This window comes from Mesorhizobium sp. M1E.F.Ca.ET.041.01.1.1, assembly GCF_003997355.1.
Taxonomy (GTDB): Bacteria; Pseudomonadota; Alphaproteobacteria; order Rhizobiales; family Rhizobiaceae; genus Mesorhizobium.
This window is the reverse complement of the sequence record NZ_RZSL01000005.1, coordinates 17,624-60,448: the sequence shown is the minus strand read 5'-3', so window position 1 is coordinate 60,448 and position 42,825 is coordinate 17,624. Positions and strand designations below refer to the sequence as shown.

Annotated in this window: 28 protein-coding genes and 6 pseudogenes; 22 read left to right on the top strand and 12 right to left on the bottom strand. The window is 59.0% G+C overall.

Annotation, left to right across the window (positions count from 1 at the left end; translation table 11 throughout):
* The 3 genes from EOA38_RS01540 to EOA38_RS01530 all read right to left on the bottom strand — a co-directional run.
* Positions 1–572: AAA family ATPase (locus EOA38_RS01540; protein ID WP_145965909.1), on the bottom strand; the 572-nt coding region annotated here is incomplete at its 3' end.
* Positions 569–1,693, bottom strand: coding sequence for a DNA repair exonuclease (locus tag EOA38_RS01535; protein ID WP_126057626.1), 1,125 nt, complete (start codon positions 1,691–1,693; stop codon positions 569–571). The genes EOA38_RS01535 and EOA38_RS01540, both read right to left, overlap by 4 nt.
* Before the next feature lie 13 nt (positions 1,694–1,706).
* Entirely contained in the window at positions 1,707–7,670 is a 5,964-nt protein-coding gene (locus tag EOA38_RS01530) for a DUF3320 domain-containing protein (RefSeq protein ID WP_126057627.1), read from the bottom strand.
* Positions 7,671–8,341: 671 nt separating this feature from the next.
* Between EOA38_RS01530 and EOA38_RS01525 the strand changes: the two genes are divergently transcribed.
* A complete protein-coding gene (locus tag EOA38_RS01525) occupies positions 8,342–11,026 on the top strand; it encodes an AAA family ATPase (RefSeq protein ID WP_126063811.1) in 2,685 nt (894 codons plus the stop codon).
* 21 nt (positions 11,027–11,047) lie between these two features.
* Here the strand turns inward: EOA38_RS01525 and EOA38_RS01520 are convergent, their stop codons facing one another.
* A complete protein-coding gene (locus EOA38_RS01520) occupies positions 11,048–11,332 on the bottom strand; it encodes a hypothetical protein (RefSeq protein ID WP_185928960.1) in 285 nt (94 codons plus the stop codon).
* A gap of 104 nt (positions 11,333–11,436) precedes the next feature.
* Between EOA38_RS01520 and EOA38_RS01515 the strand changes: the two genes are divergently transcribed.
* From EOA38_RS01515 to EOA38_RS01505, 3 genes are read left to right on the top strand one after another with little or no spacing between them, the layout of a single operon-like run.
* Positions 11,437–12,894 carry a metallophosphoesterase gene (locus tag EOA38_RS01515; RefSeq protein ID WP_127298282.1) on the top strand — a complete coding sequence of 486 codons (1,458 nt, stop codon included), beginning with the start codon at positions 11,437–11,439 and terminating at the stop codon, positions 12,892–12,894.
* A gap of 2 nt (positions 12,895–12,896) precedes the next feature.
* Positions 12,897–14,963, top strand: coding sequence for a hypothetical protein (locus tag EOA38_RS01510; protein ID WP_126057629.1), 2,067 nt, complete (start codon positions 12,897–12,899; stop codon positions 14,961–14,963).
* Positions 14,960–16,015 (top strand): hypothetical protein, encoded by a 1,056-nt coding sequence (locus tag EOA38_RS01505; RefSeq protein WP_126057630.1) that lies wholly within the window; start codon positions 14,960–14,962, stop codon positions 16,013–16,015. The genes EOA38_RS01510 and EOA38_RS01505 overlap by 4 nt, the downstream gene beginning before the upstream one ends.
* A gap of 606 nt (positions 16,016–16,621) precedes the next feature.
* On the opposite strand, the gene EOA38_RS01500 is transcribed toward EOA38_RS01505, so the two are convergent.
* Together EOA38_RS01500 and EOA38_RS01495 are read right to left on the bottom strand one after the other, a co-directional pair.
* On the bottom strand, positions 16,622–17,680 hold the full coding sequence (locus tag EOA38_RS01500; RefSeq protein ID WP_024504268.1) for a class I SAM-dependent methyltransferase: 1,059 nt from the start codon (positions 17,678–17,680) through the stop codon (positions 16,622–16,624).
* A gap of 57 nt (positions 17,681–17,737) precedes the next feature.
* A pseudogene (locus EOA38_RS01495) lies at positions 17,738–17,958 on the bottom strand (insulinase family protein); the annotation flags it as partial.
* A 1,054-nt stretch (positions 17,959–19,012) separates the two neighbouring features.
* Between EOA38_RS01495 and EOA38_RS40120 the strand changes: the two are divergent.
* Positions 19,013–19,378, top strand: a complete 366-nt coding sequence (locus tag EOA38_RS40120) for an extracellular solute-binding protein (RefSeq protein ID WP_245454714.1) — start codon at positions 19,013–19,015, stop codon at positions 19,376–19,378.
* A gap of 464 nt (positions 19,379–19,842) precedes the next feature.
* Here the strand turns inward: EOA38_RS40120 and EOA38_RS01485 are convergent, their stop codons facing one another.
* The 3 genes and pseudogenes from EOA38_RS01485 to EOA38_RS40115 form a co-directional block, all read right to left on the bottom strand.
* Positions 19,843–21,297 (bottom strand): glutamate synthase subunit beta, encoded by a 1,455-nt coding sequence (locus EOA38_RS01485; protein ID WP_024504270.1) that lies wholly within the window; start codon positions 21,295–21,297, stop codon positions 19,843–19,845.
* A gap of 41 nt (positions 21,298–21,338) precedes the next feature.
* Positions 21,339–21,502: pseudogene (locus tag EOA38_RS01480) on the bottom strand (thioredoxin domain-containing protein); the annotation flags it as partial.
* A gap of 275 nt (positions 21,503–21,777) precedes the next feature.
* Positions 21,778–21,963: pseudogene (locus EOA38_RS40115) on the bottom strand (pyridoxal-phosphate dependent enzyme); the annotation flags it as partial.
* Here EOA38_RS40115 and EOA38_RS01470 point away from each other — a divergent pair.
* Positions 21,878–22,831 carry a TauD/TfdA family dioxygenase gene (locus EOA38_RS01470; protein ID WP_024504271.1) on the top strand — a complete coding sequence of 318 codons (954 nt, stop codon included), beginning with the start codon at positions 21,878–21,880 and terminating at the stop codon, positions 22,829–22,831. The pseudogene EOA38_RS40115 and the gene EOA38_RS01470 overlap by 86 nt on opposite strands.
* Before the next feature lie 594 nt (positions 22,832–23,425).
* On the opposite strand, the gene EOA38_RS38910 is transcribed toward EOA38_RS01470, so the two are convergent.
* On the bottom strand, positions 23,426–23,695 hold the full coding sequence (locus EOA38_RS38910; RefSeq protein WP_024504272.1) for a hypothetical protein: 270 nt from the start codon (positions 23,693–23,695) through the stop codon (positions 23,426–23,428).
* A 993-nt stretch (positions 23,696–24,688) separates the two neighbouring features.
* Here EOA38_RS38910 and EOA38_RS01460 point away from each other — a divergent pair.
* Positions 24,689–24,835, top strand: a pseudogene (locus EOA38_RS01460) (multicopper oxidase domain-containing protein); the annotation flags it as partial.
* Positions 24,836–24,939: 104 nt separating this feature from the next.
* Here EOA38_RS01460 and EOA38_RS40110 read toward each other — a convergent pair.
* Positions 24,940–25,065 (bottom strand): annotated as a pseudogene (locus EOA38_RS40110) (LysR family transcriptional regulator); the annotation flags it as partial.
* Between the two features lie 426 nt (positions 25,066–25,491).
* Here EOA38_RS40110 and EOA38_RS01455 point away from each other — a divergent pair.
* The 11 genes from EOA38_RS01455 to EOA38_RS01405 all read left to right on the top strand — a co-directional run bounded on the left by EOA38_RS01455 (position 25,492) and on the right by EOA38_RS01405 (position 37,407).
* Entirely contained in the window at positions 25,492–25,773 is a 282-nt protein-coding gene (locus EOA38_RS01455) for an acyl carrier protein (protein ID WP_126057635.1), read from the top strand.
* Entirely contained in the window at positions 25,774–26,982 is a 1,209-nt protein-coding gene (locus EOA38_RS01450; RefSeq protein WP_127298281.1) for a beta-ketoacyl-[acyl-carrier-protein] synthase family protein, read from the top strand. It begins immediately after the preceding gene.
* Between the two features lie 853 nt (positions 26,983–27,835).
* Entirely contained in the window at positions 27,836–28,426 is a 591-nt protein-coding gene (locus EOA38_RS01445) for a NodA family N-acyltransferase (protein ID WP_024505875.1), read from the top strand.
* A complete protein-coding gene (gene nodB / locus EOA38_RS01440) occupies positions 28,423–29,082 on the top strand; it encodes a chitooligosaccharide deacetylase NodB (RefSeq protein ID WP_126057632.1) in 660 nt (219 codons plus the stop codon). The genes EOA38_RS01445 and nodB overlap by 4 nt, the downstream gene beginning before the upstream one ends.
* Positions 29,083–29,097: 15 nt before the next feature.
* Positions 29,098–30,423 (top strand): chitooligosaccharide synthase NodC, encoded by a 1,326-nt coding sequence (gene nodC, locus EOA38_RS01435; protein ID WP_032899868.1) that lies wholly within the window; start codon positions 29,098–29,100, stop codon positions 30,421–30,423.
* Positions 30,424–30,683: 260 nt separating this feature from the next.
* Positions 30,684–31,598: a nodulation factor ABC transporter ATP-binding protein NodI gene (gene nodI, locus EOA38_RS01430; protein ID WP_024505873.1), complete on the top strand. Its 915-nt coding sequence runs from the start codon at positions 30,684–30,686 to the stop codon at positions 31,596–31,598.
* 3 nt (positions 31,599–31,601) lie between these two features.
* Positions 31,602–32,390 carry an ABC transporter permease gene (locus tag EOA38_RS01425; protein ID WP_029356621.1) on the top strand — a complete coding sequence of 263 codons (789 nt, stop codon included), beginning with the start codon at positions 31,602–31,604 and terminating at the stop codon, positions 32,388–32,390.
* Between the two features lie 289 nt (positions 32,391–32,679).
* Positions 32,680–33,441, top strand: a complete 762-nt coding sequence (locus EOA38_RS01420) for a sulfotransferase (RefSeq protein WP_024505871.1) — start codon at positions 32,680–32,682, stop codon at positions 33,439–33,441.
* A gap of 377 nt (positions 33,442–33,818) precedes the next feature.
* Complete coding sequence (locus EOA38_RS01415; protein ID WP_126063813.1) at positions 33,819–35,105, top strand: dicarboxylate/amino acid:cation symporter; 1,287 nt, start codon at positions 33,819–33,821, stop codon at positions 35,103–35,105.
* A gap of 272 nt (positions 35,106–35,377) precedes the next feature.
* Positions 35,378–36,439: a LacI family DNA-binding transcriptional regulator gene (locus EOA38_RS01410; protein WP_024505889.1), complete on the top strand. Its 1,062-nt coding sequence runs from the start codon at positions 35,378–35,380 to the stop codon at positions 36,437–36,439.
* 164 nt (positions 36,440–36,603) lie between these two features.
* Positions 36,604–37,407: a TIM barrel protein gene (locus EOA38_RS01405; protein ID WP_024505888.1), complete on the top strand. Its 804-nt coding sequence runs from the start codon at positions 36,604–36,606 to the stop codon at positions 37,405–37,407.
* A 48-nt stretch (positions 37,408–37,455) separates the two neighbouring features.
* On the opposite strand, the gene EOA38_RS01400 is transcribed toward EOA38_RS01405, so the two are convergent.
* Positions 37,456–38,373: a LysR family transcriptional regulator gene (locus EOA38_RS01400; protein WP_024505887.1), complete on the bottom strand. Its 918-nt coding sequence runs from the start codon at positions 38,371–38,373 to the stop codon at positions 37,456–37,458.
* 701 nt (positions 38,374–39,074) lie between these two features.
* On the opposite strand from EOA38_RS01400, the pseudogene EOA38_RS41080 reads away from it, so the two are divergent.
* The 4 genes and pseudogenes from EOA38_RS41080 to EOA38_RS01385 all read left to right on the top strand — a co-directional run.
* A pseudogene (locus EOA38_RS41080) lies at positions 39,075–39,449 on the top strand (IS110 family transposase); the annotation flags it as partial.
* A 91-nt stretch (positions 39,450–39,540) separates the two neighbouring features.
* Positions 39,541–40,065, top strand: a complete 525-nt coding sequence (locus EOA38_RS41075) for a transposase (RefSeq protein WP_245265439.1) — start codon at positions 39,541–39,543, stop codon at positions 40,063–40,065.
* A 1,218-nt stretch (positions 40,066–41,283) separates the two neighbouring features.
* The gene (locus EOA38_RS01390) at positions 41,284–41,565 is read left to right on the top strand and encodes an acyl carrier protein (protein ID WP_126057635.1); all 282 of its coding nucleotides are present in this window, start codon (positions 41,284–41,286) and stop codon (positions 41,563–41,565) included.
* On the top strand, positions 41,566–42,774 hold the full coding sequence (locus tag EOA38_RS01385) for a beta-ketoacyl-[acyl-carrier-protein] synthase family protein (RefSeq protein WP_127298281.1): 1,209 nt from the start codon (positions 41,566–41,568) through the stop codon (positions 42,772–42,774).
* Positions 42,775–42,825 lie beyond the last annotated feature (51 nt).

Here is a 42,825-nt window from a genome sequence, read left to right as displayed (position 1 = left end):
AGGCTATAGAGTTCTTCTTCACATGCCGCGGCGATTTCGGCCATGCGTCGCCCGCCGGTCAGGGCTTCAACTTCCCCCTGAACCGAGGACAGTAGGCTTTCGCGCACGCGTTTTTCGCCGTCCTCCTCGCTTTTGCTGCGCCTTTCGATGCCGGTGACCCCTTGGCGAACCCAGAGCAATCCTGCCGGTCCTGCGCTTCCGCCATGGATTAGTTTGCCGATAAAGGCTTCGGCCTCATCGGCTTGAGCCAACAGTCGCCCGCCGTCGAGGTCAATAACGCTGGCCAGCCTGCCGCCATAAAACTGCTTGGCAAGTCGATAGCGTCCTTCTGAAGTGGTGATGTCGGCCTCCACCACCGGATTGCCCCCACTGTAAGGCCGCAACAGTCGCACGCCTTCGGGTGTGCCCGTGTGAGGCTGGAAAAAGAGTGCGTGCAGCGCTTCGAAGAAGGTTGATTTGCCGAACTCATTGACCGCGCAAAGCACGTTGACGCCGTCGCCGATGTTTTCGATGGCGACGCCTTGCCCGGCGAACCGTTTGACGTTGTGGAGCCGAAGGGCCGTAAGTTTCATGATCCCATCGCCTCGCAATAGCTGAACAACCGAACCAGTGCTTCTCGCGATATGTCGCGTTCGACAGCCGACCGGGTTTCGTCGCTGCTTTCATCCAACAGTGCCTGCGCTGCCTCGCGAAGGGCACCAGAGCGGTCGATCCGATCCAAATCGCCACTTTCGCAGTCGGTCGCGAGCCCGTCCCCGTCCAGTTCCAGATAGGCGAAGTCGGGCGCGGCTACCGCGATCGCCGCTTGAAGGATCGTTCGCCCACTTAACCGCACCCGGCCAGACGCGGCAATTCGCAGCAAAGTCTGACGCCGCAGATGAGCCGGTGGAAGCAACGCTTCAAATGCCGCGGCGCTGTCGTCGCCAGACAGCAGATGCAGGGGAGCGGTTTTCCAGGAAAAGCTAGCTGTTTCAACGGCCACGATCTCGGGCACGGCGCCAGGCCCGGCAATGGAAACGACAAGGGCCTGACCGGGTGTATCATGCTTGAAACGGTCAGGTTCGGGCGCACCGCTATAACGGCTGCGCTCATTGATGGTGACGGGTCCGTGCCAGTCGCCAAGTGCCAGATAATCGAGGCCGGCCTTAGTCGCGCGATCTGGTGCAATGACATCGGACGCTGCTGAATCTTCGGAAAAGTTCTGAATAGCGCCATGAGCAAGGCCGAGCCGGATGGCGCCTTGCGGCGTCGCGGCGCTGTTCATCCACTCGGTAAGGTCGCGACCGGGTCTGCGGGTGGTGCAAGGTGCAGGCAGCAGCGCCACGTCCGCGCCAATGGTCAGGGTTTCGGGCCGCGTCGCCAGCAGGACATTGTCCGGCACAACGCTGTCCGCTGCACTCCACAATTGATCAGCCAACAGGGAATCATGGTTGCCAGGCAGCAATATCCAGCGCAGAGGCGCGCTCTGGCTCATCTCGGCCATGGCCTGCCGCAACATCGCTGGAGTGGGCGTTTCGGTATCGAACGTATCGCCGGCCAGAAGTATGGTGGATGCACCATGGACGCGTGCCTGCTCTGCCAGCCGGCTGATCGCGCCATGGCGCGCTTCACGGAGCCGCCCGCGCAGATCCTCTGGCATGTTGCCGAACCGCTTGCCGATATGAAGATCGGAGCTGTGGATGAATCGAAACATGGAGTCTCCGAGACTATGTCGATGCCAGGTTGCGCTGGGCGCGATCGATGGCTTCATCCAGCCGGGAGCGTGAAATCGCCGCAAGTCGCTCGACACCGAGCAGACGTGCAAGGTCGAGAGCGGGGTCGGACTGTTCCAGAATGTCCTCGTTCGCAACGACGACAGCGGCCAGCTCGGCGATTGGAATGTCGGCAATGGACCGGCGGGCATCGGCATCGAACGGCATGCGATAATCAAGCAGGTCGACCACCGTCCCTCTCTTCCATAGGAAGCTGCCGCTGGATTCTTCAGTTCTATCGAACTCGCGCAGATGCAGGTCGATCCGCTCCCGAATCTTGTTGCCCGTTCTGAGCCAGCCATGCGCCCGTGCGATGCGCTGCGCAAGGACGTCATCTCGCAGAGGTCCTTCCTGCTCGATCACCGCGTCGACCATGGACCGCAGCGTGCCTCGGTAGACGAAGTCATAAAACTGATCCGGGCTGGTGGAAAATCCGGTTAGATCAGTCAGGCGATAACGGCCGCCCGTCGGTACGGTATCATGCGTCGAATGCGCGGCCGCAGGCAAAATTCCTGCAGATGCCGATGGGCGCTCTCCCGTCGCGAGGGGAGCGGCGACAAGTTCTGGCTCTGATTTTATCGACGGATGTTCCGGTTCGCCGGCCGATGCTAGGTCTTCGGCTGGCAATGGGTCCATGGGGTCGACCTTATGTCCCATGTCCCAATGGATCGCGGCTTCACTTTCCTGTTGTTCAGCCTGTTTGCGACGGCTTTCCTCGAGCAGCGCGGCCAGGCTGGCATGAAGCCTCTCGGTGCAACCTTCGAGATCAAACCACCAATCGGTTGACCATACCCGGACAATGTTCCACCCGAGGCCGCGCAGGACCTGCTCGCGGACCTTGTCTCGATCTCGCGCCGTGGCAGAACTGTGATAGGTCGCGCCGTCGCATTCGACCCCAGCCAGATAGGCGCCGGCGAGATCGGGATGCCGGATCCCTATATCCACTCGAAAGCCCGAAATGCCGACTTGAGGAACGATGGTCCATCCGCGCTTCTCAAGCTCGGCAGCGACGGCCTCCTCGAAAGGGGATTCCAGGGCTCCGACCGATCCGCGTTCCTGCGCTGGCAATGCCACAGCGCCGCGTTCGGCAAAATCGAGAAAGGCTTTGAGATGCTGTACGCCGATCGCTTTGGTTCGGTTGGGGTCGATCTGGTCGGCGGCAAAACCTGAAAATACGATCAGTTCCTGCCGCGCACGCGTCACCGCGACATTCAGCCGGCGTTCGCCGCCGTCCCGATTCAGCGCGCCGAAATCCATGCTGCGCTTGCCGGCATTATCTTGCGAAAAGGTGATCGAAAACAGGATTATGTCACGCTCGTCCCCTTGGACATTTTCCAGATTCTTGACGATGGCGGGCTCAATACGCTCGTCGGCAAAGAACCATTCAAGCTCCGGCTCTGTCTGGCGTGCCTTGTCGAAAAGGTCGAGGATGAGCGACTGCTGTTGCGCGTTGAAAGTGATGACTCCGAGCGTGGGTCGGTCCTTTTCCGGTAGGGCCAGCCAACGCCGCATCCTGCTGACCGCCTCGTCGGTTACCGCTTGGGCTTCGATTCGATTGGTGCGGCTTTTGCCACGGTCATAGATGCCGGTCGTGATTTTTCGCAGCTGAACTGCCCGATCTTCCACCGTTGGCGAAGGGAATGTGATGAGCCGGTTCTGATAGTAGTGATGGTTGGAAAAGGCGATCAGCGACTCATTGCGGCTACGATAATGCCAGCGCAGGTCACGTACCGGGATGCCGGCCGCTTTGGCTTCGTCGAGAATGCTCTCAAGATCCTTTTCGTGTTCGACGACTTCCTCGTCCTCCTCGTTGCGGCCAAAGAAATTGGTGGGCGGCAACTGCTTGGGATCGCCTACGATTATGGTTTGATGGGCTCGCGCGATGGCACCGACGGCGTCCCAGGTGGTGATCTGCGATGCTTCGTCGAAAATCACCACGTCGAACAGGGCTTGGTCGGGCGGTAGATATTGAGCGATTGAAAGAGGGGACATCAGCATGCACGGCGCGAGCTTGGCAAAGCTCGTCGGCATCGCGCCAATCATCTCGCGGATTGACCGGCTGGGCCGCTGCAATTCCATCTGATGGCGCAACAGGCCCAACTCGGAATTGCGCGGGACGCCTTGCACAGCCGGCAAACCATGAGCGATGGCACTGATGACGCGAAGGCTTGCTTGAGCGCGGACAAGATCGTCGATTTCCCGGAAATCTTCGATGGCGTGCTCGTGCTGGAAGCGACGGAAATTCCGCAGCACCGGATCGGCATCCAGCGTGGCCGGCAGCCACCAGCGTACATAGGCCAGGCGGAACGCGGATTGAGCTTCAGCTGGTCGCACTAGACCCGCCTCGATATCGTCGACCAACGCTCCCAGATTGTGACTGACAGCCCTGCGACGAATGCCGCACCACGAAGTCCAGTCCCGGAGAAGATGACGGGCGTCGAGCAAGTCTCCCATCGCAGTCGTCAATTCGGTCAGCGGGTTATCATGTTCTGCCCAAGAAGGCGTCTTTCCAGCAGGGATCGCAAATTGGGTCTTGGCAGCCTCGAATGCTGCAGAAGCCGCAAGGAAGCGGGCTGCCCCATAGCGCATCGTGCTATCTGCTGCACCGCTTCGCAGGCTCGGGGCGGTTGCTTGCAGGAGCGCTTTGAAATCCTCCGTGCCGAGGCCGGGCAGGCGTAGCGTCTGTCGAAGCCTTTCGGCCATCGAGAGTATCTGATCGATACGGTGGGTGTCGGTATCAAGTGCGGCAAATCCGATCGGCTTCCCAGATAGGATGTTGGCTTCGACAGTGGCCCGGCGGTCCTGCATCAGGCGCAACAGCAGCAAGTCGTGCTGAGGATCGGCTACCCCCTCTGTGACATAGCCTTGAAGCAGCTTCTGGACTTTGCGTTTGCCCAACTGACTGTTTGGCCAGAATGCAGAAGCGGCCTGCTGCCATTGCTGCTCTATGTCCTCCACCCGTATGCGCGCAACGGCAGCCTCGTCATAGCGGGCCGACAGGTCCTTGCGAGACTTGCGATAGTCTCCGATTGCCTCATTGAGAGTGGCGAGGGCTCCCCGCAACTGGGCGAAATCTCGATCAAAGACAATGCTGACGTCATAGCCGGCACTGTCCTGGAGTGCCGCTGCTAGTTTTCGCAGCGCTTCGAGCTCCGCTTTTGACGCGTCGCCTTTGGCGCGCAGGCCGATGCTCACCAGGAAGGCGTCGAGTGCGGTCGCTAGAACCTCGGACGCATTCTTGAGGGTCTTTGCCCCTTCGAGCAAATTGTCCTGCCAGCCTGACGTCCACTCGGTGACATCTATAAGACGCAAGACCGACCGCATCTCCACCGACTGAAATGCGAGACCTGTTTCGGCGGCAATATGCTCCAGCGCCAGCCGGTTTGCCTCGTCATGGGAATCGCGCGATGGCCAGGACAATCTCGGAGCGTGCTGCCGCTTGTTCTTGAGAGCGATGCCGAGCGCCAGATAAGGCGTCAGACCATTGACATGGTGCCGATGCAGCGCTTCGACATAGGCATTCAGTTCGTCGCGACGGACGCGAAGCCGCTCGTTGATCGCAATCCACTCCGCTGCGTCCACGCGCACGCCGCTTTCCCAGCTGATCCTGAGCTGGGTGAGAAAGTTGCGTCGGTCCGCCTTGCTGGAATGGAGTTCGAGACAATGCGCGCCCAGGCCATGTTCGCGCAGGCGGCGATACACCACATCGAGCGCCGCCGTCTTCTCGGCCACAAACAGCACGGTTTTGCCAACTGAAAGACAGTTGGCAATCATGTTGGCAATGGTCTGGCTCTTGCCAGTGCCGGGAGGACCGATGATGACAAAATCGCGACCCTCAGCGGCGGCAAGACTTGCGGCGGTCTGTGAGGAGTCGGCCGGCAGCAGCAAAACCATGTCGGACGGGGCATAGTGCCGGTCGAGTTCGCGCTCGTCGCGGAATGATGCGCCATTGCCCTCGAAAGCTATCTCCGGCGTGTCGATCAGATGGCGCACGACACGGTTTTCGCGCAGCGCATCGGTACGCTCGACCAGATCCTTCCACATGAGAAACTTGGCGAAGGAAAAGGTCGACAGCGCCGTCTCGTCCACCACCTCCATGCCGGGGACGTCGCGCACTGCCTGGCGCATAAGACCGAGCAGCCTCGGCACATCAACGCCGCTTTCGTCCTCGGGCAGCTCACCGGAAAACTGTGGCAGTTTGAGCTCGAAGTCGCGTTCGAGAAACTGCAACAAGGTTGCGTTGAATCGCGGTTCATCTTCATGGAAGCGCAAGGTAAAATGCGATGTTGCGCTGCGGCGCTCGATTTTGACCGGTACGAGCAGCAATGGCGCGCGATAGCTGCGCTCGTCCTCGGCCTTCTTCTTCCAGCGCAGGAAGCCGACCGCCAGGAAGAGCGTATTCGCGCCGCCCTCGGCAAAATCGTTGCGCACTTGCCGGTAAAGATCGATCAGCCGGGATTCCAATTGACGCCCATCGAGCGTCGACGGGAGCTCGTCGCGCAGAAGCGCTTCCGCGGCAAAGCCACGCTGGAGGTCACGTCCGTGCACCTCGCGATAGAGGACAGCATCCCGCTCGCCCAGTGGATTCTGTTCGGGGAGCGAAATCAGCCGGATCGAAGCGCCTGCCATCAGACGGTCCTCGAGGTAGCCGACGTCAGTACAAAGAAACGGAATTGTCTTCTTGGAGTCCGGAAAATTGAGCAGGCGGTTCCGCAGTGTCAAATCGAGGAGCTTTTTCTGCCAGCGGTCGATCCGTCCGGCCGCTGTCGTCGGCTTTACCTCGACGATCTCGACCGGCAGGGCTACCACGGCCGGTGCGGCTGGCAACGGCAACGCGATTTCGGTTGCCGCCTCTGCATCCACGCTGCGGCGCGTCGGTTCGTGCGAAGCAAGCGGTGTGATGCCGCCGCTGCGCGAGCGGCGTATATCGATGGCTGCGACAAAGGTGGCTACCTGCGTTTCGTCGAGCCGCTGTTCGATTGCGTGTTGGGCAGCCTCCAACGTCATCGCCGGCCGATGCGTCACGCCTGTCGTCTCAAACACGATGAGTTCGCGCGATGCCAGCGCCTTGCGGACCTCCATGGCATCGGGTTCAATGGCGTTGGCGAGCGTCCTTTGTGTCATCCAGACGCCGACGGCCGCGTGTCCCTGAAACATCAAAACGACGGGATGCAAGCCCGTCGCCTCCAGGGCGGACGCGAATAACAGACTGGTATCGAGACAGGTTGCCAGCTTTTCTGCCGTAATAATTGAGGGACGTCGAATTTTTTGGCCGCGGCTTTCGAAGCTCGCAGGTGGCTCTGCATAATGCAGCGATAGGCCAGCAATGGCCGAATAAATTGCGGCCGCCAGCATGAATGCGCGTTGCGGATTGCCGCTTTGATAGCCATCGAGGCTGGAAGGATGACCATGCGCTGCGAGCAGCTCCGCTGCGGAACGCAGCAGTCCTGCGATCGCCGGGTCGTTCGGCATGACGAATGCGGCGAGCAATTGCGCCATATCGACGACGCCACCCCATTCGTCGCGGGCAAGCAGGCGCACCGCAACGCGCTGCTCGGCCAGCACTGCGCCTCCTGAGGTTAGGCGCAACGTTATCTCCCCGCGCTCAGCCTCGTTGAGACCGGCCAGATAGCCGGCGTCGAGATCGATTTTTCGATCGCTTAAGGGAAGCCGGTCGCCAGCAACGATCCGATCAATTGTCCAGCTTTTGGCGCGCAAAAAAGGGGGGTTCGATGTCAGCTCGAGAGTGCATTTTTCGAAACCCTGCTGGGTCGGGTTGTTGAGCGCGATAGACCGGATCACCGGAATAGCATTTTGGAAGGACGCATATGTAAAGCTGGCGGCGATGTCCGCCACGACTTCTATTACGGGCGCGGCTGATATACCGGCAGCATCGCCAGTCTCCGAACTCGTTTCCATACCCCATCCCCTATTTTCATTTACGATAGAACTTTGCCGCCAGAATTTGAAAGTAAATTCTCGGTATGGTCGCCGCTTATGTCCAGCAGCATAGATTTCTAAAAGTGTTACCGCCCAGATAACGGTCGAAATGGAGACAGGCGATAATCGGTCGTCACGATTGGAGGGGATCCAAAAGTCGCGGAAATCGGAGCGCCGGCGCACGCTGCTGAAACCCAAGACGGGCAGGACGTCATCCGCAAATGTGTGGCGGTCCGGGCGCCATGGACCAAGCGTTGCGCGCCTATCGCGAGCGCTGTCGTGGCGCCTATCGCGGACTCGGACCCAGCCCGACAGTGACGGCGAACCTCGATCGGCCTATCGGTGAGGCGGTCGAATTCCGCCCATAGACTATCGAAAGGCACGCACTTCCAGCTCTATCTCCTCGTACGCGTTGCCGGCTACCTAAATTCGTGCGCGCGGTCCAATGCCTTTGATTGCTGATGTCGTTGTGGAGACGTTTGATCGCTGAAGCATTTGTTTGCTGACCTAGCGGCGCGGGGGGAGGTCATTTATTGGGTACATCTCCAGCACTCTATGTGCGATCGCGAGGAAAATTTGTCCAGACAAGCGAATTCATCGAATCTGGACTAATCAATAAGTATAATGATGGTAAGATTCGGGGGGCAGGAATGGCCGAGGTTGGACTTTTGGAATGGGCGGATAAGCAGCCCGACTGGATTAGGGATGCCTTAAGAAGACACGCCGCGCGGCCGGGCTTCAACCTCGAGCAGGAGGATAAGGCCGGTGTAACAGCTCGGGTCCGCCACGTCGGTGGATTTACCGCTGATCTGCCCGAATGCTCTCCGCTCTCGGCGGAGCATTTGAGGGCCAACAGTTCGAACGAGCCGCGCGCGGTGCTTTGCTCACTCGGCCCCGTCAAGCATTTGAACCGCCTCGCCGAAGAGCAGCAACTGCGTTTCGCCACCGATGGCATCACCATTATCTACGGCGACAATGGAAGCGGAAAGAGCGGCTATTGCCGGATCGCGAAGAAGCTTTGCCGTAGTCTGACGGCGGATGATCTTCTTGGCAACGTGTTCGAGATCGGCACCAAACCGCCAGCCGAAGTGCTTGTCCGGTTTCTCGAAGAGGGTGCTACGGAACCGACCCCCATAACCTGGAAGGACGGAACGCTGCCCCCCGCGTCAATTGCACGGATCTCCGTTTTCGACTCCGCGAACGCTCGCCTCTACGTCGATAAGCAAAACCGTATCGGTTTTCTGCCCGCAGCCATCGCGCTTCTCGAAAGCCATGGACGTCACCGCACCGAGCTCGAAGCCGACTTCCGGGAAGAAATCAAAGCGATCGAAAAGAACCTAAAGACACCATTGCCGAGTGGGTACACAGCTGCCGGCGCGGTCGTAAAGCTGCTGGCTCGTCTCGAAATCAAGTCAAAGGACGTGATGCCTTCCGCAGCCGAAATCAAAAACCTCGCTGCCCTCTCAGAGCAGGACATGGCTGATCTCGCTGGCCTCGAACAGGCTCTGGCAAGCGACCCTTCAACGATGGCGACAAAGCGTCGGCGTGCCAAGGCGGCCTTGGAAAAACTGCTGACTGCATCTGAACAGATCGACGCGGCTCTCTCAGCGGCGGCCCTCGAGATTTATCGCAATCTATATGCAACAGCCGATTCTACAGCGCAGGCTGCACAACTTGCCGCCTCAGGAGCGTTCGCGACTATGCCGTTGAGCGGCGTTGGGCTTTCTCCCTGGCGGTATATGTTCGACCATGCACGAGCCTATTTAGCGAGCGTCACTGGCATCGATCATCAGCACTTGCCAGATCAGGAAGGCGATCGTTGCATGCTCTGCCAGGAGCCGATGACGGCGGACGCCGCGGGGCGGATCCAATCCTTCAATGACTTCGTAACGGGCGCCGCAAATAAGGCGGCGCAAGTCGCATCTATTGCCCATGAAGAGGCCCTGCGCCAAATCAAAGGACTCACCATTGCGACCGGGGAGGCGGTTGAGGCGGCTCTCGGAGAGTTTGGCGATCTGTCCGCCGCACGCAAGGCGATGGTGGCCCTGATCTCGGCATATTATGTCGAGGCAGGTAAAAGGCGTGATGCAATTGTCGTTGCGGCTGCGCTGTCCGAGTACGCTGCGTTCCCGCAACTTGCGGCGCCAGTTGCATCGAAACTCCGAACGGAGGCGGAGGCGCTAGAGGCCGAAGCGCTGACGGACGACAAGGCAGCGGCCGACGACGGGAACCGCGCTACCGATCGAGCTCGTCGCGATACACTCAAGGATCGGAAAAAACTGGGCGACGATCTCACCATCGTTCTCGCGCGCTTGGCGAATCTCGAAGAGCGGCGCAAGCTTCTCTCATGCTGCGATGCTGTCGAAACAGGCTCGGTGTCACGGCAGATGACGTCGCTTCGACGAAGCCTCGTCATGCAGGATCTCGAAAAGCGCGTCGTCGCCGAGATTGAGACTCTGGCGTTAACGCACATCCCGTTCGCAGTTAATGATCGTAGTCAAGATGGGCAGAGCTATTTCGAGGTCGGGCTCAACGCGGCAAAAGCGATCTCAAACAGCAAGGTCTTAAGCGAAGGAGAGCAGCGCGCGCTTGCCCTGGCCTGTTTCTTAGCCGAGGTCGGAGGAGACACATCGCGTCAAGGCATGATCATCGACGACCCCGTGTCATCTCTCGACCATGTTCGGATCAGGCGGGTCGCGGCAAGGCTCGTAAAAGAAGCGGCCACAGGACGTCAGATTATTATTTTCACCCATAATCTTCTGTTCTTCAACGAGGTGGTTGACGCAGCTGCGCAGGCCAATCCGCCGATTCCCCTTGTTCGAAACTACATCAACAAGTCCGAATCTGCCGGTTTTGGCTTGATTAGCGAAACTGACGAGCCGTGGATCGCACAGTCTGTCACGAAGCGCATCGAGACTCTCAAGACGCGCCTGAAGAGCTTCGACGGCGCCACTGATTTCACCACCGATGCTTGGCGAAGGTCAGCGAAGGATTTCTACAGCGATCTTCGGGAAACCTGGGAGAGGCTCGTTGAAGAAATCCTGCTCGGTAAAGTCGTCGAGCGATTTAACAGCGATGTCAAGACACAGAGCCTGAAGGGTGTGGTGGTCGAGGACGAAGACCACAAGCGAATCTATTGGGCCATGAAGCGAGTTTCGGAGCGTTCTGGACATGACATGGCGTCCGCCAAGGCCATTCCAGTTCCAACACCAAACGATATGAAGAGCGATCTTGATGGAATTGACCAATATCGTATCGACACCACCAAACGAAAAAAGGATGCCGAAAAGCGCCGGATTGAATTCGAACAGCCTCCCAAGGCGACTGTACTCTAGCCTAATGACTATTGTCGTGTATTACTGGCCCTCACTGGCTTCATCCTGCTGCGCATGCCGGTGTCCGCCTGCCGCGGGCGAAGCCGACGTGACGAGGAAGTATCGCGAGGGCGCCAAGCCATCAATGGCTGTGCGCTCGCTCTTCATCTTGGATTTCAGCGCCGAGAAGCCTGACCGCTGGTAGTGCTTCGCCTGCACAATGTCGCCGCCGGCAAGGGCATGTCGACCATCCATCGCGTCGTCCGGTCCCTCGGGAAAGGCCTCGAAACGCTTGTCGATCTCGCGACCTACGAGGTCGCGGGCCAAATCCTCAAACTCGTTATGGGACAAACTCGAGAAATCATAAGCCATGCGCCCAGATTGAGTGCCCATTTGGTGGGCAGACAAGCAACCGGGGGCACAATTGCGTCGTGCCTCTCCATTACCAACAAAAAGATAAACGCGCTTTCCAGGCGATGCGGTCGGATGATCGTTTCGCGCTTGGCAAAAGCGAACGGATTAGTCTATGGCTCTCGGCGGGGGGGCGAGTTATGCGACGGGGGCGAATCCTTCAAGTAGGCGATATTCACTATCCGGATTGGCATCCTTCCTCTAGCAACATCGATGCCAAGGATAGCAAGTTCGCTCCGAAAATAACGCAGAAGCTACGCGCGTCTTCGCTGCGTGCCGTCTTGACGAAGCTTCGGCGGCTGACGACTTCGAAGCCCTTGGATTCGATCGCCTTCATGGGGGATTTCACGAGCCGTGGCGACAAGACTTTCATTGCTTCGGCATTCCAGCATTTCACGTTGCTCTGCCGCGCACAGGGGCGCAGTTCAAAGGCGCTTCCGTTGATATTCGTACCGGGAAATCACGATGTGAACCGTGATGACGCGCGCGAACTTGGACCGACTGAGAAATTCAGCGAAATGGCGAGTTTAGCCGCCCGCTTGGGTTGGCAGACCGTTCCCGTGGACCAACCCGTGCACTTCAGACTTCCGACAGGATCCGCAGGCGCAAACTTCATCCTCGTCAACACAGCGATAGGCAGTTGGGAGCTTCAGAACCTTCCCGCGTTCCTTCGTGATCGTCTCGAGGCACTCGGTCCTTCTACAGAACCTGTAGATCTCGGCTCGCCGGACACCTCGGGACATTCGCCCGCGACACCTCCCAGCGATCCAGACAAGGAGGCGTCCGACGACGAGTATTACGGTCAGATGGACACGCCATACATCTCGCGTGAGATGCTTGCAGGCCTACAGGAATTGCTCCAGCAGCCCGACATGCGTTACGGCATCATGATCGGCCATCACAATCTGCTGCCACAAAAGACTCCGCGCATTACGCCATACGCGGAGATGCTCAACAGCGGATTTGTCAGAACTCAGCTGCTGCAGGGCAACAAGCCTATCGTCTACCTGCATGGACACATACATGCCGATCCGGTCGAGATCGTCAACGATCCAAGGTTTCCGGACGGCAAATTGATCTGCATCTCAGCACCAGAGATACAGTCAGGTTTCAATGAGCTCGTCTTCTTCACGACCGATCAGGGAGAGCTCGTCGGCATCCGACTTATACCCTACCGCACCAATGTCGCCGACGGGACGGTCATGGAAGGCGAACATTGCTTCATCTCGACTATGTCCAACGGCAAGGCCTTTCTGAACAACGACACGTTTGACCTGATGCGCCGACTGCGCGACCATGCCACCAGGCGCGGGAATGGGTTACTCTTCTGGGACGAGATCACTGAGATTGCCGCCTCCGCCGAGCTCGGGCTAGATTTGGAAGACTCTCTTCTGATGCTCCAAGCGGCGCGCTTCGTCGAGATAGACGGCCTCACGAAGGCAAACTCGGCTTGGCGCATTAAGGTAAGGGACGAATAGAGATGGAGAATCCGTTCGGCCCCAACAGGATCGAGTACGAAAGTCGCCCGATACTGTGGTTCAGTCAGAAGTCGGCCTTGATTTCTGCCGCCGCCAAGCCGGTCTTCGTCGCAGGGACGAGAGGCAGCGGCAAGACCAGTATTCTTCGCTCGCTTTCCACAGTTCATATCCTCGAAGACAAAAGTCTCGCGGACCAAGTCGGCAAGCTCGGCTGGTATGGCGTCTTCTTCCAGCTCAATGAGACATTTTCGCCCCTAATCGACAACGCGGTTCTGAACCTCATTCCGGAGCGGATACGCTTCGACACGGCCGCCGTGATCCCGCGGCAATTCGTAATCTTCTCTCACTATCTGGAGCTGAAGATAGTCGAACGCCTGCTCGAGAGCATCAGCCAGCTCAGACGCGACAGCCACTTGAAATACCGGGCCTCTGAAGATAGGGACGTCGCCTTGGCACTGCATCGCGAAGTGCTGCACTTCATACCCCAACCTGCCCGTCTCGACTTCTTCAGCATAGATGAGCTGCGGGGTGGGATAACCCGGTACGTCGACGAATGCTTCAACGCGTTCTTCTTTGCCGCCGATGAGGGAGCGACCGGCTTCAGAGCGACAGACCCTGGCGCGATCATTAACAAGGTCGCGACCGCGATCACCCCACTTTTAAATGGCCCATCTTTCGCCGGTGACAGGGCGCCCTTCTTCAAGATCCTGATTGACGACTGTGAGGCACTGACACCGCTCCAACAGCAGTTCCTGAACACCTTGGTGAGGAAGACGCGCGGCAATGTGAAATGGGTCCTCGCCTACATCGGCGGCCTTTACGACACGATCCGGACGATCATACCCGGCCAGTCGCTCTCGAATGCTGACCGGGACGTCGAGAATCTTGATTCAGTCGATCCGAGGGAGTTCGCCACGCTGTGCGAGAACGTGTCGTCGCTTCGGCTCTACTATGCGCTTCCTGACCATCTGCGGAGTGATCTCAAGCGCAACGATGCGCTCAGCGCGTTTTCGCTCAAAAACCGGCTGGGGCGGCTTTCCGTCAATGACATCATCGAGCGGGTTATCATATCGGGTCATTCCGAGGGCAGAGAAGAGCTTGTGGCACTCGCTGATGCAGCACGTGAATTCCTCTCCGTGAATTTGAGGACGGCGGATCAGCAGCAATTCCTTCTTGATCGAAAAGCGCGCCCTTATGCCGAAGGGCTGGCGCTCGCGCTCATGAACCCGGAAATCAAGCGCCGGCCCATGAGCAAGGCGGATGCTTCAAATCTGAAGAGGTCGATCGCCCGGAAACAGGGATGGGCTTTTCTGAAAGCGTGCCAGATGCTGCGTCTGCATGACTACCCGTACGTAGGGCACCAGATCATCACATCATTGAGCGACGTCTGTATACGCGATTTCCTTGATATAATGGGAGAGATCTTCCGCCGCAGTGTTCCGAGTTCCAGTGATCCACGAAAACTGGTGGAATTCATCAACTCGGATTTACAGATTCATCTCGAACAGCAGAGACAGGCTGTGAACGCCGCCTCTCAACGGAAGCTTGATGGACTTCAGGCGCTTTCACATCCGTACGAAGAAGAGAGCGTGCGCATGGTGCGGGCGTTGGGTTACCTGACCGCTCGCCTCCAGACAGAGTTTGCCGAAGAAAATGCTCTAGGAACGACAGAGAGAGGCATTTTCAGGGTTGATCTAAAGGAAATGCGCTCGCTGGTGAACCGACTGGAGCAACCCAGCGGAAAACTGGACGAGGTCCTGCGTCGGGCGGAAAGGGATGGGTTTATCCGGGAGGTCTCCGCCGCCGGCAACTTTGAGGTGGACCGCGCCGACCCCGCATCGAAGGAGATGCTGATCAGATTGCATCGGCGATTTGCACCTTACTTCGGGTTCTCCTATCGCGGCCCGTACGAAATCAACACAATCCCTGCGGCGCAGATGGTCGACCTGCTTTTTACCAGGCATCGGCTCCCAGAAGACTGGGCCGACTCGGTGTTTAAGGAGCTCGTCGCGCGGCCCGCACTCAAGACCGAATTCCAGCACTCGCTTTTCGAGAGCGATCTCGAATGACCGCTTCAACTGTCGAGTATCGAGTCTTCGGCCATCTGGCCGTCACTGAGAAGGCGAGAGATGCAGGTACCTGCGAAACGATGGAGGCAGATATCGCGATCGTCGCGCTTGGATGGGAAACGCGTTTCGCCGCGTTCGAAAACCATCTTGACCTGAAGGTCGGCAAAATCGTGGTTCTGGACTTTGCTCTGAAGGAAGCGAACGTCCCAGCCGTCGAAGAAAACCGGCGAAAGCTCATCGCTATGGGTACCCGATGGGGCGTCGAAGTGACTGCGATCACCCTCGAGCCTTCCATCGAGTATCAGAAGAACATCAATCTCCTCGATCACCTGCTCACTCAGATGGCCGCTTCATGTGGCTCATACGAAGGAAGCCTGCGGAAGGTTTTCGTCGAGTGCTCGACGATGCCGCGAATCTACATCCAATGGCTGATTGCGGTGGCATTCAAGAAAATGTCGATTCAGTCTCTCGAATTCGGGTACGCCGAAGGTATCTACGGGAACGCGATCGGCAAAGAGGATTTTTCCAGCGGCTTGGACCGATACGTCACCGTCCCTCATCTTCAAGGCAGCGGAGGAATGGGCGAAGAGAAAGTCCTGCTCGTGGGGATCGGAGGAGATGCCGACGTATTCTACGGATTGATCGATATCGTCAGTCCGGAACGGATCTCGCTCCTCGTCCCAAGAAGCGAGAAGAATGCGCATATCGATGCTTTGCTCGATCAACAGGTGGCCAAGGTACGTGAAACCCACCGGCTCGAAGATGGCGAAGTTCGCGACATCCAGGCTTTCGGGCTGATGGCCCACCTCGATGCTTTCGAGACGTATCTCGACGGGTTCGGCTCGCGTGCGGTGGTGAACGTTTTTGTCAGCGGCCCGAAGGTTCAGGCCATCGCTGCTGCCGTGCTCGCCTGCTCCGACAGCCGCGTCCATCTCAAGGCACGAATTCCCACCTCCTATGCCCATCGTGAAGTCTCAGCGAATGGGCGGTATCATATCTATAGGCTGATTGACCTGACATCCCCTGCCTGCAGCCTTCCCGGGACGTTCTGACACGATCTTGCATTCGAGTAGCATCATGGTCCCAGTAGCCGTTCCGCCAAGCCTTCAGCGCATGTTCGTGTCGCCCGATCCGGTCGATGGGGGACTAATTCCCACTTAGAAGCTGCTCTACATCAGATCAGGGGAAATGCAGACTGGCAGAATTCCATAATTAGCGACTCAAAACATATACTCAGGCGAGACTGTTTAGCATAGAAATAGTGAGCGCTCTCCAATATGTTAGGCTCTGTCGCAGTAGCGCAACAAGCTCAGTCTTTGGATGGGTGGTATGAGGATGAGACGACTGAATGTGTACAGGCTCAGTCATTTTATCGAGGCTCTCGTTTTTGTCGTAAGCGCGTTCGGTGCGACGTGGCTTACCAGCTTTGTGAACGCGCCATGGTGGGCATATGTGATTATAGCGGCCATCACTATGGGCATGTTCGTAGCCGTGCGTCGGGTCCTTTCTGAGCCGCAACGTATGGGACTCTTGGCACACAACTCGGCAGCGACCTCTGCGTGAACCCAGGCGCCTTGAAAATGTCCCCGATGCGTCCGGATTTTTGGCGGTGATCTTCAATCAAATGCGATGAGCTGCAATTTCTGGCGACGGCCACGCTAAGGGCGGGCCTCCAGCACCATGTTGAACGGTGTCTCCGCGGCGCGACGCAATCGCTTGAAGCCGCCGCCGGTCACAACCTTGCGCAGCCTCGCCTCACCGGCCTGGGCTCCAAGCGCGAGCCCGACTTCCTGCGACACGGATGCGGGCGTGCACACGAAAGTGGAAGCGGCATAGTAAACGCGGCCGACGGGATTGAGGTTCGCCGCCAGATGATCATGCGCGAACGGCTCGACGATCATCCACGTGCCGTCCGGCTTGAGCGATCCGTGGACATGGGTGGCGGCGCCCGTCGGGTCGCCCATGTCGTGAAGGCAATCGAAGAATGTGACGAGGTCATACGTTCCGGGATAGCTCTTGGCGGCCGCCACGTCGAACCGCGTGTTAACGCCGACGCCGGCTACCTCGGCCGCCTTGCGGGCGCGCTCAATCGAGGGGGCATGATAGTCGAAGCCGACGAAGCGCGAATTGGGGAAGGCCTGTGCCATGAGCACGGTCGATGCACCATGACCGCATCCAACATCCGCGACGTCCACGCCGCGTTCGAGCTTCTCGACGACGCCCTCCAAGGCCGGCAGCCAGGAGTCGATCAGATTGGCATTGTAGCCTGGACGGAAGAACCGTTCCGTACCGCGAAACAGACACGCGCTATGATCGTGCCACCCGACGCCCTTGCCGGACTGGAATGCCTGCCTCACCTTTTCTTCATCGAGCCACAGCGCGGACAGGAACTCGAATGCGCCTGCCATGAAGGCCGGGCTGTCTTCATCAGCGAACACCAGCTCTTGCTCGGCGTTGAGATAGAATTTGTCGCTCGCTTCATCGTAGTCGACGTAACCCGCCGCCGCCTGCCCGGAAAGCCATTCCCTTACGAGGCGTTCCTGGGTGCCGGTGCGTGTCGAAAGTTCGGCGGCCGTCATCTTGCCGCCTTCGCGCAATGCCTTAAACAGGCCGAGTCTGTCCCCCAGCAGGACTCCCGCGCCCGTTGCGATCGCACCGAGATCGCCGACCATTTTCCCCAAGAATGCGTCCAACTTTTCCTGATTCGCTTCAGACATCTGAATCTCCCTTTGGGTTCAATCTCTCCAGGCGACGGAGCCGTGCTCGTCATGAGGCGCCTTGAGCATCAGATGCTCGAAGACATGCAGATATCCCCGGCGGCTCATCCGCGCTGCCGATCCTGCACCAGACCATATCGGTGACGAGCGGCGCGGTGGTCGGGAATGACAGCCACCTCCATGCCGTTGAAAAGCAGGAAATCCGTCACTTTGCCCTCGTCGGTAACCGGCGGAGCCGGAGTGGTCGTCACCAGGGCAAGCCCTGTTGCAGCAGGTATCCTTGGGCAGCCTGTCAGAACATCGATGACTCCGGTTGTGGTGCCGGGGCGGGCGATCAGGGGCCAAGTGATTGTTCCGCGGCGGCTGTATGTTGTGGTAAGGTGATCATGCGAACTCTTGTTGGTCGGTCACGTGTTTTGCGGATGACCCGCATGTACTGTGCCAAATGAGAAAACCATTCAAACGCAATCCAGTAGATCTGACTGTATCCGACATTGTCGGAATTTGGACATCGCCGAACGCGAAGCGCTCGGGGCTTGTGACGATACTTGAGCGTGCTGCTTCGGAGGAGGGATGCGCCTCGAACCGGCCGCGAGGCCTTTTTCTGGCAACGGATATTCCGGCCGGGTTAGGCCGCGAGGAAAGCGACGGTGAATAAGAGGTAGAGGACCAACCGTTTTGAGCGGGTAGTTGCCGTGTTGCGCCCCCAGGCAAAGGCCAGCACCACGGAGCAGTATTTCTGGTGGCGATACTACATCGCCTTTAAGTGCCGGTTACCCGTTTTTACCCAGTTGGCCTGGTGCATTCAGAGCGAGGTCGTTGGAAACCGCTTATTGTGGCTATGAGCAAACTCGGGATGGAGGAGTGGACCCAAAAATTGGCAAAATGCCCCAGGGAGGATTACATGGGTCGCTCATTCCCCGTACTCGTTACAGGTGCGCGTCGCTACGCAAACAGCTTGCTTTTGACTTGGCGTTTCTTGCCGTTTCGGCATCGCTCACTAATTCGGCCGCTGCCGACACCGTGAACTGGCGTCAATTCGAAGGGACCAGCATAACTTGGGCCTACGACATCCACCCCTATGCGGATGCTCTCGCTGCGCAACTTTCCGGAGTTCGAGAAGCTGACCCGGCATCAAGGTCACGCCGGAACTCTACCCAGACGATTCTTACTGGAACAAGATGACGATCCAACTGACGACGAAGTCGCCAGCATGGGATGTGTTCGGCACTGGCATTCAGCCCGCGTAGGACCTCGCTCCGAGTGGCGCCTGCTGGACAAATACCTGAGTGATCCGAAGCTTACCGATGCTGGATACGACTACATTCGGACATGATCAAGAAGTGCGCGGCTCCTTCCTTCGCCAATGATAACTGGAACCAGGTCGTGGACGGCATCTCGTCCGGCCGCACCGCGATGACGATCGACTCAAAAATGTTCGGCTTCTGGAACGATGTTGCGGGGAAGCCGGCATCCGGCAAGATCGCCTTCGCTCCGCCGCTGCACGCACCGAGCGCCACGAGCTTGGATTCTGACATCTGGATCTGGGCTCTCGCCATGAACGCGGCTTCCGAAAAGAAGGGCACGGCCTGGCTGTTCATCCCGTGGGCCACCTCCAAGCAGGTGGCGCTCAAGGGTGCCCTTGCTGGCCAGCTCGTCAATCCGCCGCGCACGTCGACCTGGCAGGACGATACCTAGACTAAGTACGCTTCGCAGCCCGAGTTCAACAACTTCGTTGACAGCTTCAAAAAGATACAGGATCAAGCCGCGCTGGCTTTCACACCGCGTGTCGGCTTCGGCGAAGCCATGAACGCATGGGCCGTGGCGATGCAGAAGATGGCAAACGGCGATGACGTCGAGACGACGTTGAGGGCGCTTGCCGAAGAAATCCGCACTGGCCTCTGATCAAAAGGAACAGGGCAGTACTATTGCACTGCCCTGTTCCCGCCAACGGCGGAGATCACGCCGTGTCACCCCAAGCACTTAAACCCAGCGCTGCTTCGCCCGGCCGCGCCGACGATTTTTCTTGGCCGCCAAGGCGGCAGCCTGCGGCCGGGGCCACAACCGAAACGACCACGGCGATCAGTCCGTAAGCTGCCCGGGGCAGCGGAAGGGCGGAAAGCGCCTTCAGGTGGCCGCACAAGTAGGGTCTCGAGACGGACTCAGCGCGGCAGCACGCTCGATCCCATCAGCGCCTCATCGATGGCGCGCGCCGCCTGGCGGCCCTCGCGGATCGCCCAGACGACCAGCGACTGGCCGCGCCGCACGTCGCCCGCCGCATAGAGCTTTTCGACGCTGGTCCTGTAGTCCCGGTCATTGGCCTCGACATTCTTCGAGCGGCGGCTGTCAATGGCGATCTTCATCTGGCCGGCCAGTTCCGACACCGGCCCGCGAGCGGCTGGCCCGGCAAAGCCGATGGCGATGAACGCGAGATCGGCACGAATGACGAATTCGCTGCCGGCGATCGGCTTGCGCTTTTCGTCGACCTCGCAGCATTTGACCCCGGTCAGCTGGCCGTCTTCGCCGATGAACTCGAGCGTCGCCACCTGAAACTCGCGCTCGGCGCCTTCGGCCTGCGAGGACGAGGTGCGCATCTTGGTCGCCCAGTAGGGCCAGACCGAAAGCTTGTCTTCCTTTTCCGGCGGCTGCGGACGGATGTCGAGCTGGGTGACGCGGACCGCGCCCTGGCGGAAGGCGGTGCCGACGCAGTCGGACGCGGTATCGCCGCCGCCGACGACGACCACATGCTGGCCGCCGGCGAGGATCGGATGCGACGGCCACGCCACCGACTGGATCGGTTCGCCGCCGACACGCCTGTTCTGCTGCACCAGATAGGGCATCGCGTCATGCACGCCGCCGAGATCGTCGCCGGGAATGCCGGCCGCGCGCGGCGTTTCGGAACCGCCGCAATAAAGCACCGCGTCATGTTCGGCGAGCAGCTCGGCAACCGGCTTGTCGACGCCGACATTGACGCCGCAATGGAAGGTGACGCCCTCGCCCTGCATCTGCTCGATGCGCCGGTCGATATAGTGCTTCTCGATCTTGAAGTCGGGAATGCCGTAACGCATCAGCCCGCCGGGCCGGCTCTCGCGCTCATAGACATGGACGTCGTGGCCGGCGCGGCCGAGCTGCTGGGCAGCCGACATGCCGGCCGGGCCGGAGCCGATGACGGCGACGCGCTTGCCGGTCTTCTTCTCCGGCGGATAGGGCCTGATATGGCCGGTCTCGTAAGCCTTGTCGGCGATCGCCTGCTCGACCGTCTTGATGGCGACGGGAATGTCCTCGAGGTTCAGCGTGCAGGCTTCCTCGCAAGGTGCGGGGCAGATGCGGCCGGTGAATTCCGGGAAATTGTTGGTCGAATGCAGGTTGCGGATCGCATTGTCCCAGTCGCCATTGTAGACGAGGTCGTTCCAGTCCGGGATCTGGTTGTGGATGGGACAGCCCGTTGGCCCGTGGCAGAACGGAATGCCGCAATCCATGCAGCGCGCGGCCTGTTTCTCGACCTCCTTGTCCGACATCGGCAGCGTGAATTCACGGAAATGCCGGATGCGGTCGGAGGCCGGCTGGTACTTGTGCACCTGCCGGTCGATTTCGAGAAAGCCTGTTACCTTGCCCATAGTCCAGCTCCTGCTGTCCAGATGGCGCGCCTGGCGACGCCCTGCAGCTGGATCAGATGGGGCATCCCGTCCACACATGGGCCGCACCAAGTTGCCCAAAATTCGACTATGTACACTTGCCGGGCTCAAAGCTCGTGAGGGGCTCGCCATGCAGCCAGTTCTCGACTCTAATCGAAGGAGCCGGGGACTCCATCTGCAATACCACGTTGCGGTCCAAAGCTATTTCCAAAGGTTTCTGCACGAGCTGGTTTCCTCTCAGAGACGGCACACGGGTTCAGGGAGGAGCGCATCGCTCGTCTTGCCCCATTAAGTGCAGTCACAGTCACTCAGTCTCAAAAGCCATGCCAACGCGCTCAGCGCGCAGTTAGCGCCCATTGCTTCGAAAAACCTCGTCAGTGCCCAGATGTTGGTTGTAATGAACCTGACATTTGTCTGACGCTGTCAGCTTTTGGACACGCGATCACGCGCTTCGTGCCGCCAGGCCAGGCCGAGCCCTGTGTTGCCAGCGGTCGCTTCGATGATTGTACCGCCCGGCGCGAGCTGGCCACGCTGTTCGGCATTAACGATCATCGACAACGCAATGCGATCCTTGATCGATCCGCCGGGATTTTGGCTTTCGAGCTTGACGAAGAGAATTCCTGACTCCGACGTTGTACCGCTGACCAGCCGTGTTGGAGCTGAAATCAGAGGAGTTCGCCTTGGTGGAGACCTTTCGGACGCAGCGATAGCAGCCATCAACCAGCTTCTTCTAAAACACAAGGTGATCTTCTTCCGCGGCCAGGAGCATCTCGACGATGCGGAGCAGGAATTGTTCGCGCGGCGTCTGGGTAACCTTGTACCTCATCCCACGCAGGGGCCGGCAGCCGGCACGGCCTCAATCCTCAATCTCGATTCCGGCCGTGGCGGTGGCAGGGCAGACCAGTGGCATACCGATGTGACTTTCGTCGATGCCTATCCGAAATTCTCGGTCCTACGTGGCGTCGTCATTCCGGCGGCGGGGGGCGACACGATCTGGTCCAACACGCACGCCGCGTACGAGAATCTGCCGGCGCCGCTCAAAATATTGGCGGACAATCTGTGGGCTATTCATAGCAATGCCTACGACTACGCAGCCGTGCGCCCGCGCGCCACAGCCGAAGAGAAGAAGCACTTCGAGGAAGTTTTCACATCGACGATCTACGAGACCGAGCATCCGGTCGTGCGCGTCCATCCGGAAACCGGGGAGAAGTCGCTGCTGCTCGGCAATTTCGTGCAGCGCCTCGTCGGCCTTTCCAAGAGCGATTCCGCCAAACTCTACGAGGTGTTCCAGTCCTACGTCACTGCCCCGGAAAATACCGTGCGGTGGCGCTGGCAAGTAGGCGACGTCGCTATCTGGGACAACCGTGCTAACCAGCATTATGCGGTCAACGACTATGGCGACCAGCACCGGGTTGTGCGTCGCGCTACGGTTGACGGTGACGTTCCGATCGGCGTCGACGGTCGCCGCAGTATAACCCATGTCAAGGCAGCCAAGCCGGCGGCGAAGGCAGCCTGACCGTCTGAACAGGGTAAAGATGAAAACTTCGTATCGCCGCGGCCATATCGCGCTGCTTAACCGCCCCACAAAGCCTTATGATTTCCGAGAAGCAAGGCGAGTTGCGGGCTCGAGGCTTGGCCCGAAATCGAGGTCCTGCAGCGTGGCGCATGGCTCGAGTCGCTGCTCGTGGCCCCGCTGCAGCGGTACAGGTCCCCCACCGCCCCACCATCTCGCCCGCCCTGCACCTCGGATAGCGATCATTCACCGTTTGTTCATTATGATAGCGCACGATCATAACTGGACATGCTGGTAGCTCGTACATGCCTGAAGGCCCTGCGCGCCGACCCAGCGCCGGGGCCTTTTTACTTCCGCAAAATCGATTCCAGCAACGCGGGCACTTCGCAGGATGTCGGAATCCCGCGCTTGCGATGATACGCCGTACAGCGAATTGCGCGAGTCAAACGAATTTGGGTTTCTCAAATATAGAATCGTCGATACCGATCCTGATGGATCGAGCCTCGACGACGAAGTCAACCATCTTCAAACGGAATTATTCAACATTGCCGAGAGCTCCCGGTGTGCCGTCGAAGCCGACATTGGGGAGGTCAGCGGTCACCAACGATCATGGTGATCGCCAGCATCTTTCGTATTCACATAACCGTCGGCCTTGTACTTTCCCGAGGCCATGACATGAGTGGGTCTTCCAAGCACCGATTTGGCCCGGTAGGATTTGCAGGGGGCGCGGACAAGCGGATGAACAAACGGAATGATGCCGGAAAACTGCGCGCGCCTGCTGGGATTTAGCCGACCGTCGATAGGAACATAGCCCTGGTCGACGGCTTTCTGAAGGGCAAGAGTTTCGCCGACCTGGCTCAGGAACATGGCTTGTCGACAACGAGGGTGCGCCAAATCATCGAGAAGGCCGATCGGCTCGTGGGCGGCGCATTCAGACCAAGACTGAAACGTCCAACGCCTCGCCTCGGTCCGATTTCATGGTCGACTATCCCTATGTGTGCAAATGGCCGAGAAGCACCGGCTGGGTAGCGTCACGCCGCATCATTCTTTGCGGAGCTGGAGCGCGCGGGATCGCTGGAGCGGCTGGTGAAAGCGGTTGCCGGGGCGCACAACACGTGAGCTGGCGCCTCGTGTGGCAAAAGGAGAGGGCGAGAGCCCATGGCCTGCAATGAAGCGATCAAGCATTGCGATCGTGGAACCAAGCTAGTCGACCATCCGGACCGCGGCCTTCAATGCCAGCTCGCCTTGGAATCGGCCTTCCAGGAATTGGCTGAGCGCGCAGCGGAATCCGGCTGGACCGAGGAGATAGCCACGCGCTCCTCGAACTCGCCGGCGCGCGCCTCAGGAGCGACTCCGCCAATGACAGACTGAGAGGACGATTAATCGTGCCAGGGCAACGAGAGAGCGGCAGGTTCAAGAAGCTTCGCCTGAACCGATAGGAACGTCGCTGCGCCAATAAAATTGGCGGTGAAGGCTGACCGCGGCCGAGTCGGGCAAGCGAGCGAAGTGCTGAAATAAGGGCGTGAGAATCCAAGACATCGTTTGTAGAGAGCATCGAGCTTCGCGAGATTGTGGTACAGGATCGACCGCAGGTGTTCTCGCAGCGCTCGCAGAACCCGGGATTCTTCCGCGGCACCCGCCAAGGCGAAGAACGGTCAGAGTTGCACGATAACGTTTAAAAGCGAGCCTTCCTCCGAAAGTCTGCGCGCGCAGTTCCACGGTCCGATGCGCTTTCATAGCTATTCCAATCGCCGCGCCCATCCTCTCCCGGATCAGGTCCAGCGGGTCTGCAGTGCATGCGCCCCCAAAGTGGACGCCATTGGGCCGGGTGAACCGGGCTCGATTGCGCGCCGAAGGCCCGTTCCAGGCCCGGAAATCCGGGTCCGTCAGGGCGAGCGCGTGCGGGTCGAGGTAGAGAACGGCCTTGCCGAGAAAACGACCGTGCACTGGCATCGCGTGCGTGTGCCACATGCCATGGATGGCGTGCCTCACCTCACGCAGAAGCCCGCGAAAAGGCAACGGAAGATCTAGCATTTATGGGGGAAATGTTTTTTCGGAGTGCTTGACCCGCAGGAAGGGCAGGGCATGACTGCCTATCGCCCGACCCGGCCGGCCGCACTCATGACCGGCTGGGCTCGGTTAATCCTGCATGCCGCGCCCATGAGGTTGCGCTCTGTCGGGAGTGCGTCGAGCACAACGACGAGATGTAGTTCACGATCTTTGAAACGCGTGGTCAACTATCCAAAGTGTGGATGCCTTTCATCGAAACAAACGATTTCATCAATGTTCTGGAATCCTGCATGGGCAGTAGCACCTGACGCACACCGATGCCCCCACTGCCTCATGGCGTGGCGAGCGTCTTAAGAAACCGCCCGAAAGGAGATTTTTCATGCGCTCTACCGGGCAGTGGAGTGCTGGGAAAGGGAGTTGCAACTGACCGGGTCCGACTTCTTCCGAGCCTTTGGACAGACTGGGAGACGCGCACGGTGTAGCGGCTCACATCGTCATACTGCACCTACGCCACACACCGGCCGGACCTGATCCGGCTTTATGAGCATTGGGCTTTGTCAGTTGCCCAAGCGTGATGGCTTTCGCGACGCGGCGCGCCTCAGGAACTGAGCCGCGTCCAGGTCGAAACGCGGGAAAGAAAGACAGGAAACAGAATGGCCGATCAATTCGCAACGGACGTCATTGCCCTGATCAAGAAACGCGCCGAGTCGGAGAGCGGTGAGGGAATGCCTACGTCATTCGTCGGCGAGATAACAATCGCCACGGAACTGGACGCGCTCGGGTTTGATTCGCTGGGTTTGGCGGACGTCCTCTGGGATGTGGAGCAGGCCTACGGCATCAAGATCGACATGAACACGGCCGATGCCTGGTCCAATCTCAAGAATGTCGGCGACGTCGTGGAAGCCGTCCGCGGCTTGCTTGCGAAGGAGGCTTGAATGGACAGGCGCGTCGTTATCACCGGAGTGGGCGGCCTGTGCGGACTGGGCACCGACGCCGCCTCTATGTGGAAAGAGATGCGCGAAGGCCGCTCCGCCATCGGCCCGATCGCCAATTCCGAGCTTCATGACCTGGAGGGCATGACCGGCGCTGAGATCAAGGCGCTGCCCCAGCACGACATCAATCGCAAGCAGTTCGTCTCCATGGCCCGCTTCAGCTTGCTCGCCGTGCTTGCAGCGCGCGAAGCCATGCGGCAGGCCGGACTTTCCTGCGACGAGGGGAATGCCCATCGCTTCGGCGCGACAGTGGGCGTCGGCGGCTTGGGCTGGGATGTGATGGAGGAAACTTACCGGGCCCTCCTTTTGGACGGCGCGAGGCGAGTTGGCATCCTCGCTGTACCCAAAACGATGCCAAGCGCCGCCGCCGGCCAGGTGAGCTTGAGCCTCGGCTTGCGCGGGCCGGTCTTCGGGGTGACCTCCGCATGTGCCTCGGCCAACCATGCGATCGCCTCGGCGGTGGACCAGATCAAGCTGGGCCGGGCCGACGTAATGGTTTCCGGAGGCAGCGACGCACCCTTCGCATGGGGCGTGCTGAAAGCATGGGAAGCAATGCGCGTGCTTTCACCCGATACCTGCCGGCCCTTCTCCGCCGATAGGAAGGGCCTGGTGCTGGGCGAGGGTGCGGGCATGGCCGTGCTGGAAAGCTACGAGCATGCCACGAGGCGTGGTGCCGCAATTCTTGCCGAGATCGCCGGCGTCGGCCTTTCCGCCGATGCCTTCCACATTGCCGCGCCATCTGTCGAGGGGCCAGCGTCGGCGATGCGCGCCTGCCTTGCCGATGCCGGGCTGAATGCCGAGGACGTCGACTACCTCAACGCGCACGGCACCGGTACCAAAAGCAATGATCAGACTGAAACGGCGGCGATCAAGCGTGTGTTTGGAAACCACGCTTATTCGATGTCCATCTCTTCCACCAAGTCCACGCACGCGCATTGCCTCGGCGCAGCGAGCGCGCTTGAAATGATCGCCTGCGTGATGGCAATCCAAGAGGACGTCGTGCCGCCGACCGCCAACTATCGCGAGCCAGATCCCGCTTGCGACCTCGACATCACACCCAATGTGCCGCGCGAGCGCAAGGTGCGCGTCGCCATGAGCAACGCCTTCGCCATGGGCGGTACGAACGCAGTTCTGGCATTCAGGCAGGTGTAGAAGCCATGCAAGACGCCTCATTTGAGGTCACCTGTCGTATCTAGCTGCTTGCCGGACCACTATGTGAAGCGAGCGCTATTGGCTGCCTCTGCGATGCGGGAATTGGCAGCGGACGTCTCACGATCAAACAGGCATCTGCTTGTAGAATTCTTTTAATCGTGAAGCGGCGCGAGTGCGCTATCCGTTGAGGTGAGCAAGGCCGGCGCCCTGGGTGAGCGCTGGTGTCGGGTGGTGGAAAGTACAGGGGGAGCTGTGTGGCCCCCTCTTTCTCGGCCTCGACGATGTGCGAAGGAGCCTGTGCGGCGAACGGGCCGACGCCCCAGGCTCAGAACCTGGGCGAACCTAACTCCCGCCAAAGGACAGCCCAGAGCTGGATACACGAAAGAGATACTGAACCCGCGAATCAGATTCTGATCAATCGTCGTGTCTGAGCTCCGCTCGGCTCTTACGGAGATAATCGCGCGGCCCGGCAACGGCCGCGCGTGCCGCGGGCGTGAGCTTTGCGCTTCGTCAGAAGTGCCTCGAGCGTGACGACGATAATTGACCAGCCATATGGAACGCATTCGCCCAGTTATCCAAAGCGTGGATACCTTTCATCTAAACAAAGGATTTTACCGTTTTTGCTGCAGGTCCCATAGAGGCGCTTCAAGTTGGAAAGATAGGTAGTTCCCATGGTTGCGTTGGATCCGAGGAGCATCATCTGGTGTGCGGGGCGCACAAAGTCAGTCGCATCTGCATTACGGCTTGGTCTTTCGGCGGTCTCCACAAGTTACGCCCCGTTGGTGCGATGCCAATTATTTAACCAATGCTTGGACATTTATCTCAACCAGACAGCTCCAAGGTGAGGTCTTCCATGCGCCCGAATGTCGATTGGAAGTTGTGCTGGGAAAATGAGCTGCAACTGGCCGACCATGTCGAACTCTCCGACTTTTTTCGAAAGACCTATGGACGGACTGGCGCCTTCAACGCGGAGCCATTCGAAGGCGGCCGCAGTTGGGCCGGCGCGAGGCCGGAATTCCGCGCAATCGGCTACGACGCGCATGGGGTAGCGGCTCACATCGGCATGCTGCGGCGCTTCATCAAAGTTGGCGAGGTCGACTTGATCGTCGCTGAATTGGGCCTGTACGCGGTTCGTCCGGATCTTGAAGGGCTCGGAATCGGTTTTTCGATGCGCGTGGCGTACCCAGTGCTCCATCAGTTGGGTGTTCCATTCGCTTTCGGCACGGTTCGGCACGCGCTGCGAAACCATGTCGAAAGATTCTGCAGAGCCGGCCTCGCGAACATTGTGTCGGGCGTTCGCGTACGATCGACCCGTCCAGATGTGCATCCCGACCTGCCGCCCACGCGCCTGGAAGACGTACTCGTGTTGGTTTCGCCGATCGGACGCTCGATGGACGAGTGGCCGTCCGGTACCCTGATCGACCGGAACGGTCCGGAACTATGAAGCCTCTGGACTACATATGCGAAGGGCAGAGTGACAATGCCGATGGCACTGCAGAGCGCAGCGTCTATCTGACGTTTGACGATGGTCCCAATTCATTTTTCACACCGCAGATACTCAATGTGCTGGCGCAACATCAGGTGACGGCGACCTTCTTCGTTGTTGGGGCCTACGCGGCCGACGAGCCGGAACTCGTTCGCCGAATTATTACAGACGGGCACGGTATAGCCAACCACACGATGACTCATCCGGACCTGGCCAAATGCGGGTCCGTCGAAGTCGACTGCCAGATAGTTGAGGCAAACAGAGTCATAGGGATGGCTTGCCCGCAGGCCATGGTTCGGTACTTTCGTGCACCGTATGGCATCTGGACCGAAGAAGTAATCGCTGCATCAGCGGGTGCGGCATTGGCGCCCGTCCATTGGTCCATTGATCCACGCGACTGGTCTCGCCCCGGCGTTGACGCCATCGTCGACAGAGTGCTCGCCGATATCCGGCCGGGCGCAATCGTGCTGTTGCACGACGGGTGCGCTCCCGACGAATTGCAACCAGGCAATCAAGCCAGTCTGCGCGACCAGACGGTGACAGCGTTGTCACGCCTAATTCCAGAATTGCACGGCCGCGGATTTGTAATCCGATCACTTCCTCAACACCCCTGAACAAACAGAGATCCTATGGACCTTCTCACCACAGCCAGTACTGTTGCCGTTTCGTCTTATGCGGTGCTCTCGACTGTTTACAGAGGCATGCAAGCGGTCTACTCCCAACCGGAAAATGTTACGCCGCCGTCGGAAAGCTTGTTCGGATCCGACCGTTGGCCGAGCGTGGATGTCATTATCCCCTGCTACAATGAGGACCCGCGCACACTCGCGGCGTGTTTAGCTTCCATTGCAAATCAAGATTACGCCGGAACATTTCAGGTCTATCTGGTTGACGACGGTTCTGGAAATCGTAATGCCGTCATCCCGGTACATCACGCCTACGAGGGCGACCCGAGATTCAATTTCATTCTGCTCCGCGAGAATGTTGGCAAACGCAAGGCGCAGATCGCCGCCATCCGCCGCTCATCTGGAGATTTCGTGCTCAGCGTCGACTCTGACACGACACTTGCGTCCGACGTCATCACAAAGCTTGCAGTAAAAATGCGGGATTCCATGGTCGGAGCGGCCATGGGCCAGCTGACGGCATACAACCGCAGCGACACTTGGTTGACCCGATTGATCGATATGGAATACTGGCTGGCTTGCAATGAGGAGCGCGCGGCGCAAGGTCGCTTTGGTGCGGTCATGTGCTGCTGCGGCCCATGTGCAATGTACCGCCGGTCTTGTCTCCTTTCTCTGCTGGATCAATACGAGACGCAGCTGTTCAGGGGGAAACCAAGCGACTTCGGTGAAGACCGTCATCTTACGATCCTCATGCTGAAAGCAGGCTTTCGAACCGAGTACGTTCCAGGTGCCGTCGCGGCGACAGTCGTTCCGGACAAGATGGGACCTTATTTGCGCCAACAACTCCGCTGGGCACGAAGCACCTTCCGGGACACGATGCTTGCGCGAGGTCTACTGCGTGGCCTGGATCGCTATCTAACTTTGGATGTGATGGGAGAGAATCTCGGCCCATTGTTGCTCGGCATCGCGGTAGTAACGGCGCTCGGTGAGCTACTATTTTCACATACAGTAAATTGGTGGACGGTGCTGGCTATTGTCACGATGACCATAATCAGATCTACGGTGTTATCTTTCCGCACTCGGCAGCTTCGATTCATCGGCTATTCAATGCACGCGTTAATCAGGATATTCCTGTTGATCCCCTTGAAGGCTTACGCCCTGTGTACATTGAGCAATAGCGATTGGCTGTCGCGTAAAAGTGTTCCCCTGCCCAACAGGAGCACAAAGGAAATCACAAGCGCGATGCCGCTTGCCGGAGCAAATGCTGCGGGCAATTCTGGAATTGCGGAGTCACTTCATACTGCAGATCTTTCGCTCACAGCTGGTGAAGTCTGACGGCCTTGCAGCGCCGAGTGACCGAGTAAGTTGTGTCAGTCGACACGGGGTGAAGCTTTCGAGTTACCTATGGTCAGAACGGGAACTATCTGGAAGCGACACGTGGCATCTTGACGTTATTCTTTGGCGGAAGCGATACACGCGTCGCTCCGGCCGCGACTTTCCAAAGGTGCCATCTCAAGGCGGTGGCCTGCTCTGAACCAGAATTCGCAAGTAAGCTGCCGGTGGCCAATCGGACTCATTCCGCTTGAGATAGACGCATGTCCAATGTAGCAATCGACCTTACCGGCGTAACCAAATTATTCGGAAACAAGCTCGTTGTGGACGGGCTGTCCTTCACCGTTGCATCGGGAGAGTGCTTCGGTCTGCTGGGGCCGAACGGCGCAGGCAAGAGCACGATTGCGCGTATGCTCCTCGGTATGACCCGGCCTGACGCGGGTGATATAACAGTCCTCGGTCTACCAGTGCCGGCACGCAGCCGCTTGGCCCGCAAGGGCATAGGCGTGGTCCCGCAGTTCGACAATCTCGACCTGGAATTTACGGTACGCGAGAACCTGTTGGTGTTCGGGCGCTACTTCGGCATGAGTACAAGAGAGATCAACGCCGTCATCCCACGGCTCCTCGAGTTCGCTCGCCTTGAGAGCAAGGCGGATTCACGTGTCGGCCTGCTATCCGGCGGGATGAAGCGGCGCCTGACGCTGGCACGTGCTCTGATCAACGACCCCCAGTTGCTTGTGATGGATGAGCCCACGACCGGCCTCGACCCGCATGCCCGCCATCTGATCTGGGAGCGACTTCGTTTCCTGCTGGCGAGCGGAAAAACGATCATTTTGACCACCCATTTCATGGAAGAGGCTGAGCGGCTTTGTGATCGGCTGTGTGTTCTCGAGCGGGGACGCAAGATCGCCGAGGGCAGTCCTCATGCGCTGATCGACGAGTACATTGGGTGCAACGTGATCGAGATCTTCGGCGGCAATCCACAGGAGCTGATTTCGCTGATCAGACCGTACGTTCAGCGTGTCGAGGTAAGCGGCGAGACGCTCTTTTGCTATGCGCCTGAGCCGGAGGATGTGCGCATCCAGCTTCGCGGTCGAGCGGGTCTGCGTATTCTAGAGCGTCCACCCAGTCTGGAGGACGTTTTCTTGAGGTTAACCGGACGTGAGATGGAGAAGTGAGCAATGGGTGAACGTTTTGCGGCCGCTCTACCCGCCAACGCCTGGAACTGGATCGCGGTGTGGCGCCGCAATCATCTGGCATGGAAGAAGGTGGCATTTGCTTCAATGCTCGGCACCCTTGCTGATCCGATGATTTACCTTTTCGGGCTCGGCACTGGCCTTGGACTGTTGGTAGGCCGCATCGAAGGTGCATCCTACATCGCCTTTCTGGCAGCCGGCATGGTTGCGACGAGCGCGATGACAGCATCAACCTTCGAAACAATTTACGCGGTTTTCGGTCGAATGCGCGATCAGGGCACTTGGGAAGCAATCCTGCACACACAACTTACCCTCGGCGACATCGTTCTCGGTGAATTGACCTGGGCAGCCACAAAGGCCTTTCTGGCCGGTACGACAATTGCGATTGTTGCCGCCGCGCTAGGTTATGCCGCGTGGACGTCGGTTCTCTACGTGCTGCCGGTCATCGCTCTCACCGGGTTCGCCTTTGCGAGCCTGGCCATGCTCGTCATCGCGCTCGCGCCCAGTTATCACTATTTTATTTTCTATCAGACGCTTGTCATCACACCCATGCTGTTCCTTTCGGGCGCGGTTTTTCCAGTCGGCCAATTGCCAGGAGTGTTTCAGCAGATTGCGGCCTTCTCGCCGCTGGCGAATTCTATCGATCTAATCCGTCCGGTGATGCTCGGCCGCCTGGGCGACAATGTAGGGCTGCATATAGGCGCACTTTGCATGTTCGCTGTATTGCCTTTTTTTCTGTCGGCTGGACTGTTTCATCGACGACTAATGCGTTGACGCTTACCTACGCCCATCAACGAGAAGGAGGTCCGCAATGCCGGATTGCAAACTGCCCCCAGCGGCCCGGAGGCATGCGTGTGCCAGGAATCGCGAGTGGTACAACAACGCCGAAGCCGGGCGCCACCCAGCCGCTGCAGGCACGCGCCCATCTTCGCGACCACACCTCGGAGTACAGGCTGGGTGGTGAGGCGCGCGGACCCACCCGGAGCGTTCAAGCGATAGCAGCCAAGCTTCTTGTGCGCGTCCCCAGACCGTCGCGGCCATTATTTAGTTGGATACACATGCAATGACCCACAACGAACCAACTCCTGAGCCTTTTGTGATCCTTGCTATGCCAAGGACCGGAACACACTATTTAGAAGAATTGCTAAACGAGCATCCGACCGTTCTGAGTAACGGTGAGTTGCTAAACGAATATGATCCCAATTGGCCCAGCACGGATCGCCTGCTAGGCACGGATCGCGAGCTTCTTGAGCTTGCCTATGTGCGCTGCCCTATGCGCGACTACAAGAATGTGACGCATCTTGGCTGCAAGATCAATGAACCTCAGTTTCGCGAGCGTCCAGCATTCTTTGCGGAATTAGCTCGTTGGCCAGCACTCAAGGTCATCCTCGTTGTTCGCCGAAACGTATTGGAATCGCTCCGATCCTTTGTGCAGGCCAGGGAAAGCGGTCAGTGGCTGAAGTTCAGCTCGGACAACGATACCGCTCGGCCACCGAGCGTCAGGTTGTCAATCGCCGACTGTGAGGCTTATTTCAAAGCCGCCGACGATTTTCACGCTCGCGTTATGGACTCCTTCACGTCGACCAACCTGCTTGTAATGGAATACGAGAGCCTACTTCACGAACCTGCCCAATGCTTGGGAGCGGTTTGGGATTTCCTGGGCGTTCCAGCGCTTGAGCCATCAGATAACGCCATCTTGCAGCGCCAGGAAACGCGACCGCTTGATCAAACGGTGGAGAACTTTGACGAGTTGCGGATTCACTTCGCACGCGGACCTTATTCAAGATTTTTTGACCTCGGAGATTCAATGCGCTCCTACGCTTAATCGCTTGTACCGCGTGCTCTGATGGGCGTGTAGGATATCCTGCAGTTTGCGCGCATTCCGTTCCAAAACTGACAAACCAAAGTCACCAAGGCAACCGGCAGTCGATCTGCGGCGAACATCAAAGGGCACGGGCGCAAGGCGACCTGGTCAATTCCCTCTCTGATGAAGCACTTCCTCAGACGCGATCTTTGGCGAGCCTCGAGTGCAGAATTCCGGCAAGGTGGAGGGTTCCAGTGCGCAACTGCACCAATCTCGCTGGACGGGACAGGCGTCCAGTTGGCACGGCGCTTGCTCCGAGATGACAGCAGCGCTCGACCGGAGCGCAGCATGGGAGAAGGAGGAGCCCCCACCCCGATCCGGTCAGGGAGAGAGAAACGATGTTGGTTCCAAGAGTCCCCCGCGCGATCGCAGCGCCCCGCAAGCGCCATTTTGCCCGGACCTACGTGCAGGTACTTGCCGCCATGGTCCTTGGAGCCGCAATTGGCTACCTCTATCCGGAAACCGGCCAAAGCCTGAAGCCGCTCGGCGATGCCTTCATCAAAGTCATCAAGATGATTATCGCACCTGTCATCTTCCTGACAATTGCGACCGGCATTGCCGGCATGAGCGATCTGCAGAAGGTCGGCCGAGTTGCCGCCAAGGCGATGGTTTATTTCCTTACCTTCTCGACGCTTGCACTCGTTGTCGGGCTGATTGTCGCGAATATCGTTCAGCCTGGCGCCGGCCTCAACATCGATCCGGCCTCGCTCGATGTCGAAGCCGTTAAGGGCTATGTGGCCACGGCTCACGAGCAGTCCGTGACCAGCTTCCTGATGAACATCATCCCGTCAACGATTGCCAGTGCCTTCGCGGAAGGCGACATCCTGCAAGTCTTGTTCTTCTCGGTCTTGTTCGGCATTGCTCTGGCGATGACCGGAGAGACGAGCAGGCCGGTCGTTACCTTTCTCCAGGCGCTCACCGCCCCCATTTTTAAGCTCGTCGGCATTCTGATGAAGGCTGCACCCATCGGCGCCTTCGGCGCTATGGCCTTTACGATCGGCAAATACGGAATCGGTTCGGTGGCCAACCTCGCGATACTGGTCGCGACGTTCTATCTGACCGCCTTCCTCTTCGTGTTCGGGGTTCTCGGCGTGGTCTGCCGCTGCAACGGCTTCTCGATCTTTTCTCTTGTCCGCTACATCAAGGACGAGCTGCTGCTTGTCCTGGCAACGTCCTCCTCGGAGGCCGCGCTGCCCTCGCTCATGGAGAAGATGGAGAAGGCCGGCGCCGCGCGTTCGGTCGTAAGTCTCGTCATCCCTACTGGATACTCATTCAATCTGGACGGCACCAATATCTACATGACGATCGCCGCCCTCTTCATCGCGCAGGCGACGAACACAGATTTGTCAATTGCCGATCAGATCCTCCTGCTGCTAATTGCGATGCTTTCCTCGAAGGGTGCGGCAGGCGTCACCGGCGCCGGCTTCATCACATTGGCCGCTACTCTGTCTGTCGTGCCGAGTGTTCCCGTTGCCGGAATGGCTCTAATTCTTGGCGTGGACCGCTTCATGTCGGAATGCCGCGCGCTGACGAATTTAGTCGGTAATGCGGTGGCATCGCTCGTTGTCGCTCGCTGGGAAGGCGAATTGGACCAGTCCCGGATGGAAGCCGCTTTCCGCGGTTAGGGTTACATCAAACGGGCTCCCCGCAAGCAAGCAATAGCGCGACGTGTAAGTCACGGCCTTCACAGCAGTCGAATTGCCGGCCTCCAAAGAGCGCTGGAAATAGTGTACTAACGCGGAGAGTAATACAACACCATGAAGCCCCTAAGCAAACGAACGGTTCACGGAAACTCATCTGGGTCCGCATGGAGCGCTGTTCGTCGAATGCGTTATCAACCGTGGGGTGTGGTAACTATTTCAGCTTGCCGCCCCAAGCCGTCGCGGGATCGCACCGGATGACGGAGGACCGGCCGATCAGAATCGCTAGGGGAAAGCGCGTCACAATTGCCGATCTCGCCCGCGAAGCCGGAGTCAGCGTAGCAACAGTCGATCGGGTTCTGAACGTCCGCCTTCCGGTGCGAGAGGAGACCGCCCAGCGGGTCCATGCGGCCGCGCACGCGATCGGCTATCATGCTGCCGGTCTCATCAAACAGCGCTTGCAGCAGCACCTGCCGCACTACAAGCTGGGCTTCATCTTGAGAAAACCTGCCCACGATTTTTACCAAGATTTCGCTCGCAATATTGAAGAGTCGGTCAGTATGGCTAAATCCTTCCACGGCCTTCCGATCATCGAGTTCGCGCAGTCACATTTGCCGCGTGACCTGCTCCCGCTTCTTAAGGACCTTGGAAGCCGCTGCCAGGCGATCGCCATGGTGGCGGCCGATCACCCGAAAATCACAGCATCAGTCGAGGAGCTCAAGGCGAAAGGTATCCCGGTATTTTCGCTGTTATCCGACTTCGCCGATGGCGTGCGCGAGGGCTACATCGGCCTCAACAACAGCAAGGTCGGACGGACTGCCGCTTGGGTGTTTTCCAAGGCCGCAAAACGGCCCGGCAAGGTGGCGGTGTTTGTCGGAAGCCATCGCTTCCAGGCGCATGCGACGCGGGAAACGGCCTTTCGTGCCTATTTTCGTGAGAACGCGCCCAAATTCGAGGTGCTTGATCCGCTCGTGAACCTTGATGAACGGCAGCTCACTTACGAAAAATTGCTGGATCTTATGCAGCGGGAACCAGAGCTCGTCGGCTTCTATATGGCCGGCGGGGGTATAGAGGGAGCAATTTCCGCGCTCCGAGAAGAGGGGAGCGGTCAGGATCTCGTCGCGATCGTGAGTGAAATGACGCCGCAGTCACGTGGGGCGCTTGCGGATGACATCTTGACGATGGCGGTCGGCACGCCAATGCGCCGACTTTGCCAGGAGCTGATAATGGCAATGGAGCGGGCCATCAAAGCCGGCGTCGCGGAGAGCCCGGGGCAGACATTTCTGCCGTTCGACATTTATCTTCCGGAAAATATTTGACCTTGATGGATTTCTATCATGAGCGCCCATTTTCCTTTCACCGATGAAAGGAAAGCTCGATTGACTCGGCCGTCTCTGTCCGATCTGTGAACCGGCGTGGTTCCGTCTTGAAAGAAGCCGGATGCCGAAATGGCAGCCGCGCTTCATGGAAGGAAAGTCAAGCAATGCGCCAGGTATCGCCCCGCTTTGCACTCGATCACATGGCGGCGCCCCGCCTTGACGTCAGTGCGCTTTTCGCGCTTGCCCGTGACCAAGGCCTGACCGACGTCCAAATCCGTTACCCTCATTTCAGCAATCCTGTCGCACGCGGCATTCCGGCTGCGGACGTTCGGTTTGCCGCTACCGAAGCGGGCGTCACGATCATCTCTGTCAACGCCTTGCAGCGGTTCAACGACTGGACTCCAACGCGTCAGGCCGAGGCAAGCAACCTCGCCGATTATGCGACGGCGTGCGGGGCAGAGACGCTCGTGTTGGTGCCGGCCAACCGCAGCTCGTGGCCCACCAATAGCGAGCGCCAGGACAATCTTCGTTTCGCTCTAAACGAGATCAAGCCAATCCTCCAGTCGCGGGGTCTGATCGGTCTCATCGAGCCGCTGGGTTTCCGAACCTGCTCGCTTCGATCAAAGAAGGAAGCGGCCGAGGCCGTTGCCGCGGTTGATGGCCAGTCCGTCTTTCGCCTCGTGCACGACACGTTCCACCACACCCTGGCCGGGGAGACATGCCTGTTCTGCGAGCTTACCGGCCTGGTGCACATTTCAAGCGTAAACGACCCGACCTTCTGGATTTACCCCGATCGCTTTCTTGCAGGTTCCGACAATGGCAGCCAGATTCAGGCGCTGCTGGATGGCGGCTACGCGGGACCTTTCTCGTTCGAGCTGATCGAGGAAGTCCATTCTCTGGACGATCTCGCAGGCGCACTTGCCGCCAGCATCGACTTTATCCGGCGAGGGCTATTGTCGTCAAAGTAGATGGTGACAGGTGTAGTGACTATAGGTGCGCCTGAATTTTCCGAGGGTTCACAGCGGGGCAGCCATCCGAGATGCCTCCTGTATCATTATCTCCCGCATCCAGATGCTTGCCGGATCGCTATTGTGGAGGGCCGGCCATTGGAGGGTCTCGGTGAATGTGGGAAATGGCAGCGGAAGTTCGATAACCCGCAGGGGGAACGTTTTTTCGAAATGCCTGACCAGCCGTAAGGGCATGGTCGCTATACGAGCTGTGCCGGACACCATAGGTGGAATCATGCTGAAGCCCTGCACGGCGACCTCGACACGTCTCTTAAGGCCATGCTCAAGCAAAAACCATTCCTCGATAGACGGCTTCATCGTACGCCCGAACCTGACCGCGACGTGCCTCATCGACATGTATCTCTCGAATGTAAGCTGCTGTGGCAGCTGCTTGTTTGTGGGACAGCCTACGCACACGAGCTTCTCGTCAAACAGCGCAATGCTTGAATGCACACTCGACGTGAACATATCCGGTAGAATTAGAAAATCGACGTCACCGCGCCGGAGAAGCTCATCGGGGCTATCGTCGACAGGCAGCAGTTCGAAGCTGACGGCGGGGGCTTCCCGTGAAATACGCTCCACAAGCTTTTCGAAAAACACGAGCGTGACGAAATCGGAAAGAATGATCCTGAAGAGGCGATCGGCTCGAGCTGGGTCAAACGGATCCGAAGAAATAATCGAGCACTGGATGTGCTGGAGAGCGTCGCGAACTGCGGGGGCAAATGCTGCCGCACGCGGGGTTAGAAATCGTTCGCGACCTCTTATCGTAAACAGTTCATCGCGGAAATAATCGCGCAGTCGGGCGACGGCCGCACTCATGGCGGGCTGACTCAGGTTGATCCTGCGTGCCGCCGCCGAGAGATTACGCTCCGTCAGGAGTGCGTCGAGCACAACGAGGAGATTTAGATCAAGTCCTTTGAAACGCATGTCATCAGCCATCCATGGGATGGATGCCTTTAACCGAAACAAACGACTTTAACAATTTAGCATTCTTGCAATCTTTTGTCGCAAAAAGTTTATGATGGATGACGTTAAGGTCCGACATATGAGCCGCGTGATCTGCCGAAGCGAGCAATCGTTCGTACTGTGCAGGTCAGAGATTGGCAGTTTGAAACGCCGGGCCGATGGCGCCGGGCTATCAACCAGCGTCTTCGGCGGCCCCGACCTAGCTGGGCGTGGAATCTAATAGGGTGCACCTTTCCAGTCCGAGGCGACTGATGGGCGGTTTGATCCTAAGCTGCCGTGAGGCCTGTGCCAATTGTATCGGCGAGCCAATGCAGCAGTCCGGCAGCGTTTTTGAGAGCTGTTGTAGGCTCGGCCTAAGCCCATTGGCGCAAGCCTATCTGAACGAAGCGCTTGGCCTTGCCGCTATCCGGTATGTGATCTGTGGTGTCTTCTCGTCCTGCTGTTCTTGTTTTGGAACGCCCTTATGGTGAGCCCATCCGGGACGTGGGGCACCGGGAGCACAAAGGTGCAGGCAGGCCGTCAATAGACCGTGGGCTGAGAGCCCGAGCTCGTTACATGGCCGCCCCTGGCGACTTTCCCGGATGCGCTGCGAGCGCGGATCAGTAGATGTCGTGTTGCCCGCCAGCTCCCGTCTTTGACCGAGCCAAGAAGGAGGAACGGGCATGCTTATCATCGGACTGGATATTCACCGCGCCTTCGCCGAAGCAGTGGCATGGGAGGAGGGCAGGCTCAGGCGACTCGGCCGCGTCGACATGCGGCGCGATCTGCTGGCGGCGTTCGCCGCGAAGCTGTCGCCGAACGATGTCGGGGTGATCGAGGCCACCGGCAGCGCGACGTCCGCTGCAGCTGTGATTGCGCCGCATGTGAAGAAGGTGGGGATCGCCAAGCCGAAACAGGTGTTTATCGTTGCCTATGCCAAGATCAAAACGACGATCGACGCCGACGTTCTTGCGCAGCTCTATGCCAGCGGCTTCTTGCCAGAAGTCTGGATTGCGGACGAGCCGACGCAGGCTCTGCGTCGACAGGTGACACGGCGCAATCAGATTGTCCGACAGAGATCTCGATTGAAGAGCGTCATCCAGTCGATCCTTCATAGCCACCTGATCCGTCCTGCCCGCATGCCGACCTGTGCGGCGCCAAGGGTCGGACCTGGTAATCGAGCAGGTCGTACCGCAGGACGAGCGCCTCGCGATCGATGGGCATCTGCGCGAGTTCGACCGATTGGGCGAAGACCTCCAGGTCATCGAACGCGATCTTGTCCGCTCGGCTCTCGAGGATGAAGGCGTGAAGCGGCTGATGACCATTCCCGGCGTCGACATCACCGTCGCGCTGGCGATGAAGGGCGGCGATCGGCGACGTGTCGCGCTTCGACGATCCGCAGAAGCTCGTGACCTATCTCGGGTTGAACCCAAGCGTCCAGCAGTCCGGCCAGGTCCGGCCTACCATGGGCGGATCACCAAGCAGGGCCGTGGTCATGCGCGCGGCATGCTCGTCGAGGCGGCCTGGGCGGCCGCTCGTGCTCCCGGACCGTTGCGAGCCTTCTCCCTGCGGCGTGCGAGCCCGGCGCGGACAGCATGTCGCGGCCGTGGCAACCGCACGCAAACTCTCTGTCGTGATCTGTCATCTGTTGAGAAGGGCGAGAGTTACGCGTAGGCTCGACCCTCCCTGCATGCCAAGAAGCTTGCGCGATGTGGAACTCAAGGCCGGGAGCAAGGCTGTGCGCGGCCAAAAGGGAGCGCACGCCTACAACATAAAGAGCCACCGGGAAGAAGAGCGCCGCTGGGTGGAGCAGGCCGAGGGCGCCTATGCACGCCTCGTCGCCGGTTGGAACCCACGAGGTCCGAAGAGGGTAGGCACGGATGCCGCAAACCGGGCGCCCAGCTTGGCATAAGGGCTACGTGGCCTCAGGAAGCGTCGTCGCCAATGCAGACCATGGACGAATTCCCAGCCGATGCCGAGATGCCGGTCGACCGTGCCTGTCGCCGTCCGGTGATGCGATGCCCCCGAGCGGATGAGTTCGCCCCGGATGCTCCCGGTCACGACGCACGGGTTCGGGTTCCAAGGCGCTCAGTTTTGTTCGCGCCCAATCGGTGTAGGACGCGGCAGAAAATACGAGCGTGACGAAATCGGGAAGAATGATCCTGAAGCGGCGATTCGGTAGAGCCGGGTCAAACTATCCGACGAAATAAACGAGCACTGGATGGGCGGGAGAGCGTCGCGAACTGGAGGGCAAGAGCTCCCGGACGCAGCGTTAAGTTTGAATACCTCCGCGGACATGGTCGCGAGCTTATCGCGCAAATAATCGAGCAGCCGAGCGCCGGCCGCACTCATGACCGGCTGGGCTCGGTTAATCCTGCATGCCGCGCCCATGAGGTTGCGCTCTGTCGGGAGTGCGTCGAGCACAACGACGAGATGTAGTTCACGATCTTTGAAACGCGTGGTCAACTATCCAAAGTGTGGATGCCTTTCATCGAAACAAACGATTTCATCAATGTTCTGGAATCCTGCATGGGCAGAAGCACCTGACGCACACCGATGCCCCCACTGCCTCATGGCGTGGCGAGCGTCTTAAGAAACCGCCCGAAAGGAGATTTTTCATGCGCTCTACCGGGCAGTGGAGTGCTGGGAAAGGGAGTTGCAACTGACCGGGTCCGACTTCTTCCGAGCCTATGGACAGACTGGGAGACGCGCACGGTGTAGCGGCTCACATCGTCATACTGCACCTACGCCACACACCGGCCGGACCTGATCCGGCTTTATGAGCATTGGGCTTTGTCAGTTGCCCAAGCGTGATGGCTTTCGCGACGCGGCGCGCCTCAGGAACTGAGCCGCGTCCAGGTCGAAACGCGGGAAAGAAAGACAGGAAACAGAATGGCCGATCAATTCGCAACGGACGTCATTGCCCTGATCAAGAAACGCGCCGAGTCGGAGAGCGGTGAGGGAATGCCTACGTCATTCGTCGGCGAGATAACAATCGCCACGGAACTGGACGCGCTCGGGTTTGATTCGCTGGGTTTGGCGGACGTCCTCTGGGATGTGGAGCAGGCCTACGGCATCAAGATCGACATGAACACGGCCGATGCCTGGTCCAATCTCAAGAATGTCGGCGACGTCGTGGAAGCCGTCCGCGGCTTGCTTGCGAAGGAGGCTTGAATGGACAGGCGCGTCGTTATCACCGGAGTGGGCGGCCTGTGCGGACTGGGCACCGACGCCGCCTCTATGTGGAAAGAGATGCGCGAAGGCCGCTCCGCCATCGGCCCGATCGCCAATTCCGAGCTTCATGACCTGGAGGGCATGACCGGCGCTGAGATCAAGGCGCTGCCCCAGCACGACATCAATCGCAAGCAGTTCGTCTCCATGGCCCGCTTCAGCTTGCTCGCCGTGCTTGCAGCGCGCGAAGCCATGCGGCAGGCCGGACTTTCCTGCGACGAGGGGAATGCCCATCGCTTCGGCGCGACAGTGGGCGTCGGCGGCTTGGGCTGGGATGTGATGGAGGAAACTTACCGGGCCCTCCTTTTGGACGGCGCGAGGCGAGTTGGCATCCTCGCTGTACCCAAAACGATGCCAAGCGCCGCCGCCGGCCAGGTGAGCTTGAGCCTCGGCTTGCGCGGGCCGGTCTTCGGGGTGACCTCCGCATGTGCCTCGGCCAACCATGCGATCGCCTCGGCGGTGGACCAGATCAAGCTGGGCCGGGCCGACGTAATGGTTTCCGGAGGCAGCGACGCACCCTTCGCATGGGGCGTGCTGAAAGCATGGGAAGCAATGCGCGTGCTTTCACCCGATACCTGCCGGCCCTTCTCCGCCGATAGGAAGGGCCTGGTGCTGGGCGAGGGTGCGGGCATGGCCGTGCTGGAAAGCTACGAGCATGCCACGAGGCGTGGTGCCGCAATTCTTGCCGAGATCGCCGGCGTCGGCCTTTCCGCCGATGCCTTCCACATTGCCGCGCCATCTGTCGAGGGGCCAGCGTCGGCGATGCGCGCCTGCCTTGCCGATGCCGGGCTGAATGCCGAGGACGTCGACTACCTCAACGCGCACGGCACCGGTACCAAAAGCAATGATCAGACTGAAACGGCGGCGATCAAGCGTGTGTTTGGAAACCACGCTTATTCGATGTCCATCTCTTCCACCAAGTCCACGCACGCGCATTGCCTCGGCGCAGCGAGCGCGCTTGAAATGATCGCCTGCGTGATGGCAATCCAAGAGGACGTCGTGCCGCCGACCGCCAACTATCGCGAGCCAGATCCCGCTTGCGACCTCGACATCACACCCAATGTGCCGCGCGAGCGCAAGGTGCGCGTCGCCATGAGCAACGCCTTCGCCATGGGCGGTACGAACGCAGTTCTGGCATTCAGGCAGGTGTAGAAGCCATGCAAGACGCCTCATTTGAGGTCACCTGTCGTATCTAGCTGCTTG

Excerpts from the sequence above, each read along its gene's own strand:
- EOA38_RS01535 (WP_126057626.1), bottom strand. The coding sequence starts at position 1,693 with ATGTTTCGATTCATCCACAGCTCCGATCTTCATATCGGCAAGCGGTTC.
- EOA38_RS01530 (WP_126057627.1), bottom strand. The coding sequence starts at position 7,670 with ATGGAAACGAGTTCGGAGACTGGCGATGCTGCCGGTATATCAGCCGCG.
- EOA38_RS01525 (WP_126063811.1), top strand. The coding sequence starts at position 8,342 with ATGGCCGAGGTTGGACTTTTGGAATGGGCGGATAAGCAGCCCGACTGG.
- EOA38_RS01510 (WP_126057629.1), top strand. The coding sequence starts at position 12,897 with ATGGAGAATCCGTTCGGCCCCAACAGGATCGAGTACGAAAGTCGCCCG.
- EOA38_RS01505 (WP_126057630.1), top strand. The coding sequence starts at position 14,960 with ATGACCGCTTCAACTGTCGAGTATCGAGTCTTCGGCCATCTGGCCGTC.
- EOA38_RS01500 (WP_024504268.1), bottom strand. The coding sequence starts at position 17,680 with ATGTCTGAAGCGAATCAGGAAAAGTTGGACGCATTCTTGGGGAAAATG.
- EOA38_RS40120 (WP_245454714.1), top strand. The coding sequence starts at position 19,013 with ATGATCAAGAAGTGCGCGGCTCCTTCCTTCGCCAATGATAACTGGAAC.
- EOA38_RS01485 (WP_024504270.1), bottom strand. The coding sequence starts at position 21,297 with ATGGGCAAGGTAACAGGCTTTCTCGAAATCGACCGGCAGGTGCACAAG.
- EOA38_RS01470 (WP_024504271.1), top strand. The coding sequence starts at position 21,878 with ATGCGATCCTTGATCGATCCGCCGGGATTTTGGCTTTCGAGCTTGACG.
- EOA38_RS38910 (WP_024504272.1), bottom strand. The coding sequence starts at position 23,695 with ATGTTCCTGAGCCAGGTCGGCGAAACTCTTGCCCTTCAGAAAGCCGTC.
- EOA38_RS01455 (WP_126057635.1), top strand. The coding sequence starts at position 25,492 with ATGGCCGATCAATTCGCAACGGACGTCATTGCCCTGATCAAGAAACGC.
- EOA38_RS01450 (WP_127298281.1), top strand. The coding sequence starts at position 25,774 with ATGGACAGGCGCGTCGTTATCACCGGAGTGGGCGGCCTGTGCGGACTG.
- EOA38_RS01445 (WP_024505875.1), top strand. The coding sequence starts at position 27,836 with ATGCGCCCGAATGTCGATTGGAAGTTGTGCTGGGAAAATGAGCTGCAA.
- nodB (WP_126057632.1), top strand. The coding sequence starts at position 28,423 with ATGAAGCCTCTGGACTACATATGCGAAGGGCAGAGTGACAATGCCGAT.
- nodC (WP_032899868.1), top strand. The coding sequence starts at position 29,098 with ATGGACCTTCTCACCACAGCCAGTACTGTTGCCGTTTCGTCTTATGCG.
- nodI (WP_024505873.1), top strand. The coding sequence starts at position 30,684 with ATGTCCAATGTAGCAATCGACCTTACCGGCGTAACCAAATTATTCGGA.
- EOA38_RS01425 (WP_029356621.1), top strand. The coding sequence starts at position 31,602 with ATGGGTGAACGTTTTGCGGCCGCTCTACCCGCCAACGCCTGGAACTGG.
- EOA38_RS01420 (WP_024505871.1), top strand. The coding sequence starts at position 32,680 with ATGACCCACAACGAACCAACTCCTGAGCCTTTTGTGATCCTTGCTATG.
- EOA38_RS01415 (WP_126063813.1), top strand. The coding sequence starts at position 33,819 with ATGTTGGTTCCAAGAGTCCCCCGCGCGATCGCAGCGCCCCGCAAGCGC.
- EOA38_RS01410 (WP_024505889.1), top strand. The coding sequence starts at position 35,378 with ATGACGGAGGACCGGCCGATCAGAATCGCTAGGGGAAAGCGCGTCACA.
- EOA38_RS01405 (WP_024505888.1), top strand. The coding sequence starts at position 36,604 with ATGCGCCAGGTATCGCCCCGCTTTGCACTCGATCACATGGCGGCGCCC.
- EOA38_RS01400 (WP_024505887.1), bottom strand. The coding sequence starts at position 38,373 with ATGCGTTTCAAAGGACTTGATCTAAATCTCCTCGTTGTGCTCGACGCA.
- EOA38_RS01390 (WP_126057635.1), top strand. The coding sequence starts at position 41,284 with ATGGCCGATCAATTCGCAACGGACGTCATTGCCCTGATCAAGAAACGC.
- EOA38_RS01385 (WP_127298281.1), top strand. The coding sequence starts at position 41,566 with ATGGACAGGCGCGTCGTTATCACCGGAGTGGGCGGCCTGTGCGGACTG.